Raw genomic sequence first — 54,677 nt, 5'->3', positions numbered from 1 at the left:
GATTTTACCCCGTTGATGACCTGCTATTTGACCGATTCACTGGATCCGAACGAAGTGGAGCGCGGCTTTAACGAAGGCGTATTTACGGCGGCGAAACTCTACCCGGCGAATGCCACCACTAACTCCAGCCACGGCGTCACCAGCATCGATGCCATCATGCCGGTTCTGGAGCGCATGCAGAAACTGGGTATGCCGCTGCTGGTTCACGGTGAAGTGACGCATGCCGAGATTGACATCTTCGACCGCGAAGCTCGTTTTATCGAGACCGTGATGGAGCCTCTGCGCCAGCGCCTGCCCGCGCTGAAGGTGGTCTTTGAGCATATCACCACCAAAGACGCGGCAGAGTACGTGCGTGACGGCAACGATCTTATTGCCGCCACCATTACGCCACAGCACCTGATGTTTAACCGTAACCACATGCTGGTGGGCGGGGTGCGCCCTCACCTCTACTGTCTGCCTATCCTCAAGCGCAACATCCACCAGCAGGCGCTGCGTGAGCTTGTCGCCAGCGGGTTCTCCCGCGCGTTCCTCGGCACCGATTCCGCGCCTCACGCCCGTCATCGTAAAGAGGCAAGCTGCGGCTGTGCAGGCTGCTTCAACGCCCCAACGGCGCTTGCCAGCTACGCAACCGTGTTTGAAGAGATGAACGCGCTGGAACATTTCGAAGCGTTCTGCTCTCTTAACGGCCCGCGCTTCTACGACCTGCCGGTCAATGACACCTTCATCGAACTGGAGCGTAAAGCGAGCCACGTTGAGGAGTCCATTGCCCTGACGGATGACACGCTGATCCCCTTCCTGGCGGGTGAAACCGTTAACTGGACGGTAAAACGTTAAAAAATCAATGCCCCTTGTTGTCAAACTAATAATATACCTGTATAAATAAACAGTATATTACACAGGGGGCATTTATGCGTATTGAAGTCACCATAGCCAAAACAACCGTTCTGCCTGCCGGCGCGCTTGATGCACTGGCAGGCGAATTATCCCGCCGTATTAACAACACTTTTCCCGACAACGCGGGTGCCGTAACGGTGCGTTACGCCGCGGCGAACAACCTCTCCGTCATTGGTGCTGCCAAAGAAGATAAAGATCGCATCAGCGAAATCCTGCAGGAAACGTGGGAAAGCGCAGACGACTGGTTTATCACAGATTAACACTGCTCCCTCATTGTGTTTTTTGCCGGGTCGCCCCGGCTTTTTTTTGTCTAAAAATCCTGCAAGTTCAAATTAATTCGGCATCTTCTTAAAAAATCGTGAACGAGATGGTGTTTTATTGTTCGAACAATCCTAAAAAGCAGAAAAATGTGTTGCCACCTGTTTATTTTTCCCGTTGGAACCCTTATTACTTGGTATACTGAAGATGCTTTCAGAAAAACATGCATTGAACCTCAGAGCCGTTGTCTTCTAACACGCATTAAGGGGGTTATAATGGAAAAGAATAGTGAAGTGATCCAGACCCATCCACTGGTTGGCTGGGATATCAGTACCGTAGATAGCTACGATGCACTGATGCTGCGTTTGCACTACCAGACCCCGAATCAACTCAACCGTGAAGAAGCGGAAGTTGGACAGACGCTGTGGCTAACAACAGACGTCGCCCGTCAGTTTATTTCTATTTTAGAGGCAGGTATTGCAAAAATAGAATCTGGCGACTATCAGGAAAATGAGTATAAACGGCACTAAGCCTATGCCCACTTTTCTCTCTACAGGCACCCTCGCGGTGCCTTATTTATTTCTCCCTTGTCTAACCCCGCGTTGTTAATTACTCTGCTAACAAAACATCAGTTTATGAGATGCATATGAAATACGACTTAATCATTATTGGTAGCGGCTCCGTGGGTTCCGCTGCCGGTTATTACGCGACGCAGGCCGGCCTGAAGGTCCTGATGATCGATAGCCATCTTCCGCCTCATGCGGAGGGCAGCCATCATGGCGATACCCGCCTCATCCGCCATGCGTATGGCGAAGGCGAGCGCTATGTTCCGCTGGTGCTTCGCGCCCAGACGCTGTGGGACGAACTGGCGAAACAGACTGAAGACCGCATTTTCGAACGTACCGGCGTCATCAATCTGGGCCCTGCCCATTCTGAATTTCTCGCCGGCGTCGAGCGCAGCGCGAAAGCCTATAATCTTGATGTTGAGAAGCTGGACGCGACGGGCATTACCGCGCGCTGGCCTGAAATTACCGTCCCTGACGATTATATCGGCCTCTTTGAAGCCCACTCCGGCGTGCTCCATTGTGAAACGGCGATCAAAACCTGGATCGAGCTTGCGGAGAAGGCTGGCTGTGCACAGCTGTTCAACTGTCCGGTGGAGGCCATCACCCATGACGATAATGGCGTTACGGTAACGACTCTTGACGGCGACTATTCAGCGTCCCGCCTGCTCGTCAGCGCAGGAACCTGGGTCACTCGCCTGCTGCCGGAACTGCCAATCCAACCGGTGCGCAAGGTTTTCTCCTGGTTCCAGTCGGATGGGCGCTACAGCGCGCAGAATACATTCCCGGCCTTCACCGGCGAATTACCGAATGGCGATCAGTTCTACGGTTTCCCTTCCGAAAAAGACGCGCTGAAAATCGGTAAACACAACGGTGGCCAGGTCATCTCCTCTCCTGAAGAGCGTAAACCCTTCGGCGCCTTCCCACAGGATGGCTCAGAAGCCTTCTCGTTCCTGCGCACTATTCTTCCAGGCGTCGGTGGCTTGCTGTATGGCGCGGCCTGTACCTACGACAACACGCCGGATGAAGACTTTATCATTGATACGCTGCCGGGGCATGAAAACGTCCTGCTGATCGCCGGGCTGAGCGGCCACGGCTTTAAGTTCGCTTCCGTGCTGGGCGAGATTGCCGCGCAGTTTGCCCAGGGCATCACGCCGCAGTTTGATCTGACACCCTTCTCACTCTCGCGATTTAACGGATAATCCACCACGGGCTTCGGAGGTACCGGGGCCCATTTCACTCACACCGCATTACGGGGCATTATGCGCAGGATCGTTAGCTTTCTGATGAATAATATTCGCGAGCACTTTATGCTCTATCTCTTATTGTGGGCGCTGCTGGCCATTATTGATTTTGTTTACATTGTATTTTATTGAAAACCCTGACTGACAATAATTGACATTTATTTAGCTTTACTGAAACTCCCAATTTCATCTTGCACGAAGACATTGAATTACCTTTATCAATCCTGTTCAAAAGTGCTGAAATAAATAAAATAAAAATCAATAGACAATTATTTCAGTTGCAATATCCCGCCTTCCCGTTCATTTTTACTTTCCGGTTAATTTGAAAATGGACATTCTGATGCAATTGCGTAACTCCTCCCGGCGCTACGGAATAATATCCATAGGTTTGCACTGGATATTTGCTCTTGCCGTCTACGGTATGTTTGGACTTGGACTCTGGATGGTCACGCTCAGCTATTATGACGGCTGGTATCACCAGGCGCCGGAGTTACATAAAAGCATTGGCGTTCTCCTGATGCTGGGGCTGGTCTTCCGCGTGATCTGGCGACATATTTCCCCGCCGCCCGCCACGCCAAAGACCCACAGCAAATTTACCCGCGTCAGTGCAGTCGCCGCGCATATTGCCCTCTATGCGCTGCTGTTTGGCATCCTGATTAGCGGCTATCTCATTTCGACGGCTGACGGTAAGCCGATTAACGTTTTTGGCCTGTTCGAGGTTCCGGCAACACTTAGCGATGCCGGGGCGCAGGCCGATACGGCGGGGGTCGTTCACCTCTGGCTTGCCTGGAGCGTGGTGATCCTGTCCGTACTTCACGGGCTTGCCGCCCTCAAACACCATTTTATTGATAAAGACGATACGCTAAAGCGCATGCTTGGCCGCTCGTCAGTTGACTCTGGAGCATAAAATGAAAAAACACCTGCTGGGTATCGCCCTGGGTTCTCTGTTATTCACCGCCGGTTCCGCCGTGGCGGCGGATTATAAAATTGATAAAGAGGGCCAGCACGCTTTCGTGAATTTCCGTATTCAGCACCTGGGATATAGCTGGCTGTACGGCACCTTTAAAGATTTTGACGGCACGTTCACCTTTGACGAGAAAAATCCCGCGGCCGATAAAGTCAATGTGACGATTAATACGAACAGCGTCGACACGAACCACGCAGAGCGCGATAAACACCTGCGCAGTGGGGAGTTCCTCAACGTCGCGAAATTCCCGCAGGCGACCTTCACTTCAACTGAGGTGAAGAAAGACGGCGATAAGCTGAATATTACCGGCAACCTGACGCTTAACGGCGTAACAAAACCGGTCACGCTTGATGCTAAATTACTGGGTCAGGGTGACGATCCATGGGGCGGTAAACGTGCAGGTTTTGAAGCAGCGGGTAAAATTCACCTGAAAGATTTTAATATCACAACGGATTTAGGCCCGGCGTCTCAGGACGTTGAGCTGATTATTTCCGTTGAAGGTGTACAGCAGAAATCATAATAGATTCTGCCCGGCAGGCTTTCGCCATGCCGGGCATTATTATCATTCCGGGTCAGGGATACCCAGTTTGGTATTCAGCCGGCCGCGTGATTTATTAAAAATCTTGTTGCCGTTTTCACGTCCTGCGCGACGGCGACGCTGCTCTTCTTCCGGCAGGATGCTCTCTTCGCTGCACAGCTCGCTACAGCAGCCGTTAAACTTCTCGGCACACGCCGGGCACTGAATAAACAGCAGATGGCACCCGTCGTTTTTGCAGTTGGTGTGGGTATCGCACGGCGCGCCGCACTGGTGACAATGGGCAATGACGTCGTCCGAGATACGTTCGCCCATGCGCTCGTCAAAGACAAAGTTTTTCCCGATAAAGCGTACCGGCAACCCCTGCTCACGGGCGCGACGAGCGTACTCGATAATGCCGCCTTCAATGTGCCAGACTTTATTAAAGCCGTTGTGCTTCATCCACGCGCTGGCTTTCTCACAGCGGATACCGCCGGTGCAGTACATAACGATCTTTTTATCTTTATGCTCCTGCATCATCTCAACCGCTTTCGGCAGCTGCTCGCGGAAGGTATCGGCCGGGATTTCCATCGCATTCTCGAAATGCCCCACTTCGTACTCATAGTGGTTACGCATATCAATGAATACGGCATCCGGATCGTCCAGCATCGCATTCACTTCCGCCGCTTTCAGATATTCACCGACGTCCGCCGCGTTAAACTCAGGATCGTCGATACCGTCCGCCACGATGCGTTCACGCACCTTCATGCGCAGCACCCAGAAGGATTTCCCGTCATCATCCAGGGCAATGTTCAGGCGCAAGCCGTTAAGGGCCGGGTCAAATTGATAAAGTACGTCACGGAAGGCGCTGACTTTGCTTTCCGGAACGCTAATCTGCGCGTTGATGCCTTCACGGGCAAGGTAGACGCGGCCGAAGACGTTCAGCGCCGTGAACGCCTGATAAAGCGCATCGCGGGTCGCCTGCGGATCGTCGATCGTGAAGTATTTATAGAATGAGATGGTGGTGCGCGGTTCGGTTTCAGCCAACATACGCGCCTTTAACATCTCATTCGACACGCGGTTGTGTAACACTGGCATGGTGTACAGTCCTGGAATCGTTAGAGAGAATGAAAAATCGGTCGGCATCATATAGCAAACAAAACCAATTTACATCCACACAATTTACGCTACATTTCACACACCCTGATTAATCAGGCTTAACAATTGCTGTATTCGTACACGCTTCGAAAGCAGATATTTTGGCTACGTCTCAAAAAATGAGACACTAGCAAAACAGGACGTTTGAAAACAGGAAAGACATGACCCAGTTACCAAAATTTACTGCCGCCCTTTTGCATCCCCGCTATTGGTTGACCTGGCTTGGCATCGGCTTTTTATGGCTTCTGGTACAGCTTCCCTACCCTGTTATTTTTCGGTTGGGTAAATTTCTGGGCCGTTTCGCGCAACTGTTTATGAAGCGTCGCGCCAGGATCGCGTACCGCAATCTTGAGCTGTGTTTTCCGCAGATGAGCGAGTCAGAGCGTCACGATATGGTCGCGAAGAATTTCGAATCCGTCGGGATGGGGCTCATGGAGACCGGTATGGCGTGGTTCTGGCCGGACAAACGCATGGCCCGCTGGAGCGAGGTGACGGGAACCGGCATGGAGCCTGTACATACGCTTCAGGCAAATCAGACGGGCGTTCTGCTGATCGGCGTCCATTTTCTGACGCTGGAAATCGGGGCGCGCATGTTCGGCATGCAGGCGCCCGGCATTGGGGTTTATCGCCCTAACGATAATCCGGTCATCGATTTAATCCAGACCAACGGCCGCATGCGCTCCAATAAAAGCATGATCGACCGTAAGGATCTGAAGGGGATGATCCGCGCGCTGAAATCCGGAGAAGTGGTCTGGTATGCCCCCGACCACGACTATGGCCCACAGGCCAGCGTTTTTGTTCCCTTCTTCGCCGTTGAAGAGGCCGCCACAACGACCGGCACCTGGATGCTGGCGCGGATGTCCAAAGCCGCCATCGTGCCTTTTGTCCCCCGCCGTAAGCCGGATGGTTCAGGCTACGAGCTGATGATGCTGGAGCCGGAACTCGCGCCGCCGCTTGACGATGCGGAAACCACCGCGCGCTGGATGAACAGCGTTGTGGAGAAGTGCATCATGCTGGCGCCTGAGCAGTATATGTGGCTGCACCGCCGTTTTAAAACGCGGCCACAGGGCACGCCGTCCCGCTATTAATCCTCATGCGGTCCTCAGGGCCGCATGCTGTTTTAGCTTTAAAAGCTCCCCCTCATTGCGGCAATCATAACCCAGGCGCATAATTAGCAGGCTTATTACTTTATGCTTCAGGTGCTCTGCACCTCATTATGCGGATAGTTATGTCACCCTCAGATGCCCCCATAAACTGGAAGCGTAACCTCACGGTTGCGTGGCTTGGCTGTTTTCTTACCGGCGCGGCCTTTAGCCTGGTCATGCCCTTCCTGCCGCTCTACGTCGAACAGCTGGGCGTGACGGGCCACAGCGCGCTCAATATGTGGTCCGGCCTGGTATTCAGCATCACGTTTCTCTTTTCCGCGATGGCCTCGCCCTTCTGGGGTGGCCTTGCCGACCGCAAGGGACGTAAAATCATGCTGCTACGCTCGGCGCTGGGGATGGCCATTATCATGGCGCTGATGGGCGTGGCGCAGAACGTCTGGCAGTTCCTGATCCTGCGCGCGCTGCTGGGCTTGCTGGGGGGATTTATTCCCAACGCGAACGCCCTGATTGCCACGCAAATCCCCCGTCATAAGAGCGGCTGGGCGCTGGGCACACTCTCCACCGGAGGCGTGAGCGGTGCTCTGCTGGGACCGCTGGCCGGGGGACTCCTGGCCGATAGCTATGGCCTGAGGCCGGTGTTCTTTATCACCGCCAGCGTGCTGTTCCTGTGCTTTATCGTCACCCTGCTCTGTATTCGGGAAAACTTCACGCCCGTTGCGAAGAAAGAGATGCTCCACGCCAGGGAGGTGCTAACCTCGCTCAAAAATCCCAGACTGGTGCTGAGCCTGTTCGTGACGACAATGATTATCCAGGTGGCTACCGGGTCGATTGCCCCTATCCTCACGCTGTACGTTCGCGACCTGGCGGGTAACGTCAGCAATATTGCGTTCATCAGCGGGCTGATTGCCTCCGTACCCGGCGTGGCGGCGCTGTTGAGCGCCCCGAGGCTGGGAAAACTGGGGGATCGCGTCGGTCCGGAAAAAATCCTGATCTGCGCGCTGGTGATTTCCGTGCTGCTGCTTATCCCGATGTCGATGGTGCAATCGCCATGGCAGCTGGGCGTCCTGCGTTTTTTGCTGGGTGCCGCCGACGGCGCGTTGCTGCCCGCCGTACAGACCCTGCTGGTCTACAACTCCACGAATCAGATTGCCGGGCGTATTTTCAGCTATAACCAGTCATTTCGCGATATCGGTAACGTCACCGGACCGCTGCTCGGGGCCGGCATTTCCGCCAGCTTCGGTTTTCGCGCCGTCTTTATCGTGACGGCAGGCGTTGTGCTGTTCAATGCCATTTATTCGTGGTTCAGTTTATCCCGCGCGCTGCGGCCCGTGACGGAATAAGACGAACACCTGAAGCTTATTTTCGCATTCATACTTGCAGAATCTTATATTCAGCTATTCTTTCCCTGAAACCTTCTGGAAAACAGGGAGACACCAATGACCATGTACGCCACGCTGGAAGAAGCTATTGATGCCGCTCGTGAAGAGTTCCTCGCCGATAATCCCGGCGTTGAAGAAGAAGATGCTGACGTGCAACAGCTTAATATCCAAAAATACGTTCTGCAGGATGGGGATATTATGTGGCAGGCCGAATTCTTTGCCGATGAAGGTGAAGAAGGGGAATGTTTGCCGATATTAAGTGGTGAAGGTGCACAGGCCGTCTTTGACGGTGACTATGATGAAATCGAACTGCGGCAGGAATGGCTGGAAGAGAACACCCTGCACGAGTGGGATGAGGGCGAATTTCAGCTCGAGCCACCGCTGGATACGGAAGAAGGTCAAACCGCAGCCGATGAGTGGGACGAGCGTTAATTTACGCTACTCGTAAGGGCCGTGGCTGGCATCGATCGGCAGCAGCAGCGTGTCGAAAATCAGCGAGAATGGCAGATCGAGCACGGTGAGGTAGCGCCATGCGGAGTCACGGAGATCCCATTTCACGCCCGGGTAATACTGGTTCCCGTGGCCCTGCCCTGGAATGGTGCGGCTGATGATGCTGCCGCAGCCGCTGAGCAGGCATGCCATCAGAACGACGATGATTATTCTCATGAGTAACCTCTAAAAAAATACCGGCGATTAAGCCGGTATTTTATCTGGCGGGAGGCGCTTCGCTTACCCGCCCTACTTAACAACTTACTTCGCCTTCAACGCCAGCGGGTTCAGTTTCAGTTCTTTATAGTAGTTTACCCACGAAGAATATCTCTCCGGAGCGGACCACACGCGGTAGTGAAGACGCGCCATCGTCACCGGGTCGCTCAACAGGACCAGACGACGGTCACGGTTGAGTTTTTCCGGGGTCTCGTTAAGCGCCTGCTCAACGTGACGATCGCGGGCAATCTCCAGCACCTGGCTGGCACGGTGACGCGCGGTCGCCATTGCCGTCGCCAGGGCGTTAAATGACGGGTTAAACACGGCGTGCATGAAGCCATCATCCAGCGAGCGACTGCGGTTCTGCTCCAGGTAACGATCGGTATCCACCAGAACCTGCGGCGGGGAATACTCTTCCGGGATCAGGAACAGTTTCCAGCGTTTGGTTCGCAGGCCCACCGTTGAACGGCTGGAAATCACGGACACAAACGGCGACAGGATCAGAGAGAAGACAATCGGCGCCAGCCAGAACAGGAAGCGCAGATCCAGCCACGCCATCCCAGCCGCCCACACCAGACCCAGCAGCAGCTGAGAACCGTGGCGCATAAAGGCTTCACCCCACGGCGTGGAGTCGTCATCACGCTGCGGTGAGTTCCAGACCACTTCCCAGCCCAGGAACGCACTGACCACAAACACGGTGTGGAACAGCATACGTACCGGTGCCAGCAGCACGGAGAACAGCACTTCCAGCAGCAGCGAAAGGGTCACGCGGAAGAAACCGCCGTACTCTTTCGAGCCTTTGCACCAGATCAGGATGATGCTGAGCAGCTTAGGCAGGAACAGCAGCACCATGGTGGAGGCAAACAGCGCAATCGCCAGCTCCGGACGCCACTGCGGCCACACCGGGAACAGCTGGCGTGGTTGCAGGAAGTATTGCGGCTCCGTCAGGGCATGGACGACCTGCAGCGCAGTGGAAAGCGCGAGGAACATAAACCACAGTGGTGCGGAGAGATAAGACATCACGCCCGTCAGGAACACCGCGCGGTGTACCGGGTGCATCCCTTTAACCAGGAACAGGCGGAAGTTCATCAGGTTACCATGACACCAGCGGCGGTCACGCTTTAGCTCGTCCAGCAGGTTCGGCGGCAGCTCTTCGTACGATCCCGGCAGGTCGTAGGCAATCCAGACGCCCCAGCCAGCACGACGCATCAGCGCCGCTTCTACGAAGTCATGCGACAGAATAGAACCGGCAAACGAACCCTCGCCCGGCAGCGGCGCTAGCGCACAGTGTTCAATGAACGGCTTCACGCGGATAATGGCGTTGTGGCCCCAGTAGTGCGACTCACCCAGCTGCCAGAAGTGCAGACCCGCCGTAAACAGCGGCCCGTAAACACGGGTGGCGAACTGCTGGCAGCGCGCGTAAAGGGTGTCCATACCGGATGCTTTTGGCGAAGACTGAATAATACCCGCGTTCGGGTTGGCTTCCATCAGACGCACCAGACCGCTCAGGCAGTCACCGCTCATGACGGAGTCAGCATCAAGCACCACCATATAGCTGTACTGGTTACCCCAGCGACGGCAGAAGTCATCGATGTTACCGCTTTTACGCTTCACGCGACGGCGGCGGCGACGGTAAAAGATCTGCCCTTCGCCCTGCACTTCTGCAATCAGCTCCATCCACGCTTTCTGTTCCGCCACGCAGATATCCGGGTTGTAGCTGTCGCTCAGGATATAAACGTCGAAATGCTCCGCGTTGCCGGTCGCCTTCACGGACTCCCAGGTCGCACGCAGGCCCGCAAATACGCGGTCAACGTCTTCGTTACAGATAGGCATAATCAGCGCGGTACGGTGCTCAGGATTGAGGGGTTCATCCCCGACCGTTGACGCCGAAATGCTGTATTTGTCACGCCCCATCAGCAGCTGCAGGAAGCCCATCAGCGCGGTCCAGAAACCGGCCGAGACCCAGCAGAAGAGAACCGCGAACAGCAGAAGGATGCCGCTCTGCAGGATATACGGCAGCAGCTGCATGAAGGAGACCCAGAGATCCTGGCCCATCATGTCCGTCGGGTTGATGAACGCCCAGCCCTGATAAGGCAGGATGGTTTTCATATACCAGGTCGCGACGACCGTCTGCGCCAGCGTCAGCAGCAGCAGGATGTAGCGACGGATGGTCCCCACGGTACGCCATTTCTGTTCGGACGCCTGCTCTTCTTTCGTCAGGCGCGACAGATAGCGCGGCGTCACATCACGCCCGCGCAGGCGATCCCAGAAGCGGCCTACCGGGTTGGTGCGCCATGGGTCGGGGAACATAGAGGAACGCGTGGCCTTCGGCATCGCCTGAAGCTGATCGCGTCCTTCGTCGTCTTTAATCAACTGCCCTTCTGCCAGCGAGTCCGGCCAGGCCTGCTCCAGACGTGCCTTTACTGACCCCAGCGGCGTATCATCATCACGGGAATACTGACGATGTTCACCATCCAGCGCGGTGTGAACCGCGCGGATGTCGCTCTTAGGCAGTGCCGCTTTTTCGATATCCGTCAGCGGCATGGCATCAATATATTCAGATGTATTATTCATTGGCAGGTAGCTGATAGCTCCAGGTTTCACTCAGTGGCTGATCGTTACTGACCAGCGCTGCACGCATTTCAGTGGTCTGTTTCGGATCTTTCACTTTCACGCGCAGGGTCAGACGCCAGCCTTTGGTTACCGGGTTGTAACGCACGGTATTCTCAACGATTTCACCGTTATCACCGATGCTGGCCTGAGCGGCAACGGCAGTGTCCGGTGACAGTTTTTTCATATCCTGGCCTGTGAAGTCCACGACAAACGCCACGGTACCGTCAGGCTGACGGATAAGATTAGACTGCTTAACGTCACCCGTTGAGCGGCGAGTCTGCATCACATACGCGTTATCCGGCGCATGCAGCTTATCTTCGTCGCGGCTGAAGGTAATGGTGTACTTGAAGTTCATCTCTTTACCGGCTTCCGGAAGCTGATCCGGCGTCCAGTAAGCGACGATGTTATCGTTGGTTTCGTCGTTGGTTGGAATTTCTACCAGCTCGACCTTACCTTTACCCCAGTCACCGTTTGGCGTGACCCAGGCGCTTGGACGCTGGTCATAGCGATCGTCCAAATCTTCAAAGCGGGAGAACTGACGACCACGCTGCAGCAGGCCAAAACCTTGCGGGTTTTCCATTGCGAAGCTGCTCACCGCCAGATGTTTCGGGTTGTTCAGCGGACGCCAGATCCACTCACCGTTACCGGCATGAATAGACAGACCGTTGGAGTCATGCAGTTCCGGGCGGAAGTTGGTCGCCGGTGACGGCTGGTTCGGCCCAAACAGGAACATACTGGTCAGCGGCGCAACGCCCAGTTTGCCCACTTTATCACGCAGGTAAACCTTAGACTGCACGTCAACCACCGTGTCACGCCCCGGCATAATCACAAAGCGATAGGCACCGGTCGCACGTGGGGAATCCAGCAGCGCATAAATGGTCAGACGCTTATCCGTTGGTTTTGGACGTTCAATCCAGAACTCACGGAAACGTGGGAACTCTTCACCTGATGGCAGCGCGGTATCAATAGCCAGACCACGCGCAGAAAGCCCGTACACCTGCCCCGCGCCGATAACGCGGAAATAGCTGGCGCCCAGCATGCTGACGATTTCGTCGTTTTTATCTTTGCTGTTGATCGGGTAAAGCACCTTAAAGCCTGCGAAGCCCAGGTCTTTCACCGTATCTTTGTCGTGTTGCACATTGCCAAAATTGAAGTAATCCGGGCTGTATTTAATCTTACGTACCGCGGTTGCCGTCACTTCATTGATGGCAACAGGCGTGTCGAAGTACATACCCTGATGATAAAATTCAAGCTTGAACGGGGTTTTAATATTGCTCCAGTACGCTTTATCGTGATTGAACTGGATCTGCTGATAGTCCGCATACTTCATGTCGCGGAAAACGGAGGGCAAGTTACTTTTCGGCGCTTCGTAGCTCTTGCCTGCCATCGATTTTGCCTGTTTTGCGACATCGTCGATGTTAAAGGCCAGTGCCGATGAGGTATACAGTGATAACACCACTGCAGCACCCAACCAACGCATTTTCATCATCTGTGGTTTATGTTTCATAATAAGTAAGCACTTCCCCCTTTGTGTGCTTATATCGATCCGATCCATTTTAATGGAAACTCAGGCAATCCGACAACATTATCACTGCTTTGTTCAGCTGCTGGCTCAGGGATTAAGCAAATGAAAGAACCCGCTATTCACTTTGCGTGCTTATCCTGGAGACAGGGTGTCGGTCTTGGTGTAGGGTTGCCTTCGAATGTAACCATTATGAGTCTTAGGGATAAGACGAAAAGTCTGAGAATGCACAACGTTATATGAGCACAACACCAACAGAACGTGAATATTTCCTCGACTCGATCCGGGCCTGGCTGATGCTATTGGGGATCCCCTTTCACATTTCACTGATTTACTCCAGCCACACCTGGCACGTGAATAGCCAGATGCCCTCCTGGTGGCTGACGCTGTTTAATGACTTTATTCACGCCTTCCGTATGCAGGTGTTTTTCGTCATATCCGGCTATTTCTCTTACATGCTGTTTCTGCGATACCCGCTCAAGCGCTGGTGGAAAGTGCGCGTAGAGCGCGTGGGGATCCCCATGCTGACCGCAATTCCACTGCTGACGCTGCCCCAGTTCGTTATGTTGCAGTACGTGAAGGGCAAGGCGGAGAACTGGCCGAATCTGTCGCTGTATGAAAAGTACAATACGCTGGTCTGGGAGCTGGTGTCTCACCTGTGGTTCCTGCTGGTCCTGGTGGTGCTCACCACGGTGAGTATGTTGATTTTCAGCCGCCTGCGCCGCCATCTGAGTACAAAAGCCGACACCTTCTTCGCCAACGTTACGATGGGCAAACTGTCAGTGCTCTTCTTGCTGTTGGGTATTGCCTATGCCGCCGTGCGCCGAACGCTGCTTATCGTCTACCCGCCGATTTTGAGCGACGGGTTATTTAATTTTGTGGTGATGCAGTCCCTGTTCTACATTCCGTTCTTTTTAATCGGCGCGCTGGCCTTTATTTATCCGAAGCTTAAATCGCTGTTTGTCACCCCCTCACCGTGGTGCGCGCTGGGGGCAAGCATCGCGTTCGCGGCCTATCTTCTGAATCAGCGCTACGGCAGCGGCGATGCCTGGATGTACGAAACGGAAAGCGTGATCACTATGCTGCTGGGTTTGTGGATGGTGAACGTGGTATTCGCGCTCGGCCACCGCCTGCTGAACTTTAAGTCCAGCCGCGTGACCTACTTCGTCAATGCATCACTGTTTATTTATCTGGTGCATCACCCGTTAACGCTTTTCTTCGGGGCTTACATCACCCCGCATATCGCCTCCAACACGCTGGGCTTCTTTACCGGTCTGGTGTTTGTTGTAGGGGTGGCGATCGTACTCTACGAAATCCATCTTCGGATCCCGCTCCTGCGTTTCCTCTTTTCAGGAAAACCGCAGGCAAAAGCCTCATAAACAAACGCGGCGCACCAAGTGCGCCGCGTTTGTTTCAGGTGTCCAGTTCCTGCCCGCGCTGGGTCAGCAATCGTTGATAAAGGTGGGTGGTTTCTTGGTCGAAACAGACAAAGATAACCTTCTCAGGCATCGGTTTAAGCGACAGATAGCGGTAAACGGTGTCGACAGCGATCGTCGCGGCGGCCGCCTTAGGATAGCCATACACGCCGGTGCTGATGGCCGGGAACGCCATTGTTTTATAGCCGTTGTCGGCAGCCAGCCGCAGACAGTTCCGGTAAGCCTCTTCCAGAATGCTCGCCTCATGCCGATCGCCACCGTGCCAGACGGGCCCTACGGCGTGGATCACCGCTCTGGCAGGCAGATCGCCCGCAAGCGTAATCACCGCATGGCCGGGAGGACATTCACCCTGCTGTTGCCGCACGGTTTTGCAGGCTTCCAGCAGCTGCGGTCCGGCCGCCCGGTGGATAGCCCCGTCTACACCCCCTCCCCCCATCAGGGAGGGATTAGCCGCATTGACGATGACGTCGACATGCATGGTCGTAATATCACCATGAATAACTTCAATTTGCGGTTTCATAAAGCCCCTCTGCAACCCGCCTTTATCTTAAGTGTATCGCAGAGGAGACCGGGAGAAAAAACTATCAGAAAAAATCCTCATCCACCGCAGGGCGCACGAGCGCGCTCTAGCGATACTGGATTTCGATAACCGCGAGCGTTTTTTCAGGATTAAGGTATTTCATATTGAGCGTCGCCAGGCTTGAGTCGCTCACTTTCCCGTTAAGCGCCTCTTCATAGCTGACCATACGCGTTTGCATACGGTTATTATTTGGACATGACATTGCAAAATGTTGCTTCTGGGGAGTGACTTCGCAGGGGTCTGCGACAATGGCACCGCGAAAATGAATGATGCCACCATTCACAACGGTGGCCGAATAAACCGGAAGGCTAAAAACAGCAGCGATCAGGCCCAGACCCGTCACGAGTCGAGCGAAAGAGTAGTTCATTATAGGTACTCCTCAATGAAAATCGTCCTTGAGGGGTAAACGCACTTCATTATGACAAACGAAGTCTCACGTTAAGGAACATAATGACCTGGTCCCTGATATCAGCATAGCTCAACGGCGAAGACCCGCCATATTCGCAATATATTGATTTCATGAATATTTAGATCGAACTTCCCGGTGGCGACCACTGTTTTGATAAATGAAGCGATTTTCCATCTGAAACGGTGACAACGATTTTTACCGTGTCTCCCGCGCTTATATTTAAACTGAGGCGCATTAAATCAATCGTCTGATTAGCGGGTATAAAAAGGGTATTTTGCTGCCGGGACGAACTTTGTCCCCCCTGTCCTTCTCGCAGAGAAACAATCTGAACCTGACAATCACACGGCTGCGCCAGAGTGACCTGCGGGATAATGGTGGTCATATTTTCCTGCTGCGACGTTTTGAAGGTTATCTGGCTGGAAAGCGCGGCGAGTAGAATTAAGGTATTCATGATGAACTCCCGAAAAAAAACAGGGCATCAGCCCTGTTTTTTTGTAGCACAGATTTCAGTATCAGTACTGATGAGCTGTCGCGTGGTTACCAAAGCCGATTTGGGTAACGTTAACAGTAGAGTTAGAAGCAGTCTGGTCTACGAGGGCACCGTTAAAGCCGCCGGACTGGCTAACGTTCATGACGGATTTTTTACTGTTCCACTGATCAAGTGTTGCACTGTTGCCAAATCCTTTCTGGCTCAGGTTGATTTTACTGTCATCAGAACCCTGACCAACGTCAGCGCCGTTACCGCCACCTTTCTGGGAAATATTCAGTACAGAATTTCTGGCGTCTGTCTGCAGAGCAACCGCGGAGTTACCGCCACCGTCCTGATAAATATTCAGGGTTGAATTTGGGCCACTATATCCGCCATGACCATGTCCATGACCCCAGCCGCCCTGATTAATAGAACCCGCCATAGCACTACCAGAAACTACGATTGCTGCAAGCGCTGCCACTTTGAGAAATTTCATGGTAAACCCCCATCGGATTGATTAAAGTCGTCGCGAAGGCGCTAATGTTGAATAACGTTAATCGCCATTTGCGACTGTTTCTGCACTACAACTGCGGTTTTCTGCGTACCGTACTGCGTAATATTTGCTCTATTACCCGACCCTTTCTGGATAATTTTCGCGCTATTACCGTATCCATCTTGCGTAATACCTGCATCATTCGCGTTGCCGCTTTGATCGATCCAGGCAATATTGTAACCCCCTGATTGATCAACTTTCGCTCTGTTACCTGCCCCATCCTGGGAAATAATGGACAAGAGTTTTGAACCTTCCTGGCGAACCTGAGCGTCATTGAAAACACCCTGTTGACCAATAATGGCTGCCTGATTTAGTGATGAAAGACTTAATTCGTTAACCGCAAAGTTATATTCAGAATTTGCCAAATCTGAATTCGCTGCGGCTACAAATCCAGGCGCACCCAATAATGTAAACATCATAATTAACGATGCGTTTTTCATGTTGTCACCCTGGACCTGGCTATTTAATCACTCCATTTTTAAACGACTCGTATTGTGTTAACGCGTCGTTACGGTGAAGAGTATGTCCGCTGAAACATTTTAAATATCTCACCCGCGCGGCTTATTTTTATTTATCGGCTCATCACAAAGTCGTAATTTACATCAAAAACCACTTTAATCAGGCCAGCTTATATTTTTTATTAAAGGTGTGTTGCGAGAGGGTTGTACAACGAGGCGAGGGCTGTCCACGCTTCCTCCCGGGTTGTTTAAACGTAACGGCAGGAGAACATTTTTCTCATCGCGTGACACGGAGCCTCTTTTCTTAAGCCAGAAAGTCGCTCATTCGTGGGTTTAGAAATTATCTGAAACTCATACTTAAATATCGCTTTAAAAAAATAACAAATAACATTAAAAATCAGTTCATTAAAAATATTTGTATGATTTTTAAAATCTGTGCACCTCTATTTAGGTGTACAACTTTCGCATCAATTGTTGCCATTACAAACAACCCAATTTAACAAATTAATATTAATTTTTACATTCAGTTACATGTTTAACACTTGCTTTAAACTTCGTAAAAGCTAGATTGAAATTAGATGTACGAAATTGGTTTTATATTTACCTCCCTGTGGAGGTTATGGTCTGATTCTACACACAGCAGTGCAACATCTGTCAGTACTTCTGGTGTCCTCTAATAAACAGGAGGACAGCTGCCAGGTGCCTAAAAAAGTGGGGTTTCATCATGTATAATGAAGTCCATAGTTTACATGGTCATACATTACTGTTGATCACAAAACCTTCTTTGCAAGCGACAGCGTTATTACAACATTTAAAGCAATCTTTATCACTGAACGGGAAATTGCATAATATTCAACGTTCTTTTGATGATATTGCACCTGGCAGCATCATTCTTTTCGATATGATGGAAGCTGATAAAAAGCTTATCCATTACTGGCAGGATATTTTAAGCAGGAAAAACAATAATATCCGCGTGCTATTGTTGAACACACCTGACGAATATCCCTTCAGAGATATTGAAAGCTGGCCGCATATCAATGGCGTGTTCTACGTCACGGAAGAAGAAGACCGGGTGGTTGAGGGCCTGCAAGGTATATTGCGCGGAGAGTGTTATTTTTCGCAAAAGCTTGCAAGCTACCTCATCACGCACTCCGGAAATTATCGCTATAACAGCTCAGAGTCAGCACTGCTCACGCACCGTGAGAAAGAGATCCTGAATAAGTTACGCATTGGTGCTTCAAATATTGAAATCGCCCGTTCGTTATTTATCAGCGAAAATACGGTAAAGACGCACCTTTATAATCTTTTCAAAAAGATAGCTGTGAAAAACCGAACTCAGGCGGTTTCGTGGGCTAACGATAACCTCAGGCGTTAATCACATGAAACGCACGTTGAGTTGGATCGCCGCAGCGAGTTTCCTGCTCGCTGCAGGGAATCTGAAGGCCGTCGAGGTCGAAGTTCCCGGATTGTTAACAGACCACACTGTCTCATCGGTCGGGCACAGTTTTTACCGGGCCTTCAGTGACAAATGGGACAGTACCTTTACCGGAAATATAACAATCAACGAGCGGCCCAGTGCACGATGGGGAAGTTGGATAACAATAACGGCAAATCAGTCCGTTATTTATCAAACGTTTTTATTCCCCACAAAAATGGACTTCGATAAAAACGTAGCCATAGCACTGGCACAATCAGAAGACGCTATTAATCGCCTGCAAATAGATAAAGCCCTATTAAGCACCGGCGATTTAGCAAAAGACGAGTTCTAGCGAACCGATATGCGGAGGCTGTCATGCGTATTGCATATGCAGTTGTTTCGATAATGCTGATAACACCCATAAGCTGGGCCGGAAATTTGACGTTTCAGTTCCGTAACCCTAACTTTGGCGGTAACCCTAACAACGGCGCGTTCCTGCTGAACGAAGCCCAGGCGCAAAACTCCTATAAGGATCCGAGCTTAAAGGATTTTAGCATTGATACCCCATCCGCCCTGGACAACTTCACTCAGGCTATCCAGTCGCAGATTTTAGGCGGGTTATTGACCAATATTAATACCGGTAAACCCGGCCGGATGGTGACCAACGATTTTATCGTTGATATCGCCAACACCGATGGACAGCTTCAGCTGAACGTGACCGATCGTAAAACCGGAAGAATATCCACCATTCAGGTTTCCGGTCTTCAAAGTAATTCAACTGACTTTTAAACAATAGCTAAATAAGGACAACGATCATGCAGCGCTTCCTGATATTTGTTGCAGTGTGCTTATTGAGCGGTTGTTTAACTGCTCCACCTAAAGAAGCTGCAAAACCTACATTAATGCCTCGGGCCCAGAGTTATCGTGATTTAACGCATTTACCTGCTCCAACGGGGAAAATATTTGTCTCCGTATACAATATTCAGGATGAAACCGGGCAATTCAAACCTTACCCGGCAAGTAACTTCTCCACGGCCGTGCCGCAAAGCGCCACCGCGATGCTGGTTACCGCACTCAAGGATTCGCACTGGTTTATTCCGCTGGAACGTCAGGGGCTACAAAACCTGTTGAATGAACGGAAAATCATTCGTGCCGCACAGGAAAATGGCACCGTCGCGGCCAATAACCGCACGCCACTGGAATCTCTGGCGGCAGCGAACGTGATGATTGAAGGATCGATTATTGGCTACGAAAGTAACGTTAAATCGGGTGGTGCGGGAGCACGTTACTTCGGTATCGGTGCGGATACCCAGTATCAGCTCGACCAAATCGCCGTTAACCTGCGTGTGGTTAACGTCAGTACAGGCGAAGTGCTCTCTTCGGTGAACACCAGCAAAACCATTCTGTCCTATGAAGTTCAGGCTGGGGTATTCCGCTTCATCGACTACCAGCGTTTGCTGGAAGGTGAAATCGGCTACACCTCTAACGAGCCGGTCATGATGTGTCTGATGTCAGCCATTGAAACCGGCGTGATCTACTTAATCAACGACGGTATAGACCGCGGGCTGTGGGATCTGCAAAACAAAGCAGACGTGCAGAACCCGATACTGGTGAAATACCGCGATATGTCAGTCCCTCCGGAATCCTGACAGGAAGCGAATAAAAAAGGCGAGATGATTATCTCGCCTTTTTTTATTCGCTCACCGCCGTGATGTTTTGCGCTTTTTCCCGTCGCGACGCCAGCCAAAGACCGCTGTTTTTCATCGCATAGCCAAACAGCAACCCCAGCGCCAGGGAAGGCACCACCAGCTTCCAGTCTCCCTGCCCTGCAAAGGTCGCGCACGCCCCCATAAAGGTTCCCGGCACAAACGAAAGCAGCAGATGCTTAGCCTGAACGCACATCAGGAAAGCAACAACGCCCGTCATGACGTACCCCAGTATCTCCAGATGCGGCGCCAGCGCGCTGCCTTTTACGATCACCAGCGCCCAGATAACCCCGCTCATCAGCGTGCAGCCAGAGATAAAGAGCCCTTTTATGCCCCCCTGCGGGCAGGCGAAATAGGCGGTACAGCCGAGGAACCCGGCCCAGCTGAGCAATCCGAGAGACACGGCTACCCATCCCCAAAGTCCGGAGAGAATGCCCGTCGTTATTGCGATACAAAGTAATATGTTCATGGCGCGCATCTTAGCAGAAGCGCACCATAGAAATGCGATCAGAAGCACATTATGTGCAAATTGAAATGCCGAGTTGCAGAAACTATGTGATCTAAATCACTCTTCATTCTCTTCTTCCAGCTCATCCCACATCGCCGCGATCGCGTCGCGGGTCAGCGGTGCCAGCGTTCTCCAGAACGGCGAGGTAGCATGCGCTTCGACTTTACCCAGGAATGTGCCGACCCACGGCAGCAGGTACGTTTCGAACAGCGTTTCGATAGCTTCGTTCTCATCATCCCCGGCGTTGTCTTCGAGCCAGGAGGCAGCAAGCAGCAGCGTACCGATATGATCGGCTGGCGTATCGCTCAGCGGCATACCGCGCGTGGAGAGGAAAGCACGGACTTCTGCTTCCGTTGCCCCTTCCTGCCAGGCTGAACGGTATGGCGAAACGCGGCACTCATCGCCAACGAACAGCGCATTATAATCCGTCGAGATCTGCTGCATATCGCAGCTTTTTTGCAGACGTTCCAGTAAATCATCCTGTTCCAGCGGCCAGTTCTGCGCCAGCTTACCTTCACGAATTAACGTAAAGAGCGGAACTAACAGCGGGTCTTGCGGCTGGCGATAATAGAGCGTACCCAGCACGCGGCAAAGGATGGAAAACTCATTCATTTTTTTATTCCATTACACAATTAAAGATCGGCAAATTCGGCAATCGGCTCCATGCCGCGCGACTCAAGGAAATCGAGCATGCGGCGTGGGGTCACGTTCAGGATTTGCGCTTCCGGGAAGTTAACGTCATTCAGCACTTTCAGGCACTCGCTGAAATCGCCCAGCGTGAAGGCGGTATGGGAATCCGAACCCAGCGCCACCATGCCGCCCGCATCACGCACGGCGGCCGCCACGGCGCGACAGTTGGCTTCACTGCCCTTACGCGAGTGAACAAAGGAGGAGTTATTAATCTCCAGCGCCACGCGGTGCTTCGCTGCCGCCTGCGCGACAGCCTGAATATCAATCGGGTACCTCGGGTTGCCGGGGTGGCTGATAATGTGCACATTGCCGCTGGCAATGGTGGCAATCATCGCCGCGGTGTTGGTCTCTTTATCCTGAGGTGGGAAAACCGGCTCATGGAAACCGGCGAGGATAAGGTCCAGAGACGTCAGCATCGGGCCGGTGCAGTCGATCTCACCGTCGGTATTTTTGATGTTCGCCTCAATGCCGCGCAGTATCCCAATGCCGTCCACAAGACGTGGCCAGATCCGCATATTCACAAAATGCCAGTAGTGCGGCGCATCCGCCATGTCCGGGCCATGATCGGTAATCGCGAACAGCTTAATCCCCTTAAGCTTCGCCTGGGCGATATAATCATGGAGGTTGCTATACGCGTGGGTGCTGGCGACGGTGTGCATATGCAGGTCAACGGGATACATCTCTCTCTCCTCTGCGGTTTTTCCAAAGGATAGCAGTTATCAGCGGCGAATATTAGCAAAAACCCGGCGAACGCCGGGTTTCTCTCAGTAGCCGCGCTGTCTGTCGACCTGGCCGGTGACCGCGTTACCCTTTTCCATTTCACTGATGGTATGGGATATGTACGCCACCGCTTCTGCCGGACGCGTCACGGCGGCCACGTGCGGGGTCATCGCCACGCGCGGATGTGCCCACAGCGGGCTTTCCGCGGGCAGCGGCTCACGGCTATAGACATCCAGCATGGCGCCTTTTAGCTTTCCGCTGTCCAGCGCCTTCAGCAGATCGGACTCGACCAGATGCACCCCGCGCGCCAGGTTCATCAGGTAGCTCTCATCGGCTAACTGGTTGAGCAACGCTTCATTAATGATCCCAACCGTTTCCGCCGTATTGGGCAGCAGGTTGATGAGCACGCGCGTGCCGTTCAGAAAGGCCGGGAGTTCATCCGTGCCGGCAAAACTCTCTACGCCCGGATAATGTTTGCGGCTGCGGCTCCAGCAGCGCAGCGGAAAGCCCCACGGGGCGAGCGCTTCAGCCACCTTTGAGCCCAGCACGCCCGCACCGAGAATGCCGATGGTAAAGTCTTCGCGACGGTAATCCGGCAGCGGCTCCCAGCGGGCCTGCTGTTTGAATGCCTGATAGTCATCAAAGCGGCGGAACCAGTGCAGCACCTGGCTGACGGCATATTCCTGCATCTGCTGGCCCATTCCGGTATCTTCGAGACGGAATAGCGGGATATTTTCTGGCAGCATTTCAGGGTGTGCCTTCAGTTTGCTCAGAATGGAATCCACGCCCGCCCCAAGGGCAAAAACGGCTTTCAGCTTACGGCCCTGGAGCATTTCTACCGGCGGATGCCAGACCAGCGCATAGTCAGCATGTTCATTATCGCCACGCTTCCACTCGCGTACGCGTGCGCCGGGCAGCGCCGCCGAAAGTGCGTCAATCCAGTAAGCGGTATCAAATGTAGGGTGATAGAAGAGAATATCCATGGTCATTCCTGCCTTTTATTGCGCTGATTTACTTTGTTTTTTAACGAGGTTGTCAGCATAACAAATTTATTGCACGACCGTGTTGTTGATAAAAAAGACGCTTTCAGCACATTTAAGAATCATGTTGCCTGAAGTTTGTCTAAACGCGCTAAATTACTGAAAAAGTGAGTTGACGGCAGTTCGGCTTTTCCTTACATTAGCGCCCGTCCCGTCAACAACGGGATGACAATATGGTGAGGTGTCCGAGTGGCTGAAGGAGCACGCCTGGAAAGTGTGTATACGGCAACGTATCGGGGGTTCGAATCCCCCCCTCACCGCCATATTTAAAGAAGAGCTCGTATGAAAATGCGGGCTTTTTTTTCGCATATTGCACGCATGCAGGGGGGATGAGAATCCCCGACCGGGGTTCGACAACTGGCGACAGCCAGTTGGACAGACTGTGAGCGTCGCGAACAGGCTGCCCGCAGGGCGAGCGAAGCGAGTCAATTCCCCCCTCACCGCCATATTTAAAGAAGAGCTCGCATGAAAATGCGGGCTTTTTTTTCGCATATTGCACGCATGCAGGGGGGATGAGAATCCCCGACCGGGGTTCGACAACTGGCGACAGCCAGTTGGACAGACTGTGAGCGTCGCGAACAGGCTGCCCGCAGGGCGAGCGAAGCGAGTCAATCCCCCCCTCACCGCCATATTTAAAGAAGAGCTCGCATGAAAATGCGGGCTTTTTTTTCGCATATTGCACGCATGCAGGGGGGATGAGAATCCCCGACCGGGGTTCGACAACTGGCGACAGCCAGTTGGACAGACTGAGAGCGAAGCGAACAGGCTGCCCGCAGGGCGAGCGAAGCGAGTCAATCCCCCCCTCACCGCCATATTTAAAGAAGAGCTCGTACGAAAGTACGGGCTTTTTTCTTTTATATCTCCGAAAGGGGGGATTCGAACCTTGAAACTCCCTGCGCTCTTTATGTCGGGTGGCGCTGCGCTTACCCGACCTACGAAAAGCTACTCCTCCACCATCTTCGCATACTCTTCGGTCAGAAAATCCACCAGCTTCCTGACCGACGGCAGCATGCCGCGCCGCGAAGGATAAACCGCGTGAATCACTTCCCGTCGGGGTTCCCACGCGTCCAGCACCCGTACCAGTTCCCCTGACGCAAGCTGATCCTTTACCATTAATATCGGCAACTGCACAACGCCCACGCCCGCCATCGCCGCTTCCCGCAGAGCCAGCATGTCGGTGGTAATAAAGCGCGGTGCGTAGTGGATCTCCGCTTTCGCCCCCTCTGGACCGCTGAGGTCCCATTTATGCACCTGTTTACCGGCACCCATACTTAATCCCGGCCATTCACTGAGCTCGGAAGGCATTAGCGGTTTACCCATACGTTCAATCAACTGCGGACTCGCCACCAGGCAATGCCCCCTGTCAGCCAGCACCCTTAACACCAGGTCGCTGTCATCAAAAGGACGCGGACGCACGCGGATAGCCACATCAATACCTTCGCCAACAAGATCGACCCGACGATTGGTGGCCTCCAGCTGGAGATTAATCCCGGGGTAGCGCGCCATAAACCGCGCCAGCATCGGTCCCACGTGGACGTGCAGTAGCGTGACGGGACAGGTGATCCTGACGACGCCGCGCGGCTCAGCCTGCAGCGCAGCAACGGCCTCCTCTGCCGCTTCTGCTTCTATCAGCATTGCCTTACAGTGCTGATAGAAAGTATGCCCCACTTCCGTCACCGTAAACTGCCGCGTAGTGCGCTGTATCAACCGTACGCCAAGCCGCTCTTCCAGCTGAGCAATCCGGCGGCTTAGCCTGGACTTCGGTAAATCAAGCGCTCTTCCCGCCGCCGCAAAGCCACCGTAGTCCACAACCTTCACAAACCAGACGAAGTCATTGAGATCCTGCATAAATCCTCATCGTTCTATTTTCAGAACAGTGAATGCCATTTTCACTATCTACCGGGACATTAACCCTGAATATAAGCTAATTACATCAACAGAACATCAGGAGTTAATCATGAAAAACATCACTGGCGTTTATACCGCTCCTCGTCAGCACTGGGTGGGCGACGGTTTCCCGGTCCGTTCAATGTTCTCTTATCAGACGCACGGCGAGCCGCTCAGCCCGTTCCTGCTGCTGGACTACGCGGGCCCGTACACCTTTCCGGCAGACGGTGCGAAACGCGGCGTGGGTCAACACCCTCACCGGGGTTTTGAGACGGTCACTATCGTCTATGCCGGTGAAGTGGAGCATCGCGACTCCACGGGGAAAGGCGGCGTCATTGGCCCCGGCGATGTGCAGTGGATGACCGCAGGCGCAGGCATTTTGCACGAGGAGTTCCACTCCAGCGCGTTCTCGCAGAAGGGCGGAGAACTGAAAATGATGCAGCTTTGGATCAACCTGCCGGCGAAAGACAAGATGGCCGCACCGGGCTACCAGAGCATCACGAAAGCCGACATCCCGGTGGTGACGCTGCCTGACGGCGGTGGAACGCTGCGGGTTATTGCCGGTCGCTACGACACGGTGACCGGCCCGGCGCACACCTTCTCGCCGCTCAACGTCTGGGATATCGCGCTGAACCAGGGAAGCCATCTGGCGCTCAACCAGCCTGAAGGCTGGAGCACGGCGCTGGTCGTGCTTGAAGGCAGCATCACGGTAAACGGTACCGCTCAGGCGGGTGAAGCCCAGCTGGTCGTGTTAAGTCAGGAAGGCGACAAACTGCACCTGGAAGCGAACAGCGACGCAAAAGTGCTGCTGATGGCCGGCGAGCCGCTGAATGAACCGATCGTGGGCTATGGCCCGTTTGTGATGAACAGTAAAGCCGAAATCAACGAAGCCATTCGTGATTTCAATTCCGGCCGCTTCGGCCAGATCTGAACGTAATAAAGGAGAAGAAGATGTCTGCACCTGCGAATTTTAACGGAACCCGTCCGGCCATCGATGTAAACGATGCGGTGATGTTGCTTATCGATCACCAGAGCGGTCTGTTCCAGACCGTTGGGGATATGCCCATGCCGGAACTGCGTGCCCGTGCAGCAGCGCTGGCAAAAATCGCAACACTGGCGAAGATCCCGGTGATCACCACCGCGTCCGTCCCGCAGGGACCAAACGGACCGCTTATCCCTGAGATCCACGCCAACGCGCCGCATGCGCAATATGTTGCCCGCAAAGGCGAAATCAACGCCTGGGATAACCCGGAGTTCGTAGCGGCGGTAAAAGCCACCGGGCGTAAGACGTTGATCATTGCGGGCACCATCACCAGCGTCTGCATGGCCTTCCCGTCGATCAGCGCGGTTGCGGACGGATATAAAGTGTTTGCGGTGATTGATGCCTCCGGCACCTACAGCAAAATGGCGCAGGAGATCACGCTGGCGCGCGTTGTACAGGCGGGCGTGGTCCCGATGGATACGGCGGCGGTGGCCTCTGAGATCCAACGTACATGGAACCGTGAAGATGCAGCGGAGTGGGCTGAGGTATACACCCATATCTTCCCGGCATATCAGTTGCTGATCGAAAGCTATAGCAAAGCACAGGAAGTGGTTAAAAACAGCGAAGTGCTCGATTCACAGCGTTAATCCCCGGCTCCGCGGCGTAAAAACCGTGGAGCTGATTATTGCTTAACCGAACAGGCACTAAACCTGAAAATCTGCTTGACCGTGTCAGCGCAACTCCCTATAGTAGCGCCCCGTTGCCCCCCAAGCGGTCAGGCAGCAAAACAATATGGTGAGGTGTCCGAGTGGCTGAAGGAGCACGCCTGGAAAGTGTGTATACGGCAACGTATCGGGGGTTCGAATCCCCCCCTCACCGCCATATTTAAAGAAGAGCTCGCATAAAAATGCGGGCTTTTTTTTTGCATGTTGCACACCTCTGGGGGGATGAGAATCCCCGACCGGGGTTCGACAACTGGCGACAGCCAGTTGGACAGACTGAGAGCGAAGCGAACAGGCTGCCCGCAGGGCGAGCGAAGCGAGTCAATCCCCCCCTCACCGCCATATTTAAAGAAGAGCTCGCATAAAAATGCGGGCTTTTTTTTTGCATGTTGCACACCTCTGGGGGGATGAGAATCCCCGACCGGGGTTCGACAACTGGCGACAGCCAGTTGGACAGACTGAGAGCGAAGCGAACAGGCTGCCCGCAGGGCGAGCGAAGCGAGTCAATCCCCCCCTCACCGCCATATTTAAGATGAGAGCTCGTACGAAAGTACGGGCTTTTTTCTTTTGGATCGCACCTGGGGATTCGAACCTTGAGACTCCCTGCGCTCTTTATGCCTGGTGGCGCTGCGCTTACCAGGCCTACGGGTATTGTAGGTCGGGTAAGCGCAGCGCCACCCGACGACATGCCCGCACAAAAAACAAAGCCCGGTTTCCCGGGCCTTGAACGCAACAGCAAACTCAGTAATACGCTTGTAGCGTGCGCTGGCAGAGCGCCGAGCGCACGCAGTCATCTTTGGTGAAGCGTACCACCCCAATCATCTCATCTTCCTCAAAACGTGACATGGCGTCGCTCAGTCCGGATTTCACGCCGGACGGCAGGTCACACTGGGTAATATCGCCGTTAACGATAACCGTCACGTTCTCCCCGAGGCGCGTTAAAAACATCTTCATTTGCGCAGCGGTCACGTTCTGAGCCTCATCAAGAATGACGACCGCATTTTCAAATGTACGTCCGCGCATATAGGCGAACGGCGCGATTTCCACCTTGCCAATCTCTGGCCGCAGGCAGTACTGCATAAAGGATGCACCCAGCCGCTTCACCAGCACGTCATAGACGGGCCTGAAGTACGGGGCAAACTTCTCCGAAATATCACCGGGCAAGAAGCCGAGATCTTCATCAGCCTGCAGTACCGGACGGGTAACAATGATTCTCTCCACGTCCTTATGGATCAGCGCTTCCGCCGCTTTGGCTGCGCTAATCCAGGTTTTCCCGCATCCGGCTTCACCGGTTGCAAAGATGAGCTGTTTACTCTCGATAGCATTCAGGTAGTGCGCCTGAGCCTCATTGCGCGCCACAATTGGAGAATTATCACGGCTGTCACGGGCCATGCCAATTGCTTCTACGCCACTCATCTGCACAAGCGAGGTGACCGATTCTTCTTCACGCTGTTTATGGCTACGTGAATCCCGTCTCAGCACACGTTTTGCTTCGCGACGAGCTTTGATCACTGCTTTTTGTCTTCCCATGGATAGCACCTTGAGTTGTTGGTATTCATCACACGCGCCAGCGTCGGCACGATTATGCGCACGAACATCAGAGGGTTGGCTTCCTTGTAAGCCATTGCTTGCACTATCGGATGACGATACGGAACAGCTACGCGCACCGTTCTGCACGTCGGTCGAATCAGATTCTTTAGGGAGGGGGGAAAATTTAGTGGTGAGGAAATCGCTGCCGGAGTCTGAGCCTCCGCGCCGGGTGCTGCGGTTGTTATGTTTACCTTGTCCAGTACAGGACGCAACCATTCGCGATCTCCATAGTGATTCAGCATCACTGCCGGGAACTACCGCTGTCTTATCTTAAGTACATCAGGAGTTATCATAAATGCAACATTTATTTTACCTGAATGCAACTTTTAAGACTGTCCCTACAGTTGAAATCAGTCTCATATAGAAATATTACAGAAATATAACAGTAAGATAGTCATATGAAAAAATAATGTCCCTGCGAATCGTCGCAGGGACAATTATCAGGCTTCAATAAGACCCTGAGCGAGATAGGCGTTGCTGTCGCGCACGCCCGGCAGGGCAAAGAAATAGCCGCCGCCGATGGGTTTAATATACTCTTCCAGCGCTTCGCCGTTGAGCCGCTTCTGCACGGTGAGGAAGCCCTTTTCCAGATCGTGCTGATAGCAGACGAACAGCAGCCCCATATCGAGCTGACCGGAATTGGTGACGCCGAGCGAGTAGCTGTATCCCCGACGCATCATCAGGCTCGACTGCGTCTCTTTGGTGCGCGGATTGGCCAGACGAATATGGCTGTCCAGCGCAATCACGTCGCCATTCGGATCGCGGGCGTAGTCGGGCACGTCATGCTCGTTCTTCATGCCGAGCGGTGCCCCGCTTTGCTTATCGCGACCGAAGATCGTCTGCTGCTCTTTTAGCGGCGTACGGTCCCAGAACTCCACGTGGAACTGAATAATCCGCACCGCCTGATAGCTGCCGCCCACCGCCCATGCCGGTTCATTCTGGTCGGCAGTGACCCACACCACCTCCTTCATGAGCGCGCTATCGTGGCTGTCCGGGTTGGCCGTGCCGTCCTTGAAGCCCAGCAGGTTCACCGGGGTCTCTTTTCCCTTGCTGCGCGCGGCGTGGTCAGAGATAAACCCTTCCCGCTTCCAGCGCACGCTCAGCAGATCCGGCGTGTGCTTGATAATGTCGCGCAGGGCGTGGATCACCGTATCCTGGGTATTGGCGCAGATCTGCAGAAGCAGGTCGCCGTGACAAAGGGCGGCATCCAGGGAATCATTCGGGAAGCGGGTCATTTTTTGCAGCGCTTTCGGCTTCTGTTTTGCGAGCCCGTAGCGCGCGTCAAACAGCGACTCTCCCAGCGAAACGGTAATGGTCAGGTTATCCGGGGCGATGAATGGCCCAAGAATGCCTGAGTCCATTGGCGGCAGACGCGGGTTCGGCGTATCGGGCGCTGGTCCACCGGCGGTAAGAAACGCGATGCGCGTCGTCAGCAGGCGGAACAGACGTTCCAGATCGGCTTTATCGCTGGCCAGTGAATCAAAGGCCACCAGCATCATCGACGCCTGCTGCGGCGTCAGGATACCGGCCTGGTGCTCGCCATAAAACGGCTGCGTCTCCATGCGGGCATTGGGTGACAGCGTGCCGGGCGCGCTTTGCGGTTTCGCCGCGTGCGCTACCGGACAGCCGCCGGCCAGCGCAAGGGCGCCCCCCAGCGCCCCTAACCCTTTTAACAACCGACGACGGGAAGGCTCAACCACGTCGCTCTCGTTATGCTTATTCATCGTGCTTAGTCCAGACCCAGTACGCCACGCAGCAGGGAGAGATCTTCCGCCAGGGCGGTAATTGGACCTTTCAGCGCGTTGCGGTCAGCATCGGTCAGCTTGTCGTAGGTCTCAAACCCGTCTTTGGTGCGGTACTTCGCCAGGATGGTGTCGACTTTTTTGAAGTTGGCATCCACCTTGCCCAGCAGTTCGCCGTTCTCTTTCTGCAGCTGAGGACGCAGCAGGTTAACAATTTTCTGCGCGCCGTCGACGTTGGCCTGGAAGTCCCACAGGTCGGTATGGCTGTAGCGATCTTCTTCGCCGCTGATTTTGCTCGCGGCCACTTCTTCAATCAGCCCGGCCGCACCGCCCACCACTTTTGACGGCGGGAAGGCCAGCTCGCTGATGCGCTTTTGCAGCTCCAGCACGTCGCTGTTCAGCTGGTCGGCATACTTCTCCATCCCTTTGGCAGAATTATCGCCGAACAGGGCTTTCTCCAGACGGTGGAAACCGGTGAATTTCGGATCGGCCGCTTTCTGCTCAAAATCATCTTCACGGGCGTCAATGCTGCCATCAAGGTCAGAGAACAGCTCGGCGATCGGCTCGATACGCTCGTAGTGCTGACGGGTTGGCGCATAGAGAGATTTCGCTTTTTCGATGTCACCGGCCTTCACCGCATCGGTAAAGGCTTTGGTTGCCGCTGCCAGATCCGCCGTCTCTTTCGTGACGTACGCTTTATACGCGGTAATGGCGTCACCCAGGCTCAGCACCGCAGCGCCTTTCGCCGCATCGGCCGTCGCTTCACCTTTGACGATAAGCTTGCCTTTAGGATTGGTCAGCAGGCCGCAGGTCATCTCATACTCGCCCGGCTGCAGGTTGGCGGTCATCTTCTGGCTGAAGCCAGGAGCGATATTTTCACGCTCCTCCACCACCAGAACGCCTTTAAGGATCTCCCACTCCAGCGCCTTCTGGCTGTGGTTCTGAATAATGAACTGGGTTTTGCCGCTGTTGACCGTGAGGGTCATCGGCTCACACTGCTTGTCGTTGACGGTGACTTTAACCTGTGGAACATCCGCGCCCCAGGCGGAAAATGCAGAAGCGAACAGCGCGGCAATGCCTGCGCATAACGCACTACGACGGAACTGAATTGCCATGACTCTTCCCTTTATAAGTATGTTGTAACTAAATCAAAGATTACGGCGCAACGCGTGACGCCTGCGTGCCGGTACGCGGCGGCATTGCGAACAGCACCAGCACCGGAACCAGATAGATAAAGTACATCGCCACTTCGCTGACGCTCGGCGTTTCCTGATAGCCGAAGATACCTTCGAGCAGGGTGCCGGTCAGAGAATGGGTGGAGAGAACGTTGCTGAGATCGAACGCCACGTCCTGGAAGTGGTTCCACAGGCCCGCTTCATGGAAGGCGCGAATCGCCCCTGCCGCCAGCCCTGCCGCCACCAGCAGAATAAACAGGCTGGTCCACCTGAAGAAGGCGCCCAGGTTCAGGCGGATACCGCCCCAGTAGAGCAGGAAACCGAGCACCACGGCCGTGGCGAGGCCAAGCATGGCCCCCAGCGGCGGCCAGATCCCCACATCCTGCTGAAACGCCGCCAGCAGGAAGAAAACAGACTCCAGGCCTTCACGCGCGACGGCGAAAAAGACCATCATAATGAGCGCCCAGCCGTGGTTATTGCCCTTTTGCAGCGCGTTATCCACCGCCTGCTCCAGCTGCACCTTCACGTTGCGCGAGACTTTACGCATCCAGAACACCATCCAGGTGAGGATCACCACCGCAATCACGGCGACGACGCCTTCAAACAGCTCCTGCTCTTTCTGAGGAAACTCGCCGGTGGTTTCGTTGATGAGGACACCTAAGCCCAGGCAGAGCGCCGCGGCAAGGAAAACACCGATCCACATGACGCCAATCCAGCGTCCGCGCTGGGTTCGCTTCAGATAACTGGCGATGAGGCTCACGATAAGGGCGGCTTCGAGCCCTTCACGTAACATAATGAGAAATGGAACAAACATGCCGACACCTTAAATGTTTATCGCGGTCAACTGATGCAAAGAAAGGTAAATTCTTGTGATAGTGATTATCATTACGGCAGAAAGAAACACAAGCGAAATGTGTGGTGTTTTGATGACGAGTTGTAAACGCAGAGCCTGATAATAGTTACATACGTAACGTTCAAGTTTATAAGTTATAACGAAAATGCCCATTTACGCTGATTCAGTGCTGTGGCTAAATATCCGCCTCAAACACCTGGTGAAAATAAATTATGTTTAAAATTGTCCATTTCCTGCTGGCGCTGGTCATTATTCTCGCGCTTGCCTGGCTGGTAAGTTTCGACCGCCGAAAAATTCGCATTCGTTTTGTTTTACAGCTGATTGTTATTGAAATTGCCCTGGCGTTCTTTTTCCTGCACGCCGAAAGCGGATTATTCCTGATTAAATACGTCTCGGGATTTTTTGAGTCACTGCTCAAATTTGCCGGCGAAGGCACCAATTTCGTCTTTGGCGGCATGGGAGAAAAAGGGCTGGCGTTCATTTTCCTCGGCGTACTTTGTCCGATTATTTTTATTTCCGCGCTGATTGGTATTCTTCAGCACTGGCGGATCCTGCCGATTTTTATTCGCGTCATCGGTACGCTGCTGTCAAAACTGAACGGTATGGGCAAGCTGGAATCCTTTAACGCGGTGAGCTCGCTGATCCTCGGCCAGTCGGAAAACTTCATTGCCTACAAAGGCGTGCTGGGCGATCTCTCCTCGCGTCGTCTGTTCACCATGGCGGCTACGGCCATGTCGACGGTCTCCCTGTCGATTGTCGGGGCGTATATGACCATGCTCGATGCTAAGTTTGTCGTCGCGGCGCTGATTCTGAACATGTTCAGCACCTTTATTATTCTCTCCGTCATCAACCCGGCGCGCCCGGAAGCGGAGCCGGATATCAAGCTTGAAAAACTGCATGAATCGCAGAGCTTCTTCGAGATGCTCGGCGAGTATATTCTGGCCGGTTTTAAAGTGGCGATGATTATTCTGGCGATGCTGATTGGCTTTATCGCGCTTATTAGCGCCGTTAACGCCCTCTTCTCCAGCGTATTTGGCATGAGCTTCCAGCAGATCCTGGGCTATGTATTTTATCCCCTGGCGTGGCTGGTGGGTATTCCGCTGAGCGATGCCTTACACGCGGGCAGTATTATGGCGACCAAGCTGGTGGCGAATGAATTTGTGGCGATGATTGAGCTGCAAAAAATAGCGCACCAGATGTCCCCGCGCGGGCTGGGGATTTTATCCGTCTTCCTCGTCTCGTTCGCTAACTTCGCGTCCATTGGCATCGTGGCCGGTGCGATTAAGGGCCTGAACGAACAGCAGGGTAACGCGGTATCGCGTTTCGGGCTGCGTCTGGTGTACGGCGCGACGCTGGTGAGTTTGCTGTCGGCGAGCTTTGCGGGGTTGGTGCTCTGATGCAATGCCGGGTGGCGCGCAGCGATCCCGGCCTACAAAACAACAACGGCGGGAATTCCCGCCGTTTTCATTAAAACTGCACGCACACCGGCTGATCGACACGCATCACCGACTCCTGCGCGAAGCGTGACTTATAAATCCCGCGTAACGCTTCGATGTTCTTCTCGCTCTGCGCATCTTTACCGTGGATCAGCATCAACGCCTTGCTCGGTTCACGCGCCACTTTTCCGTCGTTCCCCAGCCACTGCCCGCGCGCATCAAATACCGTAAGGCCATCGCGAAAACGCGGGGTCACGTCCTGGTCAACAAACTGCTGCCACTCGTTGCTGGTAATCTGCGCCCCGGCAGGACGATTTAAGCCGAAATAGAGCGTGGTTTGCTGCATCTGGTTATCCGCTTTGCAGGTCTCCACCGCCGCGTGTTGCGATGGCGCGTTGCAGCCCGCCAGCATCAATAATGCCGCCGCCATTAACCCTGTTTTGATTGTCATGCTTCGCTATCCTCATTGTTATAAGCACATGGATATCACAGGAAAATAGGGATTTTGGCAAGAAAAAAGCCGGGTGGCGCTTGCGCTTACCCGGCCTACGGTACTGCGTGAGAAAATTATTCCGGCTGCAGCTTCGACGGCGGTGCGGAATGGTAATGCGCGTCGGCTTCAGCAAAGCGTTTCTGCATGGAGGCAGACGGCGCTTTACCCAGCAGGCTGAAGACCACGATACCGATGCTGCCGAAGATGAAGCCCGGAATGATTTCGTACAGGCCCAGCCACGCGAACTGTTTCCAGACGATAACGGTCACCGCACCGATAATCATTCCCGCCAGCGCGCCGTTACGGGTCATACGGGACCACATGACGGAGAACAGGACTACCGGACCAAATGCCGCACCAAAGCCCGCCCACGCGTAGCTCACGAGACCCAGCACGCGGTTTTCCGGGTTGGCCGCCAGCGCGATGGCAATCAGCGCCACCAGCAGCACCATAAAGCGCCCTACCCACACCAGCTCTTTCTGGCTCGCGCCTTTGCGCAGGAATGCTTTGTAGAGGTCTTCGGTGATCGCACTGGAGCAGACCAGCAGCTGGCAGCTCAGGGTGGACATCACCGCCGCCAGGATCGCGGAGAGCAGGATACCGGCAATCCACGGGTTAAACAGAATTTGCGCCAGCTCGATAAACACGCGTTCGGCGTTCTGGTTCACCGCGCCCGCCTGCGCCGGGTTATTGCTGAAGTAGGCGATCCCGAAGAAGCCGACCGCACACGCGCCCGCCAGGCACAGAATCATCCACGTCATACTGATGCGACGCGCATGGACGATGGTGTGGTGAGAATCCGCCGCCATAAAGCGCGCCAGAATGTGCGGCTGACCGAAGTAGCCCAGACCCCAGCCCATAAGGGAGACGATGGCGACAAAGTTCAGCCCTTTCAGCATGTCGACGTTTTCGATGCTCTTCTGCTTGATCACTTCCAGCGAGTCGCCAAAGCCGCCAACGGTGAAAATCACAATCACCGGGGTCAGGATCAGCGCGAAGATCATCAGGCTCGCCTGCACGGTGTCTGTCCAGCTGACGGCCAGGAAGCCGCCCACGAAGGTATACAGGATGGTTGCCGCCGCACCGGCCCACAGGGCGGTTTCGTAGCTCATACCGAAGGTGCTTTCGAACAGACGCGCACCGGCCACGATGCCGGAGGCACAGTAGATGGTGAAGAACACCAGGATTACCACCGCTGAGATAATACGCAGCACGCGGCTGTTGTCCTCAAAGCGTCCGGTGAAGTAGTCCGGCAGCGTCAGGGCGTTATTGTTGGCCTCGGTGTGTACGCGCAAACGGCCTGCCACCAGCTTCCAGTTGATCCATGCGCCCACGGTCAGACCGATGGCAATCCAGCTTTCCGAAATACCAGAGATAAAAATCGCACCCGGCAGACCCATCAGCAGCCAGCCGCTCATGTCCGATGCGCCCGCAGAGAGTGCGGTCACCATCGGGCCTAAACTGCGCCCGCCCAGGATGTAGTCGTCAAAGTTTTTCGTTGAACGCCACGCCAAAAACCCTATCAGGATCATGCCAAAAATATAAACGAGAAATGTCACCAGCATCGGTGTGCTAATTGCCATTCAAATTCTCCAAAAGTGTCGAGCGACAACCGTCCGGGTTGCCTTGTTATATGATCACCGGAACGAGGTGACGGTATATTGTGTTTCGGTGAGGCGCGCTATCCTGCCGTATGCGCCCTCCGCTGACAAACGATTTAACACTGCATTTACATCAATTTCATCCCCGGTTTGATACGAGTTTCCTATAGGTTGCACTCGCTCACGCTTTTACGGGTTGCACCTTTTAAAAGTGTTAACTCCCGCATAAAAACAGGCTTCCCGGCACAAAGGCAGCACGTTTTTCCAGCTAACCATCCGTTAACAATTCATTCATTTCCCGGGTTGCAAACCAGGTCACATTTAACACGGTTGCACAAAGTTGCAACATGGTGGATATTTCACGCTAACGACCAAACACGATGAAAGCACAACAGGAGCTTTGGCATGGGTATGACCACCATGGGGGTTAAGCTGGATGACGCAACCCGCGAACGGATTAAGACCGCAGCAACCCGCATTGACCGCACGCCGCACTGGTTAATTAAGCAGGCGATTTTTAATTATCTCGAAAGACTCGAGAGCGATGAGGGCCTGCCGGAGCTGCCTGCCCTGCTCGCCGGCGCCGCCAATGAAAGCGAAGAAGCGCCGGCCGCTGGCGACGAGAGCCATCAGCCGTTCCTCGAATTCGCCGAGCAGATCCTGCCGCAGTCCGTCAGCCGCGCCGCCATTACCGGCGCGTACCGTCGCGCCGAAACCGACGCCGTACCGATGCTGCTGGAGCAGGCTCGCCTGCCGGAAGCCGTTGCCGCGCAGGCGCACAGCCTGGCGTACCAGCTGGCTGACAAACTGCGTAACCAGAAGACCGCCACCGGCCGCGCCGGGATGGTTCAGGGTCTGCTTCAGGAGTTCTCCCTCTCCTCGCAGGAGGGCGTGGCGCTGATGTGTCTGGCGGAAGCGCTGCTGCGTATTCCGGATAAAGCCACCCGCGACGCGCTGATCCGCGACAAGATCAGCAACGGCAACTGGCATTCCCACATTGGCCGCAGCCCGTCGCTGTTCGTTAACGCGGCGACCTGGGGCCTGCTGTTTACCGGCAAGCTGGTCTCCACCCATAACGAAGCCAACCTCTCCCGCTCCCTGAACCGCATCATCGGCAAGAGCGGCGAGCCGCTGATCCGCAAAGGTGTGGATATGGCGATGCGCCTGATGGGCGAACAGTTTGTGACCGGAGAAACCATTGCCGAAGCGCTGGCGAACGCCCGCAAGCTGGAGGATAAAGGTTTCCGCTATTCGTACGACATGCTCGGCGAAGCGGCCCTGACCGCCGCCGACGCGCAGGCCTACATGGTTTCTTACCAGCAGGCGATCCACGCCATCGGTAAAGCGTCCAACGGTCGCGGTATTTATGAAGGCCCGGGTATCTCGATTAAGCTCTCCGCCCTGCACCCGCGCTACAGCCGCGCGCAGTACGACCGGGTGATGGAAGAGCTCTACCCGCGCCTGAAGTCCCTGACCCTGCTGGCGCGCCAGTATGACATCGGCATCAACATCGACGCCGAAGAGGCCGACCGTCTGGAGATCTCTCTCGATCTGCTGGAAAAACTGTGCTTCGAGCCGGAGCTGGCGGGCTGGAACGGCATTGGCTTCGTTATCCAGGCCTACCAGAAGCGCTGCCCGTTCGTCATTGATTACCTGATTGACCTGGCCAGCCGCAGCCGCCGCCGTCTGATGATCCGTCTGGTGAAAGGCGCCTACTGGGACAGCGAAATCAAACGCGCCCAGATGGAAGGGCTGGAAGGCTATCCGGTCTATACCCGCAAGGTCTACACCGACGTCTCTTACCTCGCCTGCGCGAAAAAGCTGCTCGGCGTGCCGAACCTGATCTATCCGCAGTTCGCCACCCACAACGCCCACACACTGGCGGCAATTTACAGCCTGGCCGGGCAGAACTACTATCCGGGCCAGTACGAGTTCCAGTGCCTGCACGGCATGGGTGAACCGCTGTACGAGCAGGTCACCGGTAAAGTGGCGGACGGCAAGCTGAACCGCCCGTGCCGTATCTATGCTCCGGTGGGAACGCACGAAACCCTGCTGGCGTACCTGGTGCGTCGTCTGCTGGAAAACGGCGCGAATACCTCCTTCGTTAACCGCATCGCCGACACCACGCTCCCGCTCGACGAGCTGGTCGCCGATCCGGTGCAGGCCGTGGAAAAGATGGCGGCGCAGGAAGGCCAGATTGGCCTGCCGCATCCGAAAATTGCCCTGCCGCGCGAGCTGTACGGCAAAGGCCGCGTCAACTCGGCGGGTCTGGATCTCGCCAACGAACATCGTCTGGCGTCCCTCTCCTCTGCCCTTCTCAACAGCGCGCTGCAGAAGTGGCAGGCTAAACCGATTCTGGAGCAGCCCGCTGCTGACGGCGACATGCAGCCGGTAATCAACCCGGCGGAGCCAAAAGATATCGTCGGCTACGTGCGTGAAGCTACCGATGCGGAAGTGGATCAGGCGCTGGACAGCGCGGTGAATAACGCCCCAATCTGGTTCGCCACGCCGCCGCAGGAACGCGCCGCGATTCTGGAACGCGCCGCGGTGCTGATGGAAGATCAGATGCAACAGCTCATCGGCATTCTGGTGCGAGAAGCGGGTAAAACCTTCAGCAATGCCATCGCCGAAGTGCGCGAGGCGGTCGACTTCCTGCACTACTACGCCGGTCAGGTGCGCGATGATTTCGACAACGAAACCCACCGTCCGCTCGGCCCGGTCGTCTGTATCAGCCCGTGGAACTTCCCGCTGGCGATCTTCACCGGCCAGATTGCCGCCGCCCTGGCCGCAGGCAACAGCGTGCTGGCAAAACCGGCAGAGCAGACCCCGCTGATTGCCGCGCAGGGCATCAACATTCTTCTGGAAGCCGGGGTACCGGCGGGCGTGGTCCAGCTGCTGCCGGGCCGCGGTGAAACCGTGGGCGCCAAACTGACCTCCGATAACCGCGTGCGCGGCGTGATGTTTACCGGTTCGACCGAAGTGGCCTCTCTGCTGCAGCGCAATATTGCCACCCGTCTGGATGCACAGGGTCGCCCTACTCCGCTTATCGCGGAAACCGGCGGCATGAACGCCATGATCGTTGACTCCTCCGCCCTCACCGAGCAGGTGGTGGTTGACGTACTGGCCTCCGCCTTCGACAGCGCCGGTCAGCGCTGCTCCGCCCTGCGCGTGCTGTGCCTGCAGGACGACGTGGCGGACCACACGCTGAAGATGCTGCGCGGCGCGATGGCCGAATGCCGCATGGGCAACCCGGGCCGTCTCACCACCGACATCGGGCCGGTGATCGACGCGGAAGCCAAAGCCAACATCGAAAACCACATTCAGACCATGCGCGCGAAAGGCCGCCCGGTGTTCCAGGCGGTGCGTGAAAACAGCGAAGATACCCGCGAGTGGCGTACCGGCACCTTTGTGCCGCCTACGCTTATCGAGCTGGCAAGCTTCGACGAGCTGAAAAAAGAGGTATTCGGTCCGGTTCTGCACGTGGTGCGCTACAACCGTAACAACCTCAACGAGCTGGTTGAGCAGATCAACGCCTCCGGATATGGCCTGACGCTCGGCGTGCATACCCGTATCGACGAGACCATCGCGCAGGTCACCGGCAGCGCCAAAGTGGGTAACCTGTACGTTAACCGCAACATGGTTGGCGCGGTCGTGGGCGTGCAGCCGTTCGGCGGTGAAGGCCTCTCCGGCACCGGCCCGAAAGCGGGCGGTCCGCTCTACCTGTACCGTCTGCTGGCGAACCGTCCGGAGAACGCCCTGGGCGTCACCCTGGCACGCCAGGATGCGGACTATCCGGTGGATGCGCAGCTGAAAGCCGTGCTGACCCAGCCGCTGGAAGCGCTGATCGCCTGGGCGGAAAAACGTCCTGAACTGCGTGCCGTCGCACAGCAGTACGGCGAGCTGGCGCAGGCCGGTACCCAGCGTCTGCTGCCGGGGCCGACCGGCGAGCGCAACACCTGGACACTGATGCCGCGCGAGCGCGTGCTGTGCGTGGCCGATAACGAGCAGGACGCGCTGGTGCAGCTGGCCGCCGCCATGGCAACCGGCTGTGAAGTACTGTGGCCGGAAGATGCCCTGCATCGCGATCTCGCCAAACAGCTGCCGAAAGCGGTCTCGGCCCGCATTCACTTCGCGAAAGCCGATAACCTGCTGACCCAGCCGTTTGATGCGGCGATCTATCACGGTGATTCCGACCAGCTGCGCGAGCTCTGCGAGCAGGTTGCGGCCCGCAGCGGGGCAATTGTTTCGGTGCAGGGCTTCGCGCGCGGGGAGACCAACCTGCTGCTGGAACGCCTGTACGTAGAACGCTCGCTCAGCGTCAATACCGCGGCGGCAGGCGGTAACGCCAGCCTGATGACCATCGGTTAATCGTGTAAACTCTCCCCGGTGGCGCTATGCTTACCGGGGCTACAAAACAACTGTAGGCCGGATAAGCGCAGCGCATCCGGCTTTTTTACACTGAGGGAAAGATGAAAAGAGTATTTCTCGCAGGCGCAGCACTGCTGCTGAGCGCCAGCGCGCTGGCCGACGAGTGCGACAAAGCGACCACCCAGCTTGAACTGAATACCTGTAGCGCGCAGCAGTACCAGGCTGCCGATAAAAAGCTCAACCAGACCTATCAGTCGGCCATCAAGCGTGCGGCAGCCCCCCAGCGCGATCTGCTGAAAAAAGCGCAGCAGGCCTGGATTGCCCTGCGCGACGCGGACTGCGCGTTTATCGGTTCGGGCACGGAAGGCGGGAGCGTTCAGCCGATGATCGTGAATCAGTGCCTGGCGGAAAAAACCGTGGAGCGCGAAGCGTTTCTGGCCTCGCTGATGCAGTGTGAAGAGGGCAACCTAAGCTGCCCCCTCTCCCCATAGGGACGAGGCAGAAAAGACAGCACAGAACAGTCCCCTCTCCCCTTTGGGGAGAGGGTTAGTGTGAGGGGAATTAGCGCAAGCGGATCCCTTCAATAATCATCCGCTGCACGTTTTCCAGGGTGCTGTGGAAAAACGCTTCGTCCTGGAGCGTTTTTCCGGTCACCGCCTCGACCTGGGCCGCAAAGTCAGCGTAATGCTGGGTGGAGGCCCAAATCATAAAGATCAGATGATGCGGATCGACCGGGGCCAGTTTTCCGCTGGCCACCCATCCGGCAATAATGGCCGACTTATCGTCCACCAGCTGCTTTAAATCTCCGGTGAGCTCCGCCTGCAACAGCGGCGCGCCCTGCAGCATCTCAAGACAAAACAGTCGCGAAGCCTGCGGGTAATCGCGCGACACCTCCAGCTTCAGGCGAATGTACTCCTTGATCGCCACCAGCGGGGCCAGCTCTTCGCGGAAGGCCTTGAGCGGCGCCAGCCAGATATCGAGGATCTGCTGCATCACCGCGACATACAGCGCCTCTTTCGACGGGTAATAGTAGAGAAGATTGGTTTTGGATACCCCGGACTGCTCCGCCACCTGCTCCAGGCGCGTGCCGTGAATGCCAAACTGCGAAAAGGTCTCCAGCGCCGCGCTGAGGATCGCCTGCTTCTTGGCGCTCACCGCCTGCGAACGTTTACCTGGTGTTTTCACTGCGCCTTGTGTCATTCCCGCTCTCCTTATTCTGCGTTGCCCTCAGCATAGCAAAACCCCCGTCTCGCCACGACATCCTGCACTCCGATCGCGCATGAATGCCTGTTTTCTGTGCAATGTTTTTGACCAGTTAGTCCACTTTTAATCGAATCAAACCATCAACCTCTGATTAACACATTAATAACACTGCCATTTTCAAAACTGGCACTGCCTTTGCAAAAACACCGTTACACCTGCGACGTAATGAAGAGAGGTTCGTGATGAAAATTGGCGTATTTGTACCCATCGGCAACAACGGCTGGCTTATCTCGACCACTGCACCGCAATACATGCCGACCTTTGAGCTGAATAAAGCCATCGTGCAGAAAGCGGAGCACTACCATTTCGACTTTGCGCTTTCGATGATCAAGCTGCGCGGCTTCGGCGGCAAAACCGAATTCTGGGACCACAACCTGGAGTCCTTCACCCTGATGGCCGGACTGGCCGCGGTCACCTCGCGGATCCAGATCTACGCCACCGCCGCCACCCTCACCCTGCCCCCGGCGATCGTCGCGCGCATGGCCTCCACCATTGACTCCATCTCCGGCGGACGCTTTGGCGTCAACCTCGTTACCGGCTGGCAAAAACCCGAGTACGAGCAGATGGGGCTATGGCCAGGTGACGATTACTTCTCGCGTCGCTACGACTACCTGACCGAGTACGTGCAGGTCCTGCGCGATCTGTGGGGTACCGGCAAAAGCGATTTCAAGGGTGATTTCTTCACCATGAACGACTGCCGCGTCAGTCCGCAGCCGTCGGTGCCGATGAAGGTGATTTGCGCCGGGCAGAGCGACGCGGGAATGGAATTCTCGGCGAAATACGCCGACTTTAACTTCTGCTTCGGTAAAGGCGTTAACACGCCAGCCGCCTTCGCCCCGACCGCCGCGCGCATGAAAGAAGCCGCCGACAAAACCGGGCGCGACGTGGGCTCCTACGTGCTGTTTATGGTGATTGCCGACGAAACCGACGACGCTGCGCGCGCGAAATGGGAGCGCTATAAGGACGGCGCCGACGAGGAAGCCCTGAGCTGGCTCACCGAGCAGAGCCAGAAGGACACCCGCTCCGGAGCGGATACCAACGTTCGTCAGATGGCCGACCCGACATCCGCCGTCAATATCAACATGGGCACGCTGGTCGGCTCGTACGCCAGCGTCGCCAGAATGCTCGATGAAGTGGCGGCCGTTCCCGGTGCGGAAGGCGTCCTGCTGACCTTCGATGACTTCCTCACCGGCGTGGAGACCTTCGGCGAGCGCATCCAGCCGCTGATGCAGTGCCGCGCCCACATCCCTGCCGTCACGAAGGAGGTAGCGTAATGACAACCCTTAACGCACGCCCGGAAGCCATTACCTTCACGCCCCAGCAGAGCGCGCTGATCGTGGTGGACATGCAAAACGCCTATGCCAGCCCCGGTGGTTATCTGGATCTGGCGGGCTTCGACGTCTCCACCACAAGGCCTGTGATCGAGAACATCAAAACCGCCGTCGCCGCCGCGCGCGCTGCGGGCATGCTCATCATCTGGTTCCAGAACGGCTGGGATGACCAGTACGTTGAGGCCGGAGGCCCCGGGTCACCGAACTTCCACAAGTCGAACGCCCTGAAAACTATGCGCAAGCGGCCCGAACTGCAGGGCAAGCTGCTGGCAAAAGGCGGCTGGGATTATCAGCTGGTGGATGAACTGGTCCCGCAGGCGGGTGATATCGTCCTGCCAAAACCGCGCTACAGCGGCTTTTTCAACACCCCGCTCGACAGCCTGCTGCGCAGCCGGGGCATTCGCCACCTGGTCTTCACCGGTATTGCCACCAACGTCTGCGTGGAGTCGACCCTGCGCGACGGCTTTTTCCTCGAGTATTTTGGCGTGGTGCTGGAAGACGCGACCCATCAGGCCGGACCGGAATTCGCCCAGAAGGCGGCCCTGTTCAATATCGAAACCTTTTTTGGCTGGGTCAGTAACGTTGCGGATTTCTGCGACGCCCTGAATCCCCCGCTCGCCCGTATCGCCTGAGGAGACGCACGATGCCGAAATCCGCAATCATCCCGCCGGGCACCAGCACGCCCATCGCCCCGTTTGTCCCCGGCACGCTCGCCGACGGCGTGGTGTATGTCTCCGGCACGCTGCCGTTTGATAAAGACAACAACGTAGTGTTTATCAACGACCCAAAGGCGCAAACCCGCCACGTGCTGGAGACGATCAAAACCGTGATCGAAACGGCGGGTGGCACGATGGAGGATGTGACCTTCAACAGCATCTTTATCACCGACTGGAAAAACTACGCCGCGATTAATGAAATTTACGCGGAGTTCTTCCCCGGCGATAAGCCGGCCCGGTTCTGCATTCAGTGCGGGCTGGTGAAGCCGGAGGCGCTGGTTGAGATCGCCACCGTTGCGCACATCGCGAAGTGAGGCAGATATGAAACTCTCCATCTCGCCGCCACCGTACGAAGGTGCCCCCGTGGTGGTCCTTATTTCCGGTCTCGGCGGCAGCGGCAGCTACTGGCTGCCCCAGTTGGCCGCGCTGGAACCGGAGTATCAGGTGGTGTGCTATGACCAGCGCGGAACGGGCAATAACCCCGACGCCCTGCCGGAAGGCTACAGCCTGGCACACATGGCGGAAGAACTGGCCCAGGCGCTGGCTGAGGCTGGGATCCCGCGCTACAGCGTCGTGGGTCACGCGCTGGGGGCGCTGGTCGGCCTGCAGCTGGCCCTCGACAGGCCCAACGCTCTCACCGCGCTGGTGTGCGTCAACGGCTGGCTGACCCTCAACGCGCATACCCGCCGCTGCTTTCAGATCCGCGAGCGCCTGCTGCATTACGGCGGCCCGCAGGCGTGGGTTGAGGCGCAGCCGCTGTTTCTCTACCCGGCAGACTGGATGGCCGCCCGCGCCCCCCGTCTGGAGGCAGAAGAAGCGCTGGCGCTGGCCCATTTCCAGGGCAAAACCAACCTGCTGCACAGGCTCAGCGCCCTGAAAAAGGCCGACTTCAGCCGCCACGCCGCACGCATCCGCTGCCCGGTACAGATCATCTGTTCCGCCGACGACATGCTGGTGCCCTCCGTCTGCTCGTCTGAGCTGCAGGCAGCGATCCCGCACAGCAACAGCGCGGTGATGCGTCAGGGCGGCCATGCCTGCAACGTCACCGAGCCGGACACCTTTAACACCCTGCTGCTGAACGGGCTGGCCAGCCTGCTGCACAGCCCCGAACCCGCTTTATAAGGAGCTTTAATGAGCGAAGCCATCACACCCGCCGCGCTGGAAACGCTGTTCACCGGCGCCCGCACCCATAACGGCTGGCAGGATATTGCCGTCAGCGACGAGACGCTGCGCGAAATCTACGACCTGATGAAATGGGGGCCAACCTCCGCCAACTGCTCCCCGGCGCGGATTGTGTTTGTGCGAAGCGCAGAGGGAAAAGAGAAGCTGCGCCCGGCGCTCTCCAGCGGCAACCTGGAGAAAACGCTTACCGCCCCGGTCACGGCGATTGTCGCCTGGGACAGTGAATTCTACGAGCGCCTGCCTGAACTGTTCCCTCACGGCGATGCCAGAAGCTGGTTTACCGCAAGCCCCGCGCTGGCGGAAGAGACCGCCTTTCGTAACAGCTCGCTGCAGGCCGCCTATATGATTTTCGCCTGTCGCGCGCTGGGGCTGGACACCGGACCGATGTCGGGCTTTGACCGACAAAAGGTCGACGAGGCCTTTTTCACCGGCACGACGCTTAAAAGCAATCTGCTGATCAACATTGGCTACGGCGACCCGGGCAAACTTTACGGCCGACTGCCGCGCCTGACCTTCGACGATGCCTGCGGGCTGGCGTAAGGAGCGATGATGACGACACCGGATAAACAAACCTTTCGCGATGCCATGGCCTGCGTCGGCGCGGCGGTGAATATCATCACCACCGACGGTCCGGCAGGGATGGCAGGCTTCACCGCCAGCGCGGTGTGCAGCGTCACGGATTCACCGCCCACTCTGCTGGTGTGCCTGAACCGCGGCGCGTCCGTCTGGCCGACGTTCAGCGAGAACCGCACGCTGTGCGTCAATACCCTGAGCGCCGGGCAGGAGCCGCTATCTAACCTGTTTGGCGGCAAAACGCCGATGGAAGAGCGCTTCGCCGCCGCCCGCTGGCAGACGGGCGATACCGGCTGCCCGCAGCTGGAGGATGCGCTGGCCTCGTTTGACTGCCGCATCAGCCAGGTGGTGAGCGTCGGTACCCACGACATTCTTTTTTGCGACATCGTTTCGATTATTCGTCACCCCGCGCCGCAGGGCCTGGTGTGGTTTGACCGCGGCTACCACGCGCTGATGCGACCCGCCTGTTAAGGCGCTCTAAGGAGACAGACCATGTTCGGATTTCCCCACTGGCAGTTGAAATCGACCTCCACAGAAGCAGGCGTGGTCGCGCCGGATGAACGCCTCCCGATCGGGCAGACGATGGTGATGGGCGTTCAGCACGCTGTTGCGATGTTTGGCGCTACGGTGCTGATGCCGATGCTGATGGGACTCGATCCCAACCTGTCGATTCTGATGTCCGGTATCGGCACCCTGCTGTTCTTTTTCGTCACCGGCGGGCGCGTGCCCAGCTATCTGGGATCCAGCGCCGCCTTTGTCGGCGTGGTGATCGCCACCACCGGATTTAACGGCCAGGGAATCAACCCCAACCTGAGCGTGGCCCTCGGCGGCATCATCGCCTGTGGTCTGGTGTATACCCTGATTGGTCTGGTGGTGATGAAAATCGGCACGCGCTGGATTGAACGCATGATGCCCCCGGTCGTGACGGGCGCCGTGGTGATGGCGATTGGCCTGAACCTTGCGCCGATTGCGGTGAAAAGCGTCTCCGCCTCGCCGTTTGAAAGCTGGATGGCCGTCGTGACCGTGCTGTGCATCGGCCTGGTGGCGGTGTTTACGCGAGGCATGATCCAGCGGCTGCTGATCCTGGTCGGGCTGATTGTTGCCTGTCTGGTGTATGCCCTGCTGGCGAACGTTTTTGGTCTGGGCAAGCCGGTTGACTTTACGCTGCTCCATCAGGCCGCCTGGTTCGGCCTGCCGAAGGTGACCTCCCCCACCTTTAACACCCAGGCGATGATGCTCATCGCCCCGGTGGCGGTGATCCTGGTGGCGGAAAACCTGGGCCACCTGAAGGCCGTGGCGGGGATGACCGGACGCAGCATGGATCCGTACATGGGCCGCGCGTTCGTCGGCGACGGGCTGGCGACCATGCTCTCCGGTTCCGTGGGCGGCAGCGGCGTCACTACCTATGCCGAAAACATCGGCGTGATGGCGGTGACCAAAGTCTATTCGACGCTGGTCTTTGTCGCGGCGGCGGTGATGGCGATGCTGCTCGGCTTCTCGCCGAAATTCGGTGCGCTAATCCACACCATTCCGTCACCGGTCATCGGCGGGGCCTCAATCGTGGTGTTTGGGCTGATCGCCGTGGCCGGCGCGCGGATCTGGGTGCAGCATCGGGTCGATCTCAGCCAGAACGGCAACCTGATTATGGTGGCCGTTACGCTGGTGCTGGGCGCGGGTGATTTTGCCCTGACGCTGGGCGGGTTTACGATTGGCGGGATTGGCACGGCGACCTTCGGCGCGATCCTGCTTAACGCCCTGCTGAGCCGCCGGATGGCTGCCGCGCCGCAGGGCGAGGTGGTGCGTCAGGAGTCGTGAAATCTGAATGTCGGGTAACGGCTATGCCTTACCCGACCTTTATGTTCGCTAAGAACACCCTTATGTCAGGCAATTACGCCTGCTCAAACAGTCGTTCGATAGATTTTGTAGGAAAGAAAAGAGAATGGCTGTTTTCACCCGTCAGCGGAATAAAGCCCTGCTTCAGATAAAATTGTTTTGCCTGGTCATTGAGTGCATCAACAAATATTCCGTGTACGCCCACCGCCTGCGATGCCAGATAGACAACCCGCATGGCATGCGTGACGAGCGTCGTTCCCCACTCCTGTCCCTGCAGGTCTTTATGTATCGCCAGACGTCCCAGCGTTACGCTCGGTACGTTGCTATAAGGGATCCGACGCTGCTGAGTCTTAGAAGGCAGCATCGCTTTTTCAAAGCAACTTCCAGACAACGTGTAATAGCCCAGGACGCGCGGATGGTCGCGCTCTTTAAGCAGGTAGCCTCGTAAAATACGCCCATTGTGCTGACGCAACAGATGTTCTGTGAGGAAGACATTTAGCGAGGGCTCACCACAATCGAAATCCCTGAAATCATAATCTTTTCCCTCTGAAAACATTTCGACCGTGAGATTGTCCACGACGCTTCACTCCATGTTTCGAAGACGTTTTGCGGCTCGCTTCAGGCGTTCATTTGGTTCTGGCGGATTCTCGATGGCATCCATCACCGCATTCCATGATGCTTCGTTTAATACGAGACGACGGTGCTGCTCGATGACCTCTGCAGCACGCTCTGACGCACTGTTCACCATAAACTGGGTGATCGTTTGGTTCGTCATCGCCGCCGCTTCTTCAATCATTGTTTTGTCTTCGTCCGTTAAGCGAAGATCGATACGCTGTTTTTTAAGTGCTGGCATGGTTTACTTCATCGTGTACGGTATTTATCCGTACACATCGTAGATAAACCCGCCTATTTTTTCAATCTAAACCTTCTTCAGCAGTCATGTCGCTCACCGGGCTCCGACGCTTTCTGAGCTTCAACTCGCTCACCAGCACCCCGGCGACAATAAACGCCGCGCCCACCAGGGCCAACAGCGGCAAACGTTCCCCGGCGAGCCGCCCGAAAATGCCCGCCCAGACCGGTTCACCGGTATAAATCACCGTCGCGCGGGTTGGCGATACGCTGCGCTGCGCCCAGTTCATGGTGACCTGAATAATGGCGCTGAAGATTCCCAGTCCCAGTGCGACCACGACCAGACCGGTAGACATCGGCGGCACGGACTCCCCTGCCGGAACCATCGTCGCAAAGGCCACCAGCGAGGCCGTGGCGAGCTGCACCACCGTCACCCGTTTGACGTCGACCTTGCCCGCCCAGGCGCTAATCAGAATAATTTCAGCCGCAATCGCAACCGCTCCGACGAGGGTGATCATTTCGCCCGGCCCCAGCGCCAGCAGGTTATTTTCCGGCCCGGCCAGTAAGACCAGGCCGATAAACGCCAGCACGATGCCAATACAGGACATCAGCCCCGGCAGCCGCCCCAGGCACAGCCACTGCAGCAGCGGCACCAGGGGTACATACATCGCGGTGATAAACGCGGATTTGCTGCTGGAAATGGTCTGCAATCCCCACGTCTGCAGGCTGTAGCCCATCGCTATCGCTATACCAATGGCCACGCCGGCCTTAAGCTCTTTCAGCGTCAGCCCCCGCAGCGTTTTAAGCGAAATCAGCCCCACGGCTATCGCCGCCGTCGCAAAGCGCAGGCCAACGAAAAAGAACGGATCGCTAAGGGTCACCGCGTACTGGACTGCCAGAAACGTCCCGCCCCAGAACATGGTGATGAGAATCAGGATGGCTTCCTGCGGTTTAACGGAGAATTTGAAGCGTGAGACAGACATGCGGCACTCGCGATTAAGATCAATTCCCTAGTGTGCGTTGCCTTTGGTTACAGTTCAATGTTGCAGAAATAAAAAAACCGCCGGGATCTCCCGGCGGCAGGGGCTCAACCCGGCGTGTTACTTACTGCTGCCGTGGCTGTTTTTGCCCCCTTTCTTGCCAGCTTCAGATGCGCGTTGCGGGTCATTCTTGAAGTTACCCCCGCTATGCTGGCCACCTTTACGGCCTGCTTCTGATGCTCTTTCACGGTCTTCTGCGAAATTACCTGAACCACCACGATGGTTTGCCATCTCTAACCTCCAGAATGTGAAACATTAGACATCATATTGCATTCAGTAAAAGAGGATTCTTTCACCTCGCAACACAAGGACAGCGCCTTTATCTGTGCCGCGTGAAACTAAGCTTAGTGGACTGAGGCTATCCGGCAAGCCGCAGGTAATATCCTGCAACATGATCTCAGTCTTTCGGGTGAGATGACGCGGCGGGGATGCATAAGCCTTTCTTATCATTTCAAAAAACGATGACGAGAAAGTTGTTTCATTTTGCTACAAACCTGTTTACCCACCATATTGTTATAAATCAAAGAAATGCCGTTCGTTTTTGCAGTCTGGCTGTGATGGCATATCTTTAAAAGAACGCAGCGATTCGCTGTCAGAAAAACCAACGAGGAGTGATGCAAAATGGCAAAAGTTCTGGTGCTCTATTATTCCATGTATGGACACATTGAAACCATGGCTCACGCGGTAGCAGAAGGTGCAAACAGGGTTGATGGCGTTGAGGTTGTGGTGAAACGCGTACCGGAAACCATGCAGGCGGAAGCCTTCCTGAAAGCCGGGGGGAAAACGCAAAACGCCCCGGTCGCCACCCCGCAGGAGCTGGCGGATTATGATGCCATTATCTTCGGCACCCCGACCCGCTTCGGCAATATGTCGGGCCAGATGCGTACCTTCCTCGATCAAACCGGCGGGCTTTGGGCATCCGGGGCGCTCTACGGCAAACTCGCCAGCGTATTCAGCTCTACCGGTACCGGCGGCGGTCAGGAGCAGACGATTACCTCAACCTGGACTACCCTTGCTCATCACGGGATGGTGATTGTGCCGATTGGCTACGGCGCGCAGGAGCTGTTTGACATTTCCCAGGTGCGCGGCGGTACGCCGTACGGCGCAACCACCATTGCCGGTGGGGATGGCTCACGTCAGCCAAGCAATGAAGAACTGTCTATCGCCCGCTATCAGGGTGAATACGTCGCGGGTCTGGCCAAAAAACTGAACGGCTAACACCCAACAGGAGGACAAGCATGCCAACTCAAGAATCCAAAGCTCACCACGTGGGCGAATGGGCAAGTTTACGCAACACCTCTCCGGAGATTGCCGAAGCTATCTTTGAAGTCGCGAAGTACGATGAAAAGCTGGCCGAGCAGATTTGGGAGGAAGGTAACGATGAGGTGCTGGTGCGCGCCTTCGAAAAAACGGATAAAGACTCGCTCTTCTGGGGCGAGCAAACCATCGAACGTAAAAACGTCTAAGCGTTTCCCCCCGCCGCAGCGGGGGGTTCTCTCTCACTTCGCCGCGTTATTCATCACCGCATTGAATTTATCGACCGGACAGAAGCCGTTCGCATCTACCGGGCAGCCCTTCAGCTCCAGCGTCACGCGCTGCGCAGGCGACTGCAGCGACAGCACGCTGGCGTTACGCAACTGCTCTGAGCTCTGGTAGACATACTCAATCTTCATCAGCTCCTGGTTGGCATTTTTGTCATGCCAGCGCTGGAAGACAATTTTGCCGCCAATCGGGGTGCGCTCCTGCTGGTCGTGCAGCTGATACGGTTTGAAATCGAGGGCGGTCAGCAGGGAAGCAATGTTCGAGTCATGCCCCACCAGCAGGGTGATCTTCGGTGCTTTCGCCTGGTCGGTAACCAGCGTTTTATCAATGTACTTCACCAGCGGCTTCGCCACGTTTTGCGCCACCTCGGTAGAGGTGAACAGCGAGTCCTGATAGCCGTTCTTCAGCTTCGACAGCACGCGCCACTGCTGGTCGGTTTTGATTTCGCCCCAGGCCACCTGGTCGGCCGGGAAGCCTTCGTAATACTGCAGCGTAAACGCGTCCACCAGCGAGTTCCCCACCTTCAGCGGCCCGGATACGCCAGGCTCTTTTTCATAGTCGGCGCTGAAGGTATCTTTCGCATCCGCCAGCGAGCAGACTTTTTTCTCTTTGCAGGACGGCGAGTCGGCGTAGTTCGTCATCTGCTCCAGCAGCTTATAGCTTTCGCCAAGCTGCATTTTCTGCCGTTCCGTCTCCATCGCCTTCAGCGCTTTTTCACGAAATTCAGGTGAGTTGTCGGTAATCACCGGATTGAATGTCGGATCCATGGTGCCCATTTTTTCCTGATGGTGCACGGGAACGTCGCAGCCCGGGAACGCGCCGGTGATGAAGAATTGCGCGGTGGCGACGGTACGCTGCAGGCTGTTAGCATACGCATAAACGCTCTCCGCCGCTGGACACTCTCCCGTCTTCACCATCCCCTGCTGCGCCAGCCACTCGCGCATGTAATGGCCCATATAGACCTCCAGCACGCCGCCTTTGGTCGTGAGCTGGCCCCCCGGCACCTCCCACTCCGGCCACTGCTTCGGCGTGGACTGCTCCAGCACGCTGCCGTTATTAGCCAGCGGCGCGCGCAGGTTATGGCGACTCATGATTAAAACTTGCTCCAGCTGATACCCTTCCGGCGTCTCTTGCGCCTGCACGCCAAACGTTGCTGAAATGGAACCGGCGACTGCCAGCGCGAGTAGTACTTTTCTCATCCCTAATTCCTCACTCGTTTTAAAATGTCGCGCTCAGTGTGACAGATTCGTCACAATTTTCCGGGAAGCATTTCTCAAACTGATGATTAACGTGCTTACGGTGTGTACGGATTAGTTTTATAATAAAACCATACCTCACCGGAGAATTGACCGTGAAACGTACCCGCCTTGAAGAGAGCACCTGCCCCGTTGCCCGTTCACTGGATATCATCGGCGACTGGTGGTCACTGCTGATCGTGCGCGACGCGCTGCGCGGGATTAAACGCTTCGGCGAGTTCCAGAAAAGCCTTGGTATCGCAAAAAACATGCTGACCACACGGTTAAAACTGCTGGTCGACGAAGGCATCCTCCGGCTTCAGCCCGCGTCCGACGGCAGCGCCTGGCAGGAGTACGCACTGACCGATAAAGGGCGCGCCCTGCAAACGGTGCTGGTTGCCTTGTCCCAGTGGGGCAATGAATTTTTGTTTGCCGAAAACGAATGCGGCACCGTGCTGGTCGATACCGAACAGCGCAAACCCCTGCGCAAGCTAGCGCTTATCGCCGACGATGGACGCGAACTGACGCCAGAAGAGATCGTGGCAAAACTCCCCTCCTGATCGTTCCCGACGGCAAAAGCACAAAATGATCGCCAATATGGTTGCATTATAAAACCAAATAGCAGAGAGTTAATTAAGTTTCATATTGAAACCAAATAACCCACTTTGCCTTGAGGTAACACACGATGACTACGCAAATCACCACCGCCCTGATTACGGGCGCCTCTTCCGGGATTGGTGCCGTTTATGCCGATCGTCTTGCCGCGCGCGGTGCCAACCTGGTGCTGGTTGCCCGCCGCGAGGATCGCCTGAAAACGCTCGCCGCCGACCTGCGCGCGCGCTATGGCGTGGCCGTCGATATTCTGGTAGCCGATCTCACCGATGAAGTCGGGATCCGCGCGGTGGAAGACGAACTGCGCAGCAATACGGCCATTGATACGCTCGTTAACAACGCGGGCACCGCGCAGATGGCACCGTTCCTCGCGGGCGAGGTGGCGCAGCATCAGGCCATTAACACCCTGAACACCACGGCGCTGATGCGTCTGACCTACGCCATCCTGCCGCGCCTGGCGCAGAATAACAGCGGCACGCTGATCAATATCGCGTCCGTGCTGGCCCTGCACGTCCGGGCGGGCAGCGCGCTCTACAGCGCCACCAAGGCGTGGGTATTGAGCTTTACCCGTGGGTTACAGGAAGAATTTGCCGACAGCAGCGTGCGCATTCAGGCCGTGCTGCCCGCCGCCACGGCGACAGAAATCTGGAGCCATTCGGGCGTCACGGTGAACGATCTGCCGGAAGGATCGGTGATGACCACCGACGATATGGTGGATGCATCGCTGGCGGGTCTGGATCAGGGCGAACCGATCACCATCCCGCCGATGCATGATGCCGCACTGTGGGATCGCTACGAAGCAGCGCGCCTCGAGCTGTTCAACAGCGCGCGCACCGGTATTCCGGCACCGCGCTACGCAAAACGGTAGCCTAACGCTCAAGCTGGTCGCCGTACTCGCTCATCCAGGCGGCCAGCGGCGAGAGCGCATCCTGCAGAGTTAAGCCCAGCGCGGTGATCTGATACTCCACGCGCGGCGGGATCTCCGGATAGACCGTCCGCGTCACCAGCCCGCGCTGTTCAAACAGGCGCAGCTGCTTCGTCAGCTCTTTCTGGGTGATGGGGGCAGCCGCCCGCAGCAGATCGCCAAAGCGAACGGGCGTGTTGAAGACAATCAGGCGATAGAGGATCGGGATCGCCCATTTGCCGGAAATCAGGTTCACAAACTGCGTCATCGGGCAGGTATACGCCTCAGATTTTTTTTCACTGCACTCCTCCAGCATTTCTGCCATAGCACACCTCTTGCCTCTTTAGTATCCATTTGGTACCTGGTTTCCTTTCGATACTAATGTTTCTATAGTGCTTTTTCCAGAGACATTTCAGGAGAAGAACATGGGTCGTTTAACCGATAAGTACACGTTGATTACCGGCGGCACCAGCGGTATCGGTCTCGCCACCGCGCAGGCATTTATCGCCGAAGGGGCGCGCGTCGCCGTAACCGGACGCAACCCGGACACCCTCGCCGAAGCAGAGCGCGTTCTGGGCGATAAGGCGTGGGTTATCCCAACCGATGCGGGCGATATCGCGTCGCAAAAAGCCCTGGCGGAAACCCTCGCCGCCCGCTGGCCACGCCTTGACGCGGTCTTCCTTAACGCCGGCGACGTAACGCACGCGCCGCTGGAAGCCTGGCAGGAAGAGGCCTGGGACCGTCTGATGAACATCAACCTGAAGGGACCGTTCTTTTTAATCCAGGCGCTGCTGCCGCTGCTGAACAACCCGTCGTCGGTGATCCTCTGCGGCTCCGTGAGCGCGCGCATCGGCCTGCCCACCAGCAGCGTGTATGCCGCGAGCAAGGCTGCCCTGCTGTCGCTGGCGCGTACGCTCTCGGCGGAGCTGCTGCCGCGCGGGATCCGCGTCAACGGCCTGAGCCCCGGTCCGGTGGAAACCCCGGCGTTTACGAAAACGGGCTTAAGCGACGAGGCGCTTAACGCGATGATGGCGGAGATCGTCAAGCTGGTGCCGCTGGGCAGAATGGGCTCGACGACGGAGCTGGCAAAAGCCGCTCTCTATCTGGCCTCCGACGAGTCGAGCTACACGGTAGGAACGGAACTGCTGGTGGACGGCGGAATGGGGAGTTTGTAACTCAAAAGGCGCTGATGCCGGTGACGATGCTGACATACAGCGCCGCCCATACGCAGGCGGAAAGCAGGCTGACGGCGTAGACCTTTGCTGCATTCAGCCTGAGCATCCCCGCCGCCAGCGGCACGATGTAACGCAACACCGCCAGAAAGCGCGACGTAAACAGCACGATGACACCGTTCTTTTGCAGCTGATGCTGTACCCGTAAGAACTTATCGGCATGCTTTGAGGTAAAGCGCGTGACCAGCCGGGTGTGCCCCATCAGCCGGCCGATATGGTAGTTCAGCACCGAACCCGCCGTTGCCCCCAACACCACGGCCAGCCACGACAGCGCAGGATGCATGCTCGTCTGGCTGACGGTAATGCCCGCCAGCAGCATCACCGAGGCGGGCGGCAGCACGGAGGAGATCAGCACCGTCGATTTACTCAGCGCCATTACGAATAACAGCGCGAACAGATGTGCCGGATACAGCGCAAAATGATTCAGCAGATTATCAAACCACGCCATTTTCCCCTTCCCCGTTAATTATTTAATTCTCCATTTAAAGTGAATAACCTTAAATAAACCCTCAACATCTTATTAATAATATTCTCCTAAACCGTTCTTAAACATTTTTTAAATTCCTGAGCGGTAACGTTAAATAAGCGTATTATTCCTCTCGTTTTA

At 55.8% G+C, this 54,677-nt stretch carries 60 protein-coding genes, 2 tRNA genes and 5 other RNA genes (1 of these 67 cut by a window edge); 39 read left to right on the top strand and 28 right to left on the bottom strand.

Features of this window, described 5'->3' with window-relative positions; genetic code table 11:
• The 7 genes from pyrC to V1587_RS10640 form a co-directional block, all read left to right on the top strand.
• Positions 1-834, top strand: partial view of a dihydroorotase gene (pyrC, locus tag V1587_RS10670; protein WP_371899876.1) — the 3' portion only. Its footprint begins 213 nt before the window's first position; 834 of the gene's 1,047 nt are visible here — the last part of the coding sequence; its start codon lies off the left edge, out of view; the stop codon is at positions 832-834.
• 74 nt (positions 835-908) lie between these two features.
• On the top strand, positions 909-1,154 hold the full coding sequence (gene dinI, locus V1587_RS10665; protein WP_008500826.1) for a DNA damage-inducible protein I: 246 nt from the start codon (positions 909-911) through the stop codon (positions 1,152-1,154).
• 273 nt (positions 1,155-1,427) lie between these two features.
• Positions 1,428-1,682: a biofilm formation regulator BssS gene (gene bssS / locus V1587_RS10660; RefSeq protein ID WP_008500827.1), complete on the top strand. Its 255-nt coding sequence runs from the start codon at positions 1,428-1,430 to the stop codon at positions 1,680-1,682.
• A gap of 116 nt (positions 1,683-1,798) precedes the next feature.
• Positions 1,799-2,917 (top strand): N-methyl-L-tryptophan oxidase, encoded by a 1,119-nt coding sequence (gene solA, locus V1587_RS10655; protein ID WP_371899877.1) that lies wholly within the window; start codon positions 1,799-1,801, stop codon positions 2,915-2,917.
• A 60-nt stretch (positions 2,918-2,977) separates the two neighbouring features.
• The gene (locus V1587_RS10650; protein WP_032645429.1) at positions 2,978-3,091 is read left to right on the top strand and encodes a DUF2770 family protein; all 114 of its coding nucleotides are present in this window, start codon (positions 2,978-2,980) and stop codon (positions 3,089-3,091) included.
• Positions 3,092-3,299: 208 nt separating this feature from the next.
• A complete protein-coding gene (locus tag V1587_RS10645) occupies positions 3,300-3,866 on the top strand; it encodes a cytochrome b (RefSeq protein ID WP_371899878.1) in 567 nt (188 codons plus the stop codon).
• Position 3,867: 1 nt separating this feature from the next.
• Positions 3,868-4,446: a YceI family protein gene (locus V1587_RS10640; RefSeq protein WP_045401851.1), complete on the top strand. Its 579-nt coding sequence runs from the start codon at positions 3,868-3,870 to the stop codon at positions 4,444-4,446.
• 42 nt (positions 4,447-4,488) lie between these two features.
• Here V1587_RS10640 and V1587_RS10635 read toward each other — a convergent pair whose 3' ends face one another.
• A complete protein-coding gene (locus tag V1587_RS10635; protein ID WP_371899879.1) occupies positions 4,489-5,538 on the bottom strand; it encodes a rhodanese-related sulfurtransferase in 1,050 nt (349 codons plus the stop codon).
• Between the two features lie 221 nt (positions 5,539-5,759).
• Between V1587_RS10635 and V1587_RS10630 the strand changes: the two genes are divergently transcribed.
• The 3 genes from V1587_RS10630 (at position 5,760) to V1587_RS10620 (ending at position 8,515) form a co-directional block, all read left to right on the top strand.
• Entirely contained in the window at positions 5,760-6,686 is a 927-nt protein-coding gene (locus V1587_RS10630; protein ID WP_032658045.1) for a Kdo(2)-lipid IV(A) acyltransferase, read from the top strand.
• Positions 6,687-6,826: 140 nt separating this feature from the next.
• Positions 6,827-8,044, top strand: coding sequence for a multidrug efflux MFS transporter MdtG (mdtG, locus tag V1587_RS10625; protein WP_371899880.1), 1,218 nt, complete (start codon positions 6,827-6,829; stop codon positions 8,042-8,044).
• Between the two features lie 96 nt (positions 8,045-8,140).
• The gene (locus V1587_RS10620; protein ID WP_023311118.1) at positions 8,141-8,515 is read left to right on the top strand and encodes a MysB family protein; all 375 of its coding nucleotides are present in this window, start codon (positions 8,141-8,143) and stop codon (positions 8,513-8,515) included.
• 6 nt (positions 8,516-8,521) lie between these two features.
• On the opposite strand, the gene V1587_RS10615 is transcribed toward V1587_RS10620, so the two are convergent.
• The 3 genes from V1587_RS10615 to mdoG form a co-directional block, all read right to left on the bottom strand.
• Positions 8,522-8,749, bottom strand: coding sequence for a YceK/YidQ family lipoprotein (locus V1587_RS10615; protein ID WP_008500835.1), 228 nt, complete (start codon positions 8,747-8,749; stop codon positions 8,522-8,524).
• Positions 8,750-8,833: 84 nt separating this feature from the next.
• Entirely contained in the window at positions 8,834-11,362 is a 2,529-nt protein-coding gene (mdoH, locus tag V1587_RS10610) for a glucans biosynthesis glucosyltransferase MdoH (RefSeq protein ID WP_371899881.1), read from the bottom strand.
• Entirely contained in the window at positions 11,355-12,908 is a 1,554-nt protein-coding gene (gene mdoG / locus V1587_RS10605; protein WP_021240787.1) for a glucans biosynthesis protein MdoG, read from the bottom strand. Before mdoG ends, mdoH begins: the two co-directional genes overlap by 8 nt.
• 254 nt (positions 12,909-13,162) lie before the next feature.
• On the opposite strand from mdoG, the gene mdoC reads away from it, so the two are divergent.
• Entirely contained in the window at positions 13,163-14,302 is a 1,140-nt protein-coding gene (mdoC, locus tag V1587_RS10600) for a glucans biosynthesis protein MdoC (protein WP_371899882.1), read from the top strand.
• 34 nt (positions 14,303-14,336) lie between these two features.
• On the opposite strand, the gene ymdB is transcribed toward mdoC, so the two are convergent.
• The 5 genes from ymdB to csgB all read right to left on the bottom strand — a co-directional run bounded on the left by ymdB (position 14,337) and on the right by csgB (position 16,810).
• A complete protein-coding gene (gene ymdB, locus V1587_RS10595; RefSeq protein ID WP_371899883.1) occupies positions 14,337-14,879 on the bottom strand; it encodes an O-acetyl-ADP-ribose deacetylase in 543 nt (180 codons plus the stop codon).
• Between the two features lie 106 nt (positions 14,880-14,985).
• A complete protein-coding gene (locus tag V1587_RS10590; protein ID WP_371899884.1) occupies positions 14,986-15,306 on the bottom strand; it encodes a type 1 fimbrial protein in 321 nt (106 codons plus the stop codon).
• A gap of 160 nt (positions 15,307-15,466) precedes the next feature.
• A complete protein-coding gene (gene csgC, locus V1587_RS10585; protein WP_371899885.1) occupies positions 15,467-15,799 on the bottom strand; it encodes a curli assembly chaperone CsgC in 333 nt (110 codons plus the stop codon).
• Between the two features lie 61 nt (positions 15,800-15,860).
• Positions 15,861-16,313 (bottom strand): curli major subunit CsgA, encoded by a 453-nt coding sequence (csgA, locus tag V1587_RS10580; RefSeq protein WP_023311110.1) that lies wholly within the window; start codon positions 16,311-16,313, stop codon positions 15,861-15,863.
• Positions 16,314-16,354: 41 nt separating this feature from the next.
• Entirely contained in the window at positions 16,355-16,810 is a 456-nt protein-coding gene (gene csgB, locus V1587_RS10575; protein ID WP_371899886.1) for a curli minor subunit CsgB, read from the bottom strand.
• Between the two features lie 742 nt (positions 16,811-17,552).
• On the opposite strand from csgB, the gene csgD reads away from it, so the two are divergent.
• From csgD to csgG, 4 genes are read left to right on the top strand one after another with little or no spacing between them, the layout of a single operon-like run.
• Positions 17,553-18,203, top strand: coding sequence for a biofilm master transcriptional regulator CsgD (gene csgD, locus V1587_RS10570; protein ID WP_021240790.1), 651 nt, complete (start codon positions 17,553-17,555; stop codon positions 18,201-18,203).
• A gap of 4 nt (positions 18,204-18,207) precedes the next feature.
• On the top strand, positions 18,208-18,597 hold the full coding sequence (gene csgE / locus V1587_RS10565) for a curli production assembly/transport protein CsgE (RefSeq protein WP_371899887.1): 390 nt from the start codon (positions 18,208-18,210) through the stop codon (positions 18,595-18,597).
• Between the two features lie 23 nt (positions 18,598-18,620).
• Positions 18,621-19,034 (top strand): curli production assembly/transport protein CsgF, encoded by a 414-nt coding sequence (gene csgF / locus V1587_RS10560; protein ID WP_371899888.1) that lies wholly within the window; start codon positions 18,621-18,623, stop codon positions 19,032-19,034.
• A 26-nt stretch (positions 19,035-19,060) separates the two neighbouring features.
• Positions 19,061-19,894 carry a curli production assembly/transport protein CsgG gene (csgG, locus tag V1587_RS10555; protein WP_024908984.1) on the top strand — a complete coding sequence of 278 codons (834 nt, stop codon included), beginning with the start codon at positions 19,061-19,063 and terminating at the stop codon, positions 19,892-19,894.
• Between the two features lie 43 nt (positions 19,895-19,937).
• Here csgG and V1587_RS10550 read toward each other — a convergent pair whose 3' ends face one another.
• The 4 genes from V1587_RS10550 to ghrA all read right to left on the bottom strand — a co-directional run bounded on the left by V1587_RS10550 (position 19,938) and on the right by ghrA (position 22,852).
• The gene (locus V1587_RS10550) at positions 19,938-20,420 is read right to left on the bottom strand and encodes a DUF1097 domain-containing protein (RefSeq protein ID WP_371899889.1); all 483 of its coding nucleotides are present in this window, start codon (positions 20,418-20,420) and stop codon (positions 19,938-19,940) included.
• Positions 20,421-20,516: 96 nt separating this feature from the next.
• The gene (locus V1587_RS10545; protein WP_371899890.1) at positions 20,517-21,071 is read right to left on the bottom strand and encodes a molecular chaperone; all 555 of its coding nucleotides are present in this window, start codon (positions 21,069-21,071) and stop codon (positions 20,517-20,519) included.
• 20 nt (positions 21,072-21,091) lie between these two features.
• Complete coding sequence (locus tag V1587_RS10540; RefSeq protein ID WP_248227612.1) at positions 21,092-21,829, bottom strand: phosphatase; 738 nt, start codon at positions 21,827-21,829, stop codon at positions 21,092-21,094.
• Positions 21,830-21,913: 84 nt separating this feature from the next.
• Entirely contained in the window at positions 21,914-22,852 is a 939-nt protein-coding gene (ghrA, locus tag V1587_RS10535; RefSeq protein WP_371899891.1) for a glyoxylate/hydroxypyruvate reductase GhrA, read from the bottom strand.
• Between the two features lie 232 nt (positions 22,853-23,084).
• Here ghrA and V1587_RS10530 point away from each other — a divergent pair.
• The 4 genes from V1587_RS10530 (at position 23,085) to V1587_RS10515 (ending at position 23,721) form a co-directional block, all read left to right on the top strand.
• Positions 23,085-23,172: transfer RNA gene (locus V1587_RS10530), tRNA-Ser, on the top strand.
• A 46-nt stretch (positions 23,173-23,218) separates the two neighbouring features.
• A non-coding RNA gene (locus V1587_RS10525) (RtT sRNA) lies at positions 23,219-23,355 on the top strand.
• 46 nt (positions 23,356-23,401) lie between these two features.
• Positions 23,402-23,538, top strand: a non-coding RNA gene (locus V1587_RS10520) — RtT sRNA.
• A gap of 46 nt (positions 23,539-23,584) precedes the next feature.
• A non-coding RNA gene (locus V1587_RS10515) (RtT sRNA) lies at positions 23,585-23,721 on the top strand.
• A gap of 130 nt (positions 23,722-23,851) precedes the next feature.
• Here V1587_RS10515 and V1587_RS10510 read toward each other — a convergent pair.
• A complete protein-coding gene (locus tag V1587_RS10510; RefSeq protein WP_395314583.1) occupies positions 23,852-24,757 on the bottom strand; it encodes a LysR family transcriptional regulator in 906 nt (301 codons plus the stop codon).
• 109 nt (positions 24,758-24,866) lie between these two features.
• Here V1587_RS10510 and V1587_RS10505 point away from each other — a divergent pair, with 109 nt between their 5' ends.
• From V1587_RS10505 to V1587_RS10485, 5 genes are all read left to right on the top strand, one after another.
• Entirely contained in the window at positions 24,867-25,727 is an 861-nt protein-coding gene (locus V1587_RS10505) for a pirin family protein (protein WP_395314582.1), read from the top strand.
• Between the two features lie 20 nt (positions 25,728-25,747).
• On the top strand, positions 25,748-26,425 hold the full coding sequence (locus V1587_RS10500; protein WP_045908298.1) for an isochorismatase family protein: 678 nt from the start codon (positions 25,748-25,750) through the stop codon (positions 26,423-26,425).
• A 147-nt stretch (positions 26,426-26,572) separates the two neighbouring features.
• Positions 26,573-26,660: transfer RNA gene (locus V1587_RS10495), tRNA-Ser, on the top strand.
• Between the two features lie 44 nt (positions 26,661-26,704).
• Positions 26,705-26,842: non-coding RNA, RtT sRNA (locus tag V1587_RS10490), on the top strand.
• 44 nt (positions 26,843-26,886) lie between these two features.
• A non-coding RNA gene (locus V1587_RS10485) (RtT sRNA) lies at positions 26,887-27,024 on the top strand.
• 217 nt (positions 27,025-27,241) lie between these two features.
• Here the strand turns inward: V1587_RS10485 and phoH are convergent.
• The 4 genes from phoH to efeU all read right to left on the bottom strand — a co-directional run bounded on the left by phoH (position 27,242) and on the right by efeU (position 31,821).
• Entirely contained in the window at positions 27,242-28,030 is a 789-nt protein-coding gene (gene phoH / locus V1587_RS10480) for a phosphate starvation-inducible protein PhoH (RefSeq protein ID WP_008503509.1), read from the bottom strand.
• A gap of 500 nt (positions 28,031-28,530) precedes the next feature.
• On the bottom strand, positions 28,531-29,814 hold the full coding sequence (gene efeB / locus V1587_RS10475; protein WP_371898338.1) for an iron uptake transporter deferrochelatase/peroxidase subunit: 1,284 nt from the start codon (positions 29,812-29,814) through the stop codon (positions 28,531-28,533).
• A 5-nt stretch (positions 29,815-29,819) separates the two neighbouring features.
• The gene (gene efeO / locus V1587_RS10470; RefSeq protein ID WP_371898339.1) at positions 29,820-30,947 is read right to left on the bottom strand and encodes an iron uptake system protein EfeO; all 1,128 of its coding nucleotides are present in this window, start codon (positions 30,945-30,947) and stop codon (positions 29,820-29,822) included.
• A gap of 40 nt (positions 30,948-30,987) precedes the next feature.
• Complete coding sequence (gene efeU, locus V1587_RS10465) at positions 30,988-31,821, bottom strand: iron uptake transporter permease EfeU (RefSeq protein WP_371898341.1); 834 nt, start codon at positions 31,819-31,821, stop codon at positions 30,988-30,990.
• A 251-nt stretch (positions 31,822-32,072) separates the two neighbouring features.
• On the opposite strand from efeU, the gene V1587_RS10460 reads away from it, so the two are divergent.
• Complete coding sequence (locus V1587_RS10460; protein ID WP_371898342.1) at positions 32,073-33,257, top strand: NupC/NupG family nucleoside CNT transporter; 1,185 nt, start codon at positions 32,073-32,075, stop codon at positions 33,255-33,257.
• A gap of 70 nt (positions 33,258-33,327) precedes the next feature.
• Here V1587_RS10460 and V1587_RS10455 read toward each other — a convergent pair whose 3' ends face one another.
• Both V1587_RS10455 and putP read right to left on the bottom strand, forming a co-directional pair.
• Positions 33,328-33,747, bottom strand: coding sequence for a DUF3574 domain-containing protein (locus tag V1587_RS10455; protein WP_032648964.1), 420 nt, complete (start codon positions 33,745-33,747; stop codon positions 33,328-33,330).
• Positions 33,748-33,863: 116 nt separating this feature from the next.
• Positions 33,864-35,372, bottom strand: coding sequence for a sodium/proline symporter PutP (putP, locus tag V1587_RS10450; protein ID WP_045908304.1), 1,509 nt, complete (start codon positions 35,370-35,372; stop codon positions 33,864-33,866).
• 423 nt (positions 35,373-35,795) lie between these two features.
• Here putP and putA point away from each other — a divergent pair, with 423 nt between their 5' ends.
• Together putA and V1587_RS10440 are read left to right on the top strand one after the other, a co-directional pair.
• A complete protein-coding gene (gene putA / locus V1587_RS10445) occupies positions 35,796-39,758 on the top strand; it encodes a trifunctional transcriptional regulator/proline dehydrogenase/L-glutamate gamma-semialdehyde dehydrogenase (protein ID WP_395314581.1) in 3,963 nt (1,320 codons plus the stop codon).
• A gap of 101 nt (positions 39,759-39,859) precedes the next feature.
• Complete coding sequence (locus tag V1587_RS10440; protein ID WP_371898345.1) at positions 39,860-40,249, top strand: lysozyme inhibitor LprI family protein; 390 nt, start codon at positions 39,860-39,862, stop codon at positions 40,247-40,249.
• Positions 40,250-40,319: 70 nt separating this feature from the next.
• On the opposite strand, the gene rutR is transcribed toward V1587_RS10440, so the two are convergent.
• Complete coding sequence (gene rutR, locus V1587_RS10435; RefSeq protein ID WP_008499819.1) at positions 40,320-40,958, bottom strand: HTH-type transcriptional regulator RutR; 639 nt, start codon at positions 40,956-40,958, stop codon at positions 40,320-40,322.
• Positions 40,959-41,203: 245 nt separating this feature from the next.
• On the opposite strand from rutR, the gene rutA reads away from it, so the two are divergent.
• The 7 genes from rutA to rutG are packed head-to-tail and all read left to right on the top strand — an operon-like array spanning position 41,204 to position 46,638.
• Positions 41,204-42,295, top strand: coding sequence for a pyrimidine utilization protein A (gene rutA, locus V1587_RS10430; protein WP_023617762.1), 1,092 nt, complete (start codon positions 41,204-41,206; stop codon positions 42,293-42,295).
• Complete coding sequence (gene rutB / locus V1587_RS10425; RefSeq protein ID WP_371898346.1) at positions 42,295-42,984, top strand: pyrimidine utilization protein B; 690 nt, start codon at positions 42,295-42,297, stop codon at positions 42,982-42,984. Before rutA ends, rutB begins: the two co-directional genes overlap by 1 nt.
• An 11-nt stretch (positions 42,985-42,995) precedes the next feature.
• Positions 42,996-43,382 carry a pyrimidine utilization protein C gene (rutC, locus tag V1587_RS10420; protein ID WP_371898347.1) on the top strand — a complete coding sequence of 129 codons (387 nt, stop codon included), beginning with the start codon at positions 42,996-42,998 and terminating at the stop codon, positions 43,380-43,382.
• A 7-nt stretch (positions 43,383-43,389) separates the two neighbouring features.
• A complete protein-coding gene (gene rutD, locus V1587_RS10415) occupies positions 43,390-44,190 on the top strand; it encodes a pyrimidine utilization protein D (protein WP_395314580.1) in 801 nt (266 codons plus the stop codon).
• 9 nt (positions 44,191-44,199) lie between these two features.
• Positions 44,200-44,790, top strand: coding sequence for a malonic semialdehyde reductase (locus tag V1587_RS10410; protein ID WP_008499824.1), 591 nt, complete (start codon positions 44,200-44,202; stop codon positions 44,788-44,790).
• Positions 44,791-44,799: 9 nt separating this feature from the next.
• The gene (gene rutF, locus V1587_RS10405; protein WP_371898543.1) at positions 44,800-45,294 is read left to right on the top strand and encodes an NADH-dependent FMN reductase RutF; all 495 of its coding nucleotides are present in this window, start codon (positions 44,800-44,802) and stop codon (positions 45,292-45,294) included.
• Positions 45,295-45,315: 21 nt separating this feature from the next.
• Positions 45,316-46,638 (top strand): pyrimidine utilization transport protein G, encoded by a 1,323-nt coding sequence (rutG, locus tag V1587_RS10400; protein WP_371898349.1) that lies wholly within the window; start codon positions 45,316-45,318, stop codon positions 46,636-46,638.
• 73 nt (positions 46,639-46,711) lie between these two features.
• Here the strand turns inward: rutG and V1587_RS10395 are convergent, their stop codons facing one another.
• The 4 genes from V1587_RS10395 to V1587_RS10380 form a co-directional block, all read right to left on the bottom strand.
• Positions 46,712-47,233: a GNAT family N-acetyltransferase gene (locus tag V1587_RS10395; protein WP_371898350.1), complete on the bottom strand. Its 522-nt coding sequence runs from the start codon at positions 47,231-47,233 to the stop codon at positions 46,712-46,714.
• 6 nt (positions 47,234-47,239) lie between these two features.
• Positions 47,240-47,509: a DUF1778 domain-containing protein gene (locus tag V1587_RS10390; RefSeq protein WP_123922612.1), complete on the bottom strand. Its 270-nt coding sequence runs from the start codon at positions 47,507-47,509 to the stop codon at positions 47,240-47,242.
• A 61-nt stretch (positions 47,510-47,570) separates the two neighbouring features.
• Complete coding sequence (locus V1587_RS10385; protein WP_371898351.1) at positions 47,571-48,488, bottom strand: DMT family transporter; 918 nt, start codon at positions 48,486-48,488, stop codon at positions 47,571-47,573.
• A gap of 117 nt (positions 48,489-48,605) precedes the next feature.
• On the bottom strand, positions 48,606-48,776 hold the full coding sequence (locus V1587_RS10380; protein WP_023311077.1) for a general stress protein: 171 nt from the start codon (positions 48,774-48,776) through the stop codon (positions 48,606-48,608).
• A gap of 390 nt (positions 48,777-49,166) precedes the next feature.
• Here V1587_RS10380 and wrbA point away from each other — a divergent pair, with 390 nt between their 5' ends.
• Positions 49,167-49,763, top strand: coding sequence for an NAD(P)H:quinone oxidoreductase (wrbA, locus tag V1587_RS10375; RefSeq protein WP_023311076.1), 597 nt, complete (start codon positions 49,167-49,169; stop codon positions 49,761-49,763).
• 20 nt (positions 49,764-49,783) lie between these two features.
• Complete coding sequence (locus tag V1587_RS10370) at positions 49,784-50,011, top strand: YccJ family protein (protein ID WP_008499832.1); 228 nt, start codon at positions 49,784-49,786, stop codon at positions 50,009-50,011.
• 33 nt (positions 50,012-50,044) lie between these two features.
• On the opposite strand, the gene agp is transcribed toward V1587_RS10370, so the two are convergent.
• Positions 50,045-51,286, bottom strand: coding sequence for a bifunctional glucose-1-phosphatase/inositol phosphatase (agp, locus tag V1587_RS10365; RefSeq protein ID WP_371898352.1), 1,242 nt, complete (start codon positions 51,284-51,286; stop codon positions 50,045-50,047).
• Positions 51,287-51,438: 152 nt separating this feature from the next.
• Here agp and V1587_RS10360 point away from each other — a divergent pair, with 152 nt between their 5' ends.
• The gene (locus V1587_RS10360) at positions 51,439-51,882 is read left to right on the top strand and encodes a winged helix-turn-helix transcriptional regulator (RefSeq protein ID WP_371898353.1); all 444 of its coding nucleotides are present in this window, start codon (positions 51,439-51,441) and stop codon (positions 51,880-51,882) included.
• Between the two features lie 125 nt (positions 51,883-52,007).
• A complete protein-coding gene (locus V1587_RS10355) occupies positions 52,008-52,802 on the top strand; it encodes an SDR family NAD(P)-dependent oxidoreductase (RefSeq protein WP_371898354.1) in 795 nt (264 codons plus the stop codon).
• Position 52,803: 1 nt separating this feature from the next.
• Here the strand turns inward: V1587_RS10355 and V1587_RS10350 are convergent, their stop codons facing one another.
• The gene (locus V1587_RS10350) at positions 52,804-53,163 is read right to left on the bottom strand and encodes a winged helix-turn-helix transcriptional regulator (RefSeq protein WP_371898355.1); all 360 of its coding nucleotides are present in this window, start codon (positions 53,161-53,163) and stop codon (positions 52,804-52,806) included.
• Positions 53,164-53,263: 100 nt separating this feature from the next.
• On the opposite strand from V1587_RS10350, the gene V1587_RS10345 reads away from it, so the two are divergent.
• Positions 53,264-54,013 (top strand): SDR family oxidoreductase, encoded by a 750-nt coding sequence (locus tag V1587_RS10345; RefSeq protein ID WP_371898356.1) that lies wholly within the window; start codon positions 53,264-53,266, stop codon positions 54,011-54,013.
• Position 54,014: 1 nt separating this feature from the next.
• Here the strand turns inward: V1587_RS10345 and V1587_RS10340 are convergent, their stop codons facing one another.
• On the bottom strand, positions 54,015-54,518 hold the full coding sequence (locus V1587_RS10340; RefSeq protein WP_371898357.1) for a DedA family protein: 504 nt from the start codon (positions 54,516-54,518) through the stop codon (positions 54,015-54,017).
• Positions 54,519-54,677: the final 159 nt, after the last annotated feature.

Origin of the sequence: Enterobacter sp. ECC-249 (assembly GCF_043965265.1) — a bacterium.
GTDB lineage: Bacteria > Pseudomonadota > Gammaproteobacteria > Enterobacterales > Enterobacteriaceae > Enterobacter > Enterobacter quasiroggenkampii.
Note: the sequence above shows the minus strand (reverse complement) of the source record. Positions and strands in the feature narration are given on the sequence as shown.

Excerpts from the sequence above, each read along its gene's own strand:
- V1587_RS10505 (WP_395314582.1), top strand. The coding sequence starts at position 24,867 with ATGAAAAACATCACTGGCGTTTATACCGCTCCTCGTCAGCACTGGGTG.
- V1587_RS10540 (WP_248227612.1), bottom strand. The coding sequence starts at position 21,829 with ATGTATCCCGTTGACCTGCATATGCACACCGTCGCCAGCACCCACGCG.
- V1587_RS10455 (WP_032648964.1), bottom strand. The coding sequence starts at position 33,747 with ATGACAATCAAAACAGGGTTAATGGCGGCGGCATTATTGATGCTGGCG.
- efeB (WP_371898338.1), bottom strand. The coding sequence starts at position 29,814 with ATGAATAAGCATAACGAGAGCGACGTGGTTGAGCCTTCCCGTCGTCGG.
- V1587_RS10650 (WP_032645429.1), top strand. The coding sequence starts at position 2,978 with ATGCGCAGGATCGTTAGCTTTCTGATGAATAATATTCGCGAGCACTTT.
- V1587_RS10550 (WP_371899889.1), bottom strand. The coding sequence starts at position 20,420 with ATGAACATATTACTTTGTATCGCAATAACGACGGGCATTCTCTCCGGA.
- mdoH (WP_371899881.1), bottom strand. The coding sequence starts at position 11,362 with ATGAATAATACATCTGAATATATTGATGCCATGCCGCTGACGGATATC.
- csgB (WP_371899886.1), bottom strand. The coding sequence starts at position 16,810 with ATGAAAAACGCATCGTTAATTATGATGTTTACATTATTGGGTGCGCCT.
- rutF (WP_371898543.1), top strand. The coding sequence starts at position 44,800 with ATGACGACACCGGATAAACAAACCTTTCGCGATGCCATGGCCTGCGTC.
- wrbA (WP_023311076.1), top strand. The coding sequence starts at position 49,167 with ATGGCAAAAGTTCTGGTGCTCTATTATTCCATGTATGGACACATTGAA.
- putA (WP_395314581.1), top strand. The coding sequence starts at position 35,796 with ATGGGTATGACCACCATGGGGGTTAAGCTGGATGACGCAACCCGCGAA.
- V1587_RS10630 (WP_032658045.1), top strand. The coding sequence starts at position 5,760 with ATGACCCAGTTACCAAAATTTACTGCCGCCCTTTTGCATCCCCGCTAT.
- ymdB (WP_371899883.1), bottom strand. The coding sequence starts at position 14,879 with ATGAAACCGCAAATTGAAGTTATTCATGGTGATATTACGACCATGCAT.
- V1587_RS10380 (WP_023311077.1), bottom strand. The coding sequence starts at position 48,776 with ATGGCAAACCATCGTGGTGGTTCAGGTAATTTCGCAGAAGACCGTGAA.
- V1587_RS10385 (WP_371898351.1), bottom strand. The coding sequence starts at position 48,488 with ATGTCTGTCTCACGCTTCAAATTCTCCGTTAAACCGCAGGAAGCCATC.
- mdtG (WP_371899880.1), top strand. The coding sequence starts at position 6,827 with ATGTCACCCTCAGATGCCCCCATAAACTGGAAGCGTAACCTCACGGTT.
- putP (WP_045908304.1), bottom strand. The coding sequence starts at position 35,372 with ATGGCAATTAGCACACCGATGCTGGTGACATTTCTCGTTTATATTTTT.
- V1587_RS10620 (WP_023311118.1), top strand. The coding sequence starts at position 8,141 with ATGACCATGTACGCCACGCTGGAAGAAGCTATTGATGCCGCTCGTGAA.
- rutC (WP_371898347.1), top strand. The coding sequence starts at position 42,996 with ATGCCGAAATCCGCAATCATCCCGCCGGGCACCAGCACGCCCATCGCC.
- efeU (WP_371898341.1), bottom strand. The coding sequence starts at position 31,821 with ATGTTTGTTCCATTTCTCATTATGTTACGTGAAGGGCTCGAAGCCGCC.
- csgC (WP_371899885.1), bottom strand. The coding sequence starts at position 15,799 with ATGAATACCTTAATTCTACTCGCCGCGCTTTCCAGCCAGATAACCTTC.
- V1587_RS10590 (WP_371899884.1), bottom strand. The coding sequence starts at position 15,306 with ATGAACTACTCTTTCGCTCGACTCGTGACGGGTCTGGGCCTGATCGCT.
- V1587_RS10340 (WP_371898357.1), bottom strand. The coding sequence starts at position 54,518 with ATGGCGTGGTTTGATAATCTGCTGAATCATTTTGCGCTGTATCCGGCA.
- phoH (WP_008503509.1), bottom strand. The coding sequence starts at position 28,030 with ATGGGAAGACAAAAAGCAGTGATCAAAGCTCGTCGCGAAGCAAAACGT.
- solA (WP_371899877.1), top strand. The coding sequence starts at position 1,799 with ATGAAATACGACTTAATCATTATTGGTAGCGGCTCCGTGGGTTCCGCT.
- csgD (WP_021240790.1), top strand. The coding sequence starts at position 17,553 with ATGTATAATGAAGTCCATAGTTTACATGGTCATACATTACTGTTGATC.
- mdoC (WP_371899882.1), top strand. The coding sequence starts at position 13,163 with ATGAGCACAACACCAACAGAACGTGAATATTTCCTCGACTCGATCCGG.
- ghrA (WP_371899891.1), bottom strand. The coding sequence starts at position 22,852 with ATGGATATTCTCTTCTATCACCCTACATTTGATACCGCTTACTGGATT.
- V1587_RS10390 (WP_123922612.1), bottom strand. The coding sequence starts at position 47,509 with ATGCCAGCACTTAAAAAACAGCGTATCGATCTTCGCTTAACGGACGAA.
- csgG (WP_024908984.1), top strand. The coding sequence starts at position 19,061 with ATGCAGCGCTTCCTGATATTTGTTGCAGTGTGCTTATTGAGCGGTTGT.
- rutA (WP_023617762.1), top strand. The coding sequence starts at position 41,204 with ATGAAAATTGGCGTATTTGTACCCATCGGCAACAACGGCTGGCTTATC.
- csgE (WP_371899887.1), top strand. The coding sequence starts at position 18,208 with ATGAAACGCACGTTGAGTTGGATCGCCGCAGCGAGTTTCCTGCTCGCT.
- rutR (WP_008499819.1), bottom strand. The coding sequence starts at position 40,958 with ATGACACAAGGCGCAGTGAAAACACCAGGTAAACGTTCGCAGGCGGTG.
- V1587_RS10510 (WP_395314583.1), bottom strand. The coding sequence starts at position 24,757 with ATGCAGGATCTCAATGACTTCGTCTGGTTTGTGAAGGTTGTGGACTAC.
- rutG (WP_371898349.1), top strand. The coding sequence starts at position 45,316 with ATGTTCGGATTTCCCCACTGGCAGTTGAAATCGACCTCCACAGAAGCA.
- csgA (WP_023311110.1), bottom strand. The coding sequence starts at position 16,313 with ATGAAATTTCTCAAAGTGGCAGCGCTTGCAGCAATCGTAGTTTCTGGT.
- rutB (WP_371898346.1), top strand. The coding sequence starts at position 42,295 with ATGACAACCCTTAACGCACGCCCGGAAGCCATTACCTTCACGCCCCAG.
- V1587_RS10615 (WP_008500835.1), bottom strand. The coding sequence starts at position 8,749 with ATGAGAATAATCATCGTCGTTCTGATGGCATGCCTGCTCAGCGGCTGC.
- V1587_RS10345 (WP_371898356.1), top strand. The coding sequence starts at position 53,264 with ATGGGTCGTTTAACCGATAAGTACACGTTGATTACCGGCGGCACCAGC.
- V1587_RS10500 (WP_045908298.1), top strand. The coding sequence starts at position 25,748 with ATGTCTGCACCTGCGAATTTTAACGGAACCCGTCCGGCCATCGATGTA.
- agp (WP_371898352.1), bottom strand. The coding sequence starts at position 51,286 with ATGAGAAAAGTACTACTCGCGCTGGCAGTCGCCGGTTCCATTTCAGCA.
- csgF (WP_371899888.1), top strand. The coding sequence starts at position 18,621 with ATGCGTATTGCATATGCAGTTGTTTCGATAATGCTGATAACACCCATA.
- V1587_RS10645 (WP_371899878.1), top strand. The coding sequence starts at position 3,300 with ATGCAATTGCGTAACTCCTCCCGGCGCTACGGAATAATATCCATAGGT.
- bssS (WP_008500827.1), top strand. The coding sequence starts at position 1,428 with ATGGAAAAGAATAGTGAAGTGATCCAGACCCATCCACTGGTTGGCTGG.
- V1587_RS10355 (WP_371898354.1), top strand. The coding sequence starts at position 52,008 with ATGACTACGCAAATCACCACCGCCCTGATTACGGGCGCCTCTTCCGGG.
- V1587_RS10635 (WP_371899879.1), bottom strand. The coding sequence starts at position 5,538 with ATGCCAGTGTTACACAACCGCGTGTCGAATGAGATGTTAAAGGCGCGT.
- V1587_RS10440 (WP_371898345.1), top strand. The coding sequence starts at position 39,860 with ATGAAAAGAGTATTTCTCGCAGGCGCAGCACTGCTGCTGAGCGCCAGC.
- V1587_RS10545 (WP_371899890.1), bottom strand. The coding sequence starts at position 21,071 with ATGAATGAGTTTTCCATCCTTTGCCGCGTGCTGGGTACGCTCTATTAT.
- mdoG (WP_021240787.1), bottom strand. The coding sequence starts at position 12,908 with ATGAAACATAAACCACAGATGATGAAAATGCGTTGGTTGGGTGCTGCA.
- dinI (WP_008500826.1), top strand. The coding sequence starts at position 909 with ATGCGTATTGAAGTCACCATAGCCAAAACAACCGTTCTGCCTGCCGGC.
- V1587_RS10410 (WP_008499824.1), top strand. The coding sequence starts at position 44,200 with ATGAGCGAAGCCATCACACCCGCCGCGCTGGAAACGCTGTTCACCGGC.
- efeO (WP_371898339.1), bottom strand. The coding sequence starts at position 30,947 with ATGGCAATTCAGTTCCGTCGTAGTGCGTTATGCGCAGGCATTGCCGCG.
- V1587_RS10370 (WP_008499832.1), top strand. The coding sequence starts at position 49,784 with ATGCCAACTCAAGAATCCAAAGCTCACCACGTGGGCGAATGGGCAAGT.
- V1587_RS10640 (WP_045401851.1), top strand. The coding sequence starts at position 3,868 with ATGAAAAAACACCTGCTGGGTATCGCCCTGGGTTCTCTGTTATTCACC.
- V1587_RS10460 (WP_371898342.1), top strand. The coding sequence starts at position 32,073 with ATGTTTAAAATTGTCCATTTCCTGCTGGCGCTGGTCATTATTCTCGCG.
- V1587_RS10350 (WP_371898355.1), bottom strand. The coding sequence starts at position 53,163 with ATGGCAGAAATGCTGGAGGAGTGCAGTGAAAAAAAATCTGAGGCGTAT.
- rutD (WP_395314580.1), top strand. The coding sequence starts at position 43,390 with ATGAAACTCTCCATCTCGCCGCCACCGTACGAAGGTGCCCCCGTGGTG.